Below are 50,522 nucleotides of genomic sequence, written 5' to 3' on the forward strand. Positions count from 1 at the left end.
TGAAAACCGCCGGATGCGGCGTGCCGCCTTATCCGGCCTGCAGGGGCCGGGCTGAACGTATTTTGTAGGCCTGATAAGCGTAGCGCATCAGGCAACGCGTCTGCACACTGCCGGATGCGGCGTATCGCCTTATCCGGCCTACAAAAGCTAGTCCTGCTACCCTCGTACGAGGTTGAGTAACGGGTACGGTCGTCCGAGATCGTCCACCTCTGTACGTCCCGTCACGCTAAATCCCATCTTCTTATAGAATCCAACCGCCTGCTCATTCTGCTCGTTAACATTGGTTGTTAGCGTTGAACTCATTGATAAAGCATGTTCAATCAGCAGTTTACCAGCGCCACTACCACGCACATCCGGATCGACAAACAAAGCATCTATATGCTGGTCGGTCAGGAGCATAAAGGCGACGGGCTCATCCTGTTCTGTCACTGCAACCCACAGAGGGGCTTCTGGTAAAAATGAACGTACCAGCTCCTCCAGCTCAATCCGATAATCCGCAGAGAGGAAATGGTGCGTGGCATCTACTGAGCGACACCAAATAGAAACTAACTTATCTCCTTCGTCCTGACGCGAACGACGAATGGTAAGGTTCATAGCATTCTCCTTTTTTTCTTTACTGCACTATTCTACAGCAAGGAGCCGTGAAACTTTCTCAACTTGAGGATGCAGGCTCGACATTCGCATGATTCCTGGGTATCTTCAGCTATCTGGATGTCTAAACGTTTAAACGTATGTTGTGAGGTTATCAGGTTATGCCAATTCGCGTGCAGGACGAGCTACCCGCCGTCAATTTTTTGCGTGAGGAAAACGTCTTCGTGATGACGACATCCCGCGCTTCCGGTCAGGAAATTCGTCCACTGAAGGTGCTCATCCTCAACCTGATGCCCAAGAAGATTGAAACGGAAAACCAGTTCCTGCGCTTACTGTCTAACTCACCGCTGCAGGTTGATGTTCAGCTATTGCGCATCGATGCCCGCGAGTCACGCAACACCCCAACGGAGCATCTGAATAACTTCTACTGTAATTTCGAGGATATCTGCGATCAGAACTTTGACGGGTTGATCGTGACCGGCGCGCCGTTGGGCCTGGTTGAATTTAATGATGTGGCTTACTGGCCGCAGATTAAGCAAGTGCTTGAATGGGCCAAAGATCACGTTACCTCGACGCTATTTGTCTGTTGGGCGGTGCAGGCCGCGTTGAATATCCTGTACGGAATTCCCAAGCAAACCCGCACGGACAAACTCTCAGGCGTCTATGAGCACCATATTCTGCACCCTCATGCGCTTCTGACGCGTGGATTCGATGATGCGTTCCTGGCCCCGCATTCCCGCTATGCTGATTTCCCTGCAGCGCTTATTCGCGACTACACCGATCTCGAGATCTTTGCTGAAACCGAAGAGGGAGATGCCTACCTGTTTGCCAGCAAAGACAAACGTATCGCCTTCGTGACGGGTCATCCTGAGTATGACGACCATACACTCGGCAGCGAATATTTTCGTGACGTCGAAGCGGGCTTATCGCCGGAAGTACCCTATAACTATTTCCCGAAAGATGACCCGCAAAACAAACCGCGGGCAACCTGGCGTAGCCACGGTAATTTGTTGTTTACCAACTGGCTCAACTATTACGTCTACCAGATCACGCCATATGATCTGCGTCACATGAATCCAACGCTGGATTAATCTTCTGTAGCAGACGATCCTTAAGCGTTTCAGCATATTGAATCAGGCACCCTCGGGTGCCTTTTTTATTTCCGAAACGCACCTCATCGTGTAATTAAATTTTATTTATATTGTTATCAATAGGTTAATTGATAATTAAATTAAAAATGGAAATTGTTTTTGATTTTGAAATTTAAATGAGTAGTCTTAGTTGTGCTGAACGAAAAGCGCACAACGATCCTTCGTTCGCATTGGGGATGTGTTTGGATCAATGACGAGGAACTACGCAATGAATCAACAGGCAACGACAACCGATGAACTGGTCTTTACCAGGCCGCGTGGCGAACAGGAACAGCAAATTCTGACCGCTGAAGCTGTGGAGTTTCTGACTGAACTGGTGACAAGATTTACGCCAAAACGGAATAAACTTCTGGCTGCACGTATCCAGCAGCAGCAGGATATTGATGACGGTAAGTTGCCTGATTTTATTTCGGAAACAGCTTCCATTCGTGAAGGTAACTGGAAAATTCGCGGAATTCCTGATGATTTACTGGATCGCCGCGTAGAGATCACCGGACCCGTTGAGCGCAAGATGGTCATCAACGCGCTGAACGCGAACGTCAAAGTCTTTATGGCTGACTTCGAAGATTCACTGGCTCCTGAGTGGAGCAAAGTTATCGACGGGCAGATCAACCTGCGCGATGCGGTCAATGGCACCATTAGCTACACCAACGAAGCGGGTAAAATTTATCAGCTCAAGCCTAATCCGGCTCTGTTGGTATGTCGCGTTCGTGGTCTGCATCTGCCGGAAAAACACGTCACCTGGCGTGGCGAATCTATCCCGGGCAGCCTGTTCGACTTTGCCCTCTATTTCTTCCACAACTACAAAACGTTGCTGGCGAAAGGCAGTGGCCCTTATTTCTATCTGCCAAAAACGCAGGCCTGGCAAGAAGCGGCATGGTGGAGCGAAGTGTTCAGCTATGCAGAGGACCGCTTTAACCTGCCGCGCGGCACCATTAAAGCGACCCTGCTGATTGAAACGCTGCCTGCCGTCTTCCAGATGGACGAAATTCTGCACGCCCTGCGTGACCACATTGTGGGTCTGAACTGCGGTCGTTGGGACTACATTTTTAGCTATATCAAAACACTGAAGAACCACCCGGATCGCGTGCTGCCGGACCGTCAGGTGGTGACGATGGATAAACCATTCCTCAGCGCCTATTCGCGTCTGCTGATTAAAACCTGTCATAAACGTGGCGCATTCGCGATGGGCGGCATGGCAGCGTTCATTCCCAGCAAAGATGCGGAACGTAACAACCAGGTTTTGACCAAGGTAAAAGCGGACAAAGCACTGGAAGCGAATAACGGTCATGACGGCACATGGATTGCCCATCCGGGACTGGCCGATACCGCTATGGCGGTGTTCAACGACGTACTCGGTGAAAACAAAAATCAGCTGTTCGTGACCCGTGAAGAAGATGCCCCGATTACCGCAGAGCAACTGCTGGCACCTTGTGAAGGTGAGCGTACTGAAGAAGGCATGCGCGCCAATATCCGTGTCGCGGTGCAGTACATCGAAGCGTGGATCTCCGGTAACGGCTGCGTACCGATTTACGGTCTGATGGAAGACGCGGCCACCGCCGAAATCTCCCGTACCTCCATCTGGCAGTGGATCCACCACGAGAAGACGCTCAGCAACGGCAAGCCGGTTACCAAACCGCTGTTCCGTCAGATGCTGGCCGAAGAGATGCTGGTGATCCAGGACGAGCTGGGCGAACACCGCTACAGCAGCGGGCGTTTTGACGATGCTGCGCGCCTGATGGAGCAAATCACTACCTCTGATGAACTGATCGATTTCTTGACCCTGCCAGGCTACCGCCTGCTGGCGTAATTCACCACATAACAATATGGAGCATCTGCACATGAAAACCCGTACTCAACAAATCGAAGAATTACAGAAAGAATGGACTCAACCGCGCTGGGAAGGCATCACCCGTCCATATAGCGCGGAGGAAGTGGTGAAATTACGTGGCTCGGTCAACCCGGAATGCACGCTGGCGCAGCTTGGCGCGGCGAAAATGTGGCGTCTGTTGCACGGCGAATCGAAGAAAGGTTATATCAACAGCCTCGGCGCGCTGACCGGCGGTCAGGCGCTGCAGCAGGCGAAGGCCGGTATTGAAGCGGTCTACCTTTCAGGCTGGCAGGTGGCGGCAGATGCCAACCTGGCATCCAGCATGTACCCGGACCAATCGCTGTATCCGGCGAACTCCGTCCCGGCGGTGGTGGATCGGATCAACAACACATTCCGTCGCGCCGATCAGATCCAATGGTCAACCGGTATTGAGCCGAACGATCCTCGCTATGTCGATTACTTCCTGCCGATCGTTGCCGATGCGGAAGCAGGGTTTGGCGGCGTACTGAACGCGTTTGAACTGATGAAATCGATGATTGAGGCTGGTGCAGCGGCCGTTCACTTCGAAGATCAGCTCGCATCGGTGAAAAAATGTGGTCACATGGGCGGCAAAGTGCTGGTTCCGACTCAGGAAGCTATCCAGAAACTGGTGGCCGCCCGTCTGGCAGCCGACGTCATGGGTGTGCCGACGCTGGTGATTGCACGTACCGATGCTGACGCAGCCGATCTGATTACGTCTGATTGCGACCCATACGACAGCGAGTTCATCACTGGCGAACGTACCAGCGAAGGGTTCTACCGTACGCATGCGGGTATTGAGCAGGCGATCAGTCGTGGCCTGGCCTACGCACCGTATGCGGATCTGGTGTGGTGTGAAACCTCCACGCCGGACCTTGAGCTGGCGAAGCGATTTGCCGATGCGATCCATGCGAAATACCCTGGCAAACTGCTGGCTTACAACTGTTCGCCGTCGTTTAACTGGCAGAAAAACCTGGATGACAAAACCATCGCCAGCTTCCAGCAGCAGCTGTCGGATATGGGTTACAAATACCAGTTCATTACCCTGGCGGGTATCCACAGCATGTGGTTCAACATGTTCGACCTCGCGCACTCCTATGCGCAGGGTGAAGGCATGCGCCACTATGTTGAGAAGGTTCAGCAGCCAGAATTTGCGGCAGCTAAAGACGGTTACACCTTCGTCTCCCATCAGCAGGAAGTGGGCACAGGTTACTTCGATAAAGTCACCACCATCATTCAGGGCGGAGCTTCCTCGGTGACCGCGCTGACCGGCTCGACCGAAGAATCGCAGTTTTGATTAATGCCCGGTGGCGCTGCGCTTACCGGGCCTACGAAGGGATGTAGGCCGGATAAGCGAACGCGCCATCCGGCATGACGTTGTGCCGGATGGGAGACATTGATGACGCGTGGCCTGGAATTACTGATTGCTCAGACTATTTTGCAAGGTTTCGACGCCCAGTACGGGCGTTTTCTGGAAGTCACCTCCGGCGCGCAGCAGCGTTTTGAACATGCTGACTGGCATGCGGTTCAACAGGCGATGAAAAGCCGTATTCACCTTTACGATCATCACGTGGGTCTGGTGGTGGAGCAGTTGCGCTGCATTACTGACGGCAAAAGTACCGACGCGGATTTTTTACTTCGCGTGAAAGAGCATTACACCCGGCTACTGCCGGATTACCCGCGCTTCGAGATTGCGGAGAGTTTCTTTAACTCCGTTTACTGTCGGTTATTTGACCACCGCTCGCTGACTCCCGAGCGGCTGTTTATTTTCAGTTCTCAGCCAGAGCGCCGTTTTCGCACGATCCCACGTCCGCTGGCGAAAGACTTTTTTCCGGATACCGGCTGGGAGTGGCTGCTGACACGCGTCCTTAGCGATCTGCCCCTGCGTCTGCCGTGGCAGAACAAACATCGTGATATCCACTACATCATCGAACACCTGACCGAAACCCTGGGAGCGGATGTGTTGTCGGGTTGCCATTTACAGGTGGCGAACGAACTGTTTTATCGCAATAAGGCTGCCTGGCTGGTCGGTAAGTTGATTACTCCTTCGGGGACGCTACCGTTTTTACTGCCAATCCACCGGACTGATGAAGGCGAATTGTTTGTCGATACCTGTCTGACCACGACGGCGGAGGCGAGTATTGTGTTTGGCTTCGCCCGCTCCTATTTTATGGTTTACGCCCCTTTGCCCGCAGCGCTGGTGGAGTGGCTGCGCGAGATCCTGCCCGGTAAAACCACCGCCGAACTGTACATGGCGATTGGCTGTCAGAAACACGCGAAGACCGAAAGTTACCGCGAATATCTGCTCTATCTTGCCCATTGCGATGAGCAGTTTATTGAAGCGCCTGGGATCCGCGGCATGGTGATGTTGGTGTTTACGCTGCCGGGTTTTGACCGGGTGTTTAAAATCATCAAAGACAAATTTGCCCCGCAAAAAGAGATGTCTGCCGCCCACGTCCGCGCCTGCTATCAACTGGTCAAAGAACACGATCGTGTTGGGCGGATGGCTGACACCCAGGAATTCGAGAATTTTGTGCTGGAGAAACGGCAAATCGATCCGGCGCTGATGGCGCTGTTATTGCAGGAAGCCCCGGAAAAAATTACCGATCTCGGCGATCAGATCGTCATTCGCCATCTGTATATTGAACGACGGATGGTGCCGCTGAATATCTGGCTGGAGCAGGTCGAAGGTCAGCAACTGCGCGATGCCATTGAAGAGTACGGCAACGCCATTCGTCAGTTGGCCGCCGCCAATATTTTCCCCGGCGATATGCTGTTTAAGAACTTCGGCGTGACCCGTCACGGGCGCGTGGTGTTCTACGACTACGATGAAATCTGCTACATGACGGAGGTGAATTTCCGCCATATCCCGCCGCCACGCTACCCGGAAGATGAGATGAGCGCTGAGCCGTGGTACAGCGTATCGCCGGGAGATGTCTTCCCGGAAGAGTTTCGTCACTGGCTATGTGCCGACCCGCGTATAGGGCCGCTATTTGAAGAGATGCACGCTGACCTGTTCAGCGCTGACTACTGGCGCGGCCTACAGACGCGCATCAAAAACGGTCACGTGGAAGATGTTTACGCCTACCGGCGTCGGCAACGGTTCAGCGTACGTTATGAAACCGACCGTAGGCCGGATAAGGCGCTTGCGCCGCCATCCGGCAATGTGCGCCGTGCCTGATGCGCTACGCTTATCAGGCCTACAAATCTGCACTAACCCTGGACAGTAGGCCGGGTTAGGCGTAGCCGCTACCCGGCAACCCCATCTTAGCGAAATCCACCGTACGCCAGCGTCACTTCTTTCGCCGCTTTGATCGCCATGGCGCCAAACTCGGTCACGCGATCGTCGGTAATACGCGAAATGGGTCCGGAGATGGAAATCGCAGCAAACGGCTCTCGGTGCTCGTCATAAATGCACGACGCCACGCAGCGTAGACCCAGCGCATGTTCCTCATCATCAAAGGAATAGCCGCGCTTGCGCGTCTGGGCCAAATCCTCTTTCAGATGCACTGGTGACACCAGCGTGGCGTGTGTATAAGCATGCAGGCCTTTGCGGTGCAGCAGGCCAGTCACTTGTTCTTCGCTCAGTTGGGATAAAAACGCCTTACCCGCACCGGAGGCGTGCATCGGCAGCTTGCCGCCGATAGGCGCGGACATGCGCATCAGTTGGGTGCACTGCACCTGGTCGATAATAATGGCCTGATGATCGCTTTGATCCAGCACGGCCAGGTTTACCGTCTCACCGGAATCTTCCATCAGCTTGCGCAGGATCGGATGCACAATCGCCAGCAGATTACGGCTTTGCAAAAAGCTGCTGCCGACGATGAACGCATGCGCACCTACGGCCCAGTGGCCTAATTCACCCACCTGACGGACAAAACCCTGCTGCTGCATGGTGGTCAGCAAACGGTGAGTCGTGGAGTTTGGCAGGCCAGCCTGCTGCGCCAGCTCGGTCAGCGCCACGCTGCCGTTCGATTCCGCAATCCACTCCAGCAGCTTCAGGCCGCGGGTCAGAGACTGAACCTGCCCGGTTGCAGGTGCAGTAGCGGCGGCGGGTTTTCTACCGCGTTTCGCGGGGACAGTGGCTACCATGGCAGACTCCTTTTCTGTATCGTGGAAATCATTTTCGTTTTATTCAATTATAATGCAAGAATTCCTGTACTGATCGGATGAGTGAAGCTGAACATGTCTCATGTTGGCCGTTGTTCTCTTTTCCGCCTCTCAGGTTTGTGCCAGTATGGCCTGTTGAGTTTTTTTCGGTCTGGTTGAGCGTTGTCGGGAGCGAGTGTGAGCAGCAAAGTAGAACAATTACGTCAGCAGTTAAATGAACGTATTCTGGTGCTGGACGGCGGTATGGGCACCATGATCCAGGGATATCGTCTGAGCGAAGAGGATTTCCGCGGCGAACGCTTTGCCGACTGGCCGTGTGATCTGAAAGGCAACAACGACCTGTTGGTGCTCAGCAAACCGGAGGTGATTGCCGCCATCCATAACGCCTACTTTGAGGCGGGCGCGGATATCATCGAAACCAACACCTTTAACTCGACGACTATCGCCATGGCGGATTACCAGATGGAATCCCTGTCGGCGGAAATCAACTTTGCGGCAGCCAAACTGGCGCGTGCGGCGGCTGACGAATGGACGGCGCGCACGCCGGAAAAACCGCGCTACGTCGCGGGCGTGCTCGGCCCAACGAACCGTACGGCGTCTATCTCGCCTGATGTTAACGACCCGGCTTACCGCAACATTACCTTTGATCAGCTGGTGGCCGCCTACCGTGAATCCACCAAAGCGCTGGTGGAAGGAGGCAGTGACCTGATCCTGATTGAAACCGTCTTCGATACTCTGAACGCCAAAGCCGCTATTTTCGCGGTTAAAACTGAATTCGAAGCGCTGGGCGTTGAGCTGCCGATTATGCTCTCCGGCACCATCACCGACGCTTCCGGCCGTACGCTTTCCGGCCAGACTACCGAAGCATTCTACAACTCCCTGCGCCACGCCGATGCGCTGACCTTCGGTCTGAACTGCGCGTTAGGTCCGGACGAGCTGCGCCAGTACGTGCAGGAACTGTCACGCATTGCCGAATGCTATGTGACTGCGCACCCGAACGCCGGTCTGCCGAACGCCTTTGGTGAATACGATCTCGACGCCGATACCATGGCGACGCAGATTCGCGAGTGGGCTGAGGCCGGTTTCCTGAATATCGTCGGCGGCTGCTGCGGCACCACGCCGGAACATATCGCCGCCATGAGCCGCGCGGTGGATGGCTTACCGCCGCGCCGCTTGCCGGAAATCCCGGTTGCCTGCCGCCTTTCCGGCCTTGAGCCGCTGAACATCGGCGACGACAGCCTGTTTGTAAACGTCGGCGAGCGTACCAACGTCACCGGTTCGGCGAAGTTTAAACGCCTGATCAAAGAAGAGAAATACAGCGAAGCGCTGGACGTCGCCCGTCAGCAGGTGGAAAGCGGCGCGCAGATCATCGATATCAACATGGATGAGGGGATGCTCGATGCCGAAGCGGCAATGGTGCGTTTCCTCAACCTGATCGCCGGTGAGCCGGATATCGCCCGCGTGCCGATTATGATCGACTCCTCGAAATGGGACGTCATCGAGAAAGGCCTGAAGTGCATTCAGGGTAAAGGCATCGTTAACTCCATCTCGATGAAAGAGGGGGTTGAGACCTTTATCCATCATGCGAAGCTGCTGCGTCGCTACGGTGCCGCGGTGGTGGTGATGGCCTTTGACGAGCAAGGGCAGGCCGACACCCGCGCACGTAAAATCGAAATCTGCCGTCGGGCGTACAAAATTCTTACCGAAGAGGTGGGCTTCCCGCCGGAAGACATCATCTTCGACCCGAACATCTTTGCTGTCGCGACCGGTATTGATGAGCACAACAACTACGCGCAGGACTTTATCGGCGCGTGTGAAGACATCAAACGCGAACTGCCGCACGCGCTGATCTCCGGCGGCGTCTCTAACGTTTCATTCTCGTTCCGTGGCAACGACCCGGTACGTGAAGCCATTCACGCGGTATTCCTCTACTACGCCATTCGCAACGGCATGGACATGGGGATCGTCAACGCCGGACAGCTGGCAATTTATGACGACCTGCCCGCCGAGCTGCGCGATGCGGTTGAAGATGTGATCCTCAACCGTCGTGACGATGGCACCGAACGACTGCTGGAGCTGGCAGAGAAATATCGCGGCAGCAAAACTGACGATACGGCGAATGCCCAGATGGCGGAATGGCGCACCTGGGACGTGAAAAAACGCCTCGAATACTCGCTGGTGAAAGGCATTACCGAGTTTATTGAGCTGGATACTGAGGAAGCGCGCCAGCAGGCAGCGCGTCCGATCGAAGTTATTGAAGGACCGCTGATGGACGGCATGAACGTCGTTGGCGATCTGTTCGGCGAAGGCAAAATGTTCCTGCCGCAGGTGGTGAAATCCGCCCGCGTGATGAAGCAGGCGGTGGCGTACCTCGAACCGTACATTGAGGCCAGCAAAGAGAAAGGCTCCAGCAACGGTAAAATGGTCATCGCGACCGTGAAGGGCGATGTGCACGATATCGGCAAAAACATTGTTGGCGTGGTGCTGCAATGTAACAACTACGAAATCGTCGATCTTGGCGTGATGGTGCCAGCGGAGAAAATCCTCAGAACGGCGCGTGAAGTGAATGCCGACTTGATAGGCCTTTCCGGGCTGATTACCCCGTCGCTGGATGAAATGGTCAACGTGGCGAAAGAGATGGAGCGTCAGGGATTCACTATTCCGCTGCTGATTGGCGGTGCGACCACCTCAAAAGCGCACACGGCGGTGAAAATTGAGCAGAACTACAGCGGCCCGACGGTGTACGTGCAGAACGCCTCGCGTACCGTTGGCGTGGTGGCTGCGCTGCTCTCTGACACCCAGCGCGATGACTTTGTCGCCCGTACGCGTAAAGAGTACGAAACCGTGCGTATCCAGCATGCGCGTAAGAAACCGCGTACCCCGCCAGTAACGTTACAGGCTGCCCGCGACAACGATCTGGCCTTCGACTGGGAAAACTATACCCCGCCGGTGGCGCACCGTCTGGGCGTGCAGGAAGTGGAAGCTAGCATCGAAACTCTGCGCAATTACATCGACTGGACGCCGTTCTTTATGACCTGGTCGCTGGCCGGGAAATACCCGCGCATTCTTGAAGATGAGGTGGTGGGAGAAGAGGCGAAGCGCCTGTTCAAAGACGCCAACGACATGCTGGATAAACTCAGCGCTGAGAAGACCCTGAATCCGCGCGGCGTGGTGGGTTTATTCCCGGCCAACCGCGTGGGTGACGACATCGAGATTTACCGTGACGAGACGCGTACGCACGTCATCAACGTGAGTCATCATCTGCGCCAGCAGACGGAAAAAGTCGGTTTCGCCAACTACTGCCTGTCTGACTTTGTCGCGCCGAAATTGAGTGGCAAAGCGGATTACATCGGTGCTTTCGCGGTGACCGGTGGTCTGGAAGAAGATGCGCTGGCGGATGCCTTCGAAGCCCAGCACGACGACTACAACAAGATCATGGTGAAAGCGATCGCTGACCGTTTGGCGGAAGCGTTCGCAGAATATCTGCATGAGCGCGTGCGTAAAGTCTACTGGGGCTATGCGGCGAATGAGAATCTCAGTAACGAGGAGCTAATCCGCGAAAACTACCAGGGGATTCGCCCGGCACCGGGTTATCCGGCGTGTCCGGAACACACCGAAAAAGCCACCATCTGGGAGCTGCTGGATGTGGAAGCGCACACCGGGATGAAACTCACCGAATCTTTCGCCATGTGGCCAGGCGCGTCGGTCTCCGGCTGGTATTTCAGTCATCCGGACAGCAAGTACTACGCCGTGGCGCAAATCCAGCGCGATCAGGTTGAAGATTATGCCTTCCGTAAAGGCATGAGCGTGGCAGAAGTGGAGCGCTGGTTAGCGCCGAACCTCGGCTATGACGCCGACTGATTCACAAAACTGTCATCTTTCTTTACAACAAACAGGGCGCTCAATGAGTGCCCTGTCTCTTTATTACGTTTAAACCCTTATACTGAAAGGGGGCCGTTGCCGGATGGCGGCGTAAACGCCTTATCCGGTCTGCATAGGGATGATTTGTAGGCCTGATAAGCGAAGCGCCATCAGGCAAATGAGCCAAAATAAGGAGAACCTGATTCCGTGTTAACTCTGTTACACCTGCTTTCTGCCGTCGCGATGCTGGTTTGGGGTACGCATATTGTGCGTACCGGCGTGATGCGCGTCTTTGGCGCCCGCTTGCGTACCGTGCTCAGCCGTAGCGTTGAAAAGAAGCCGCTCGCCTTTTGTGCAGGTATCGGCGTAACGGCGCTGGTGCAAAGTAGCAACGCCACCACCATGCTGGTGACCTCGTTTGTTGCACAAGATCTCGTGGCGCTCACCCCTGCGCTGGTCATAGTGCTCGGCGCCGACGTGGGGACCGCGCTGATGGCGCGTATCCTGACCTTCGATCTCTCCTGGCTGTCGCCACTGCTGATTTTTATCGGCGTGATCTTCTTTCTCGGTCGTAAGCAGTCCCGCGTGGGGCAACTGGGGCGGGTTGGTATTGGACTGGGGTTGATTTTGCTGGCGCTGGAGCTGATTGTGCAGGCGGTAACGCCGATCACCCAGGCGAATGGGGTACAGGTTATTTTTGCCTCGCTCACCGGCGATATTATGCTCGATGCGCTGATTGGCGCCATGTTTGCGATTATCAGTTACTCCAGCCTGGCGGCGGTGCTGCTGACGGCCACGCTGACCGCGGCAGGTATTATCTCGTTCCCGGTGGCGTTGTGTCTGGTGATTGGTGCCAACCTCGGGTCCGGCCTGCTGGCGATGTTGAATAACAGCGCCGCTAACGCCGCAGCACGTCGTGTGGCGCTCGGTAGCCTGCTGTTTAAGCTGGTGGGGAGCCTGATTATCCTGCCGTTTGTTCATCCGCTGGCCAATCTGATGGATGAACTGCCGCTGCCGAAATCTGAACTGGTTATCTACTTCCACGTCTTCTACAACCTGGTGCGCTGCGTGGCGATGGTGCCGTTCGCCGAACCGATGGCGCGTTTTTGTAAGCGCATCATCCGCGATGAGCCGGAGCTGGATGCACATCTTAAACCCAAACATCTGGACGTCAGCGCGCTGGATACGCCGACGCTCGCTCTGGCCAATGCCGCCCGTGAAGCCCTGCGTATCGGCGACGCGATGGAGCAGATGATGGACGGGCTGAAGAAGGTGATGCATGGCGAGCCGCGTGAAGAAAAAGAGCTGCGCAGGATGGCGGACGACATTAACGTGCTGTACACGGCAATTAAGCTCTATCTGGCGCGGATGCCAAAGGATGAGCTGGCGGAAGAGGAATCGCGCCGTTGGGCGGAGATTATCGAAATGTCGCTCAACCTTGAGCAGGCTTCCGATATTGTCGAACGTATGGGCAGCGAGATAGCCGATAAGTCGCTGGCCGCCCGCCGGGCATTCTCTGTCGAAGGGCTGAAAGAACTGGATGCGCTCTACGATCAGTTGCTCAGCAATCTGCAGCTGGCGATGTCGGTGTTCTTCTCAGGAGATGTGACCAGTGCCCGTCGTCTGCGCCGCAGCAAGCACCGCTTCCGTATTCTCAATCGTCGTTATTCGCATGCGCACGTTGACCGTCTGCATCAGCAGAACGTGCAGAGCATCGAGACCAGCTCGTTGCACCTGGCGCTGTTGGGCGATATGCAGCGTCTGAACTCGCTGTTTTGCTCCGTGGCTTACAGCGTGCTGGAACAGCCGGATGAAGACGATGGGCGGGATGATTTTTGAGTGAGGTGAAGCGGTAGGCCGGATAAGGCATTTATCCCGCCATCCGGCAATGTTGTCGTTTACTTTGTAGGCCGGATAAGGCGAAGCCGTATCCGGCATCAGACAATAAATCAACTAAAAGCAGTGGCCTGCTTCAACGGCAGCCGCCTCTTCACCCGCTTTGAAGATATACGTGGTGTTCGGGCCGCCAAGCACGGATTGACCGTTACTCACTTTGATCCAGTTACCTTCCGGCAAGCCAATCACCGTCAGCTCTGGTGCCACAACCAGCAGCTCGCGGATACGCTGTTCACGCGTTTCGCCTTTGTGGCCTTCCGGCAGCGCGTTGGTGAAGTGTGGGTTAATTTGCAGCGGGAACAGACCGAGCGCATCAAAGCCTTTTGGATTAACAATCGGCATGTCGTTGGTGGTGCGGATGGTCTGGCAGGCGAGGTTGGAACCTGCGCTCCAGCCAATGTACAGCGCACCGCGTTTGACGACATCCACAATCGGCGCCAGCAGTCCGCGTTCGCGGCTTTCTTTCAGTAACTGGAAGGTATTACCCCCGCCGACAATCACCAGCTCTGCGTTTTCAATAGCGGCAATCGGGTCGGCAACGGTATGAATACCCGTAACGTTGACGCCCATTGGCGCAAAGATGGCTGCCGTTTTCGCCGTGTACTCATCCCAGGTTTGCGTCACGCCAGCGAACGGAATAAACACCGCCGTACGGCGACCATTCAGTTGTTCAGCAATCAGCGGCAGCGCATGTTCCATCCAGCCTTTGCCCGGCAGCGTCGAGTTACTCAATAAAAGCAGTTCCATCATTTCTCCATGTAATCAGAAAATTACAAACCGCGCTAATGCTACCACTATCAGGCTAACGCCTTACTGATATGGCTCACGATGTTGGAAGGGGGAGATAGAAGCTGAGGCTATTTTTTAAGTGTCAATTCAATACCGAGCACCTTCATCACTGCAAGTGTGGTTTTCAGCGTCGGGTTACCTTTCTCACTAAAAGAGCGATAAAGCTGCTCGCGGGATAATCCCGTTTCTGCTGCGATGTTCGCCATACCCTTAGCACGAGCCACCACGCCCAGTGCTTTTGCAATGTATGCTGCATCACCTGTTTCGAGGGCATCGGCCATAAACACGGCAATTTCTTCATCATCAACCAGCGCAGTCGCGGGATCGTAGTGAGTAAGTTTATTCATGGCGGAAGACCTCCTGATAATCCAGTGAACGGGCAAGCATTTTTGCAAGAGTAATATCGTTGGCTTGTGAGCTTTTATCGCCCCCACATAACAAAATGATGATGCGGCAGCCTTGCTGTTTAAAGTAAATCCTGTAGCCAGGACCGTAAGAAATGCGCATTTCGCTGACGCCTTCCCCAACAGGTTTTACATCACCAGATAAACCATTAGCCAAACGAAAAAGGCGTGTGGCAATGAGCGTTTTAGCTCTCCTGTCCCGTAGGTTTTGCTCCCAACGCCGGAAAACCATTGTCTGAAGAATTTCCATGATGACGTTCCATGTATTTTATAAACTACATTATGAATTGACAAGTTGAGACTAGAGAGTAAAAAAATGGGGAGTAAGGGGAAATGCTTGCTGGAGGAAACAGGAAAGTGTCTCGCAATAATACGTAGTTTTTCAGGATGCTGCGGTTGATACGAGAATCGATGATAGGGGATAGGGGGGCTTTGTGCCAGGCGCGGAAGCTATATGTCCACTAGAATATGACAGATTCATGCATGGTGATTCACCACTACACGTAGTTGCCGTTTTAGCAGGGTTTTATCCTGGAAAGAATAAAATCCACTCGCTCTTCTACAGAAGCACATGGTAATTCAATCAACTGATAGTCATACATACGGTATGTTTTTACCATTGCGTGATATGTCGCGATGGCAACATCGAAAGATTGTTTGCGCTCTGTGTCCTGTACATATATTTCACGCCAGGGTGGTGCAATAAATACGATTCGGTTATAGCGAAATTTCTCGATGGCGTTTTCCAGATGCCTCGGTATGGTAAGTTCAGAAAGACGTAAATAACCTACAACATCAGGAACACCACGATCAAAGAAGCAGGGTTGTGTATGCCCTTCCGCTTCATGCCACGAACGCATTTCCCAGGATAGCATCAGATCTGCAAATGCAGTCTGGTTGGCCCACGGTAATGCATCGCCGCCGATGTTAACCTGGTCTTGGATCACACCTCTTCCAGCTTCTTTAGAACACCAAAACCCTCGTTTTATAATCGTATCAATTATCGTGCTTTTGCCTGACCCTGGGCCACCAGTCAGAATGAATCGATGCTGAAACGCTGAAGACATTGAACTCTCCCAAACCTTCTTGGACGCGATGATTTAGCAATTGATGGCGTACTTTTTGCGTATCGTCATATTACCTGCTGATGGCATGACTAACTACGTTTTATCCCCATTTTAATGTCCGCTATTCTCTCATTTCACAGGCCGATCTACTTTATTTCTCACTCGCCGAGGCGTTCCGCCATCTTGATTGTAGCCATCTCACTACTGAAGAAAATCTGGCGCTATCGTTTGGCTGTGAAGAGGCGCTGGCAGGGTTGTACCAGACGCTGAATTTTATGGGCGAAAGCCTGCTGACCATGGGGGGGGAAGGTCAGGAACATTTTGCGTATGAGAGCATATGCCAGTTAGGACACAGTCTGGTCAACATCAGCCAATTGATTCCCGCGCTGGCGCAGTTGGAAGCGAAAGCTGACCAGCAACTGTTCGCTGTTGCATAGTACCTAAAATAGACAGAGCGCCCATCCCTGGCGCTCTGTTCCTGCTTCTTTACCCCGCCCGCGCAAATTCTGCCGCTTCGGCGATTAGCGCGTCATCCGGGCGTACGCCGGTGTACATGGCGAACTGCTCTACGGCCTGTAAGGCAATCACCTCTGCACCGCTGATGGTCTTTTTACCTAATTGCTGTGCCAGTTTGATTACCGGTGTTTCCGGCGGCAGGGCGACGACGTCAAACACCACGCTGGCGGCAGCGACTATCGCTTCGCTGTAGGCCAGTTCATCGCTCTCTTTACCGCCAGCCATGCCGACGGGCGTCACGTTGACCAGAATATCGCAGGTAATCCCTTCCGGCTGCGGTTGCCACTGGAAACCGTACTGTTTTGCCAGCGCCGGACCGCTCTCCCGGTTACGGGCGGCGACGATCACATCGCGAAAACCGGCATCGCGAAATGCAGCAATGACAGCTTTACCCATTCCACCGCTGCCGCGGATCATGACGCGTGCGTGGTTATCAAGCTGGTGGCTGGTAATCAGGCTTTTTACCGCAATGTAGTCGGTGTTAAACCCTGTCAGCGTACCGTTGTCATTGACAATGGTGTTGACGGAATCAATGACTTTTGCGGAAGGATCGATGGCATCCAGAAACGGCATGCAACTCTCTTTAAACGGCATAGAGACCGCACAGCCGCGAATCCCGAGTGCGCGAACGCCTTTCACTGCGGCCTCAATATCCTGCGTAGTAAAGGCTTTGTAGATAAAATTTAACCCTAACTTTTCATACAGATAGTTATGAAAGCGTGTGCCAAAGTTGCCGGGGCGACCGGCAAGCGACATGCACAACTGGGTGTCGCGGTTAATCATGTTAAATCTCCTCGGCGTGAGACAATATGTACTGTTCGGCTTCCTGCGACCAGATCCCCTGATGACGCTCCAGGATATCGCGCAAGGCCGGATCGTCAATCTGGGTGAGCGCAGTTAACGGCAATGCTTTTCCGGTGTAAACCAGTTTTTTACCCCCACCGACTTGCGGCAGTTCCAGCGTTGTTTCACCTGCCGCATTCAATCCCAGAATGTGCGTCACCACTTTTGCCGCCTGAACTTTCTTCTCTTCGATCAGTTTTACCGCCGCGCGCATGTCGTCGGTATTGCCGCCAGATGTCCCAACATAATGGGTGAAGGCATAGTGCACGTCGTAGAAGTTAATCGGCGCGCTAAACTGCTTATCCTGCGGACCGGCAAAGAAGTTCATGCAACCATCCGCAGCCAGCAAAGAAGAGGCCAGCGTGACCAGCTGTTCATTGGGCACAAACACAAAGATGTCATCAAACCCGTGCCCGCCGCTCAGCGCCATCAAGCTGTCATAACTCGCATCCTGCGCGTGGAGATAATGGATCAACGTTTGTGGTTCTGATGGATAGTGCTTGCGGGCGTAGCTCAGCTTGTCGTTATTGGTGTCGGTCACCACCAGCAGCGCTGGGTTAACCGGACCATGCAGCGCGTAGTCGATCGCCAGTAGTCCCATCGGCCCGGTGCCGCCGAGTATCAGTGTACGCCCCTGCGGACGAATGCCCATCTTGTGGTTATAAGTACCTTCCTGTAGGTGATAGTTGGCGTTGAATGCGCCAATCACGCAGGACAGCGGCTCAACCAGCGAGCCTTCAAAATAGGTTTCACCTTCGTAGGCCAACAGGCAGTCCTGCTCCATGACTTCATCAGGAATGATAACGTGCGTGGCTTCACCGCCTACCCACGGGAAGGAGTAGCCGGGGCAGTCCGGGCGATCCGGCAGTTGCAGGTTAGCCTGAATGACATAGCGCTGGCCGGGCTGAAACTTATGCTGCCATTTTTTCCCCACGGCAATAATATCGCCGCAAAACTCGTGACCGATGATGATCGGGTTGGTGGCCACATCGTCCGGCACCTTTTTGTGGTTCTCGCCCTGGTTAGCCTCTTTCCAGGAGGAAAGGCACAGGCTGTCGGTTACGACTGAGGCCAGAATTTCATCGTCCTGCATTTCAGGAAGATCGAAGGTTTCCAGGCGCAGATCGCGTTTACCATAAAGGCGTAAAGCTGTTGTTGTTTGCATTGTTACCACCTCTTCCTCTTTCGAGGACTATTTGTTGAAGTTGCCCCGGCATTGCCGGAGCGAAAAAATCAGGACAGGAAGCCCAGCGCGTTACCGATAATCCCCAGCGCAAACAGGGCGAAGATCAGCCATACCGGATTAATTTTCTTGTTAAGCAGACGCACCATCAGCAGCGTCAGACCCAGCGCCAGCAGGCCGGGGCAGAGTTGGTCGAGAATGTTCTGCACGGTCATGGTGACGGTGGTGCCGTCTGCGCCAGGCGTTTGCGATACCACCAGCGGCACGTTGATGCTGGTCCATTTGGTGACCAACACCCCCATGACAAACAGGCCGAGAATCGATGCGCCTTCGGTCAGTTTCTGCAGCAGGTTGCCGCCCATGTCGCTGACGATATTGACCCCTTTACGAAAGCCAAGTTGTAAGCCGTACCACTTCATGGCAAGACGTACTGCATTGAAAATAAAGAAGAATAATAGTGGGCCGAGAATGTTTCCGGACAGCGCCAGCGATGCGCCGAGCGCGGCGGTAATCGGGCGCAATGTTCCCCAGACCAACGGGTCGCCAACACCGGCCAGCGGGCCCATCAGCCCAACTTTGATGCCGTTGATGGCGCCGTCGTCAATTTCCGCACCATTGGCGCGAGCTTCTTCCATCGCGGCGGTCACGCCAATCACCGGGCCGCACACGGCAGGCGTGGTGTTGAAAAACACCAGGTGGCGTTTGAGTGCTGCAACCTGGTCCTCTTTCAGCGGATACAGGCGCTTGATGGCAGGGATCATGTCGTAGCAAAAGCCCAGCCCATGAATGCGTTCAAAGTTAAATGACGCCTGTTGCAGGTTGGAGCGAACAAACATGCTAAACAGGTCGGATTTGGTTAGTTTTTTCTGTTCCATGGCTGGCTCCATTAGTCATCAAGCTGATCGAGAGCTTGAGAAGAGGCGGGTTGCGCCTGCGGTTCGGCTTTACGCCACTGTGGGTTCAACTGGATGTAGACCAGCGCGATAATCACGCCAACCCCACCGAAAGCCAGCAGGCTCAAATCGAGATACCCCCCAGCGATAAACCCGAGGAAAAAGAAGGGCATCAGGTACTTCACGCCCATCATGCGCAGCACCATGGCGTAGCCGACCACCACGATAAAGCCACCGGCAATCTGCAATCCGCGGGTGACGAATTCCGGAATGGCGTTGAGCATATTGCTGACCATATCGGCGCTGACAAACAGCGAGACGATTAATGCAGGAATGGCAACGCGCAGCGCCTGTACGCCGAGAGCGGAAACGTGCAGCATGTCGATGGTGCGAAAGCGGGCGTCTTCGGCTGCTTTATCCGCCGCGTGCTGGAACACCACGGTGATGGTACGGGCAAAGACAGTTAGTACCTGACCTGCCGCCGCGACTGGCAGGGCGATGGCGATACCGGTAGCAATGCTTTGCTGACCGACGATAACCAGAATGGCGGAGATAATACTGGCGAGCGCCGAATCGGGAGACTGCGCTGCGCCGACGTTCATCCAACCAAGAGCGATTAACTCCAGCGTGCCGCCGAGCATAATCCCGGTTTTTAAATCACCAAGGATCAGGCCGATAACGGTACAAGCAATTAGCGGACGGTGGGTCTGGAACTCATCCAGCACGCTGCCCATTCCGGCAATACAGGAAAATAGGAATATGGCGATAATTTGTAGGGTACTTATTTCCATAATATGTCACCTTGTGAGTGTGATCGTCCCTGCCTGTTAAAGCATAAGAACACAGGCATTTTTATTTATTCAGCGAACGATTGTTCTTCTATTTTTTCGAGAATATTAATAGATGGATCGGATGCGACGACGCGTAAATCCAGCGTGACACCCAGTTTAGCTAATTCTCGAAACGCATTAATGTCGTCACTGTCTAAAGAAACGGCTTTAGTTAATTGTTTTTTACCCGGTCGCCAGGCCATGCCGCCAATATTTAACGTGGCGATTTTCACGCCTTGCTTGACCATTGCTAATGCATCCTGTGGGCGGGTAAACAGATAAAAAACGGTTTCGTTCTGGTATTGCGGATTATGGTAAACCGCGACCGCCTTTTCGATATTAACGACGTTCACTTTTATTCCCGGTGGGGCGGCCTGACGTAATAATGTGCGACGTACTTCATCGTTATAAACGTCGTCATTACAGATAATAATCCGTTGGGCATTCGCCACCTTCGACCAGACGGTGGTGACCTGACCGTGGATCAGGCGGTCATCAATACGAGCAAGGGTAATGTTCATCAGAAATCCTCTTCGGCCGTTTCCAGATGCTTCCAGACGACACAGGTTTGTTGAGCAATGGTCGTCAGGTGTTCGCACAGTTCATCCACATTCATATTGCTTTGGTTGTCTACCAGTTCCAGCGCCAACGGCAGTGATAACCCGCTAATGACCCGTATCGCCGGATTGTGCATCGCCAGCGTCGCGGCGGCATTCCAGGGACTGCCACACTGCAAATCGACGGCAATCAGCCATTCATCGCCAGTGTGAATACTTACTAACTTTTTTAGCTTTTCCACAATATCGCTGGCGTTCTCTCCGGGGACAAATGCCACGGCTTCAACGTTGGCATCACCGTAGACCATCTGTACCGATTCCAGCATGGCGCAGGCCAGTTTGCCGTGAGCACAGAAGATTGCATTGACCATAAAATCTCCTTAGCCGCGCGTTTTTCCGCCCGCAATGTTAGTGGTTACTCCGGTGATGTAACTGGCACGCTCAGATAAAAGATAACAAACAAAATCAGCGACTTCGCTTAAGCGTCCTGAACGACCAATCGGGATCGCGTTCTTGGTGTAGCCCTCGCGCAGCTGTTCGACGGTGATGTTGCGGGTCCAGGCCAGCGCTTCTTCATAATCGGGGGTCCGCAGTCCGGTTTTTTCCAGAATGCCAGGTGCAATGCCAACTACACGGATGCCGTGTTTGCCCAACTCTTTCGACCAGGAACGGGTAAAGCTATTCAATGCGGCTTTGGTCGCGGCGTAACAGCTTTGACCTTCAGAACCTTCCAGTCCGCTTTCAGAAGAGACATTCACAATCACGCCGTTACGCTGTTTTACCATTTGGCGTGCCGCTGCCTGCGACATTAAGAACACACCTTTCTGGTTGATATTAACCATTTTTTCAAAAGCAGCTTCGTTGAGTTCGTATTGCCCGGCGGGTGCTTTTTCATCGACCAGCAGACGCGGAAAATTAACGCCAGCATTATTTACCAGCCCATCAATACGTCCGTAGCGTTGGATAATTTCAGCGACAGTATGATTAACCTCTTTGGCACTGGAAATATCCGTTGGCCAGAAATGATACCCGTCATGGTTATCGTATTTACCTTCTCCGCCATGAATATCTGCCATTTGCACATTAGCGCCTTGCGCTAATAACTCCTCGACAATTGCCAGACCAATTCCGGATGCACCACCGGTAACAATAATGACTTTGCCCTGCAAGTTTAACCACGTTTGCATAATTAACTCCCGATTTCAGATAAGGGGATCCCACATAAATTTAATTATGGTAGGACCAATTAGAATTTATTTACTTCAACAATAACTCAGCGGTATTGCTGTTGGTGACTAAACAGTTAATATAATTTCCACGTAATGCGCCTAATATCCCACTGTATTTTTCTTCACCCATTGCAATGCCAATGGAGTAACGCGCCTGTTTTAATTTATTGGTTTCGATGGAGAGCGTCTTTTCACTCATATTGGTCTCTACGGTTACACCGTTGATATCGTAAAAGCGCGAGCAAATGTCTCCGGCGACCTGGCGGGCATGCAGGTCATCACTCTCTTCACTGCCGTAAAAAGCGTGCCAGTTGGCGCCATCACGTATCGCCGGAGATCCAATCCCGACCAGCGCGATGTCCAGATTATCCCAGTACGCAGAAATCGACTTAAAATGTCGTGACTGCATGATCCCGTTACGGATCAGCGGGTTTTCCAGCAGTGCCGGGAAATCTGCCAGGTGTGATTCCCCTTTGAGCTTTGCCGCAGCGCCGTAGGTCAGCGTATTGACGTGGTAGCGGCTTTCAAGCTTGCCGGATGGTCCGCCGATAATCGGCACACAGATCAGCTGGCGCGACTGGCTGGCAGGAGATAATCCTTCCACCAGTCCCCGTACCGCGCGGCCCCATGAGAACCCGATAATGTCCCCAGGTTCCAGTAAGCGTTCCAGCAACTGTGCGCCATGTGCGCCCATCATATTAAGTTGTTCATCTTCCTGCTCGCTATCGCAGGAGACTACGACCGCCTCTTTCAGGCCAAATTTCTGTTTTAGCTGCTGTTCCAGCCACAGATTTTCGTTGTAGTCGTAATTAATGGCGATGGTGACGATACCCTGCTCGCGTCCACGTTTTAGTAAACGGCTGATCGTGGTGCGATAAATACCCAGCTCGCGAGCTATTTGCGCTTGTGTCATATCCTGTTCGTAATACAGCTGCGCTATTTTTACGATCAGGCGGATATCATCGCTGTTTTCCGTCGCCATTTTTGGACTCCTGCACATTTGTGCAAATCACGAAATTGCCTTCTTGATCTGATATAACCCCATCTGTTCTCCATCTCAAAGCTATTTTCACTTATTTCATCGTCCTGAAATGACCGATTGTGTTGCACATTTGATGTGGTGATGGCGCGTTGTCGGCACAGATGTGCATACCTCTCTAATGTATTGATTCTGCTTGTTTTCACTCAACAAAATTGCAGGGATGGATCGCTGACACTTTTGTGTCAAAAGGTGTGACGGATCACAAATAGCGCGTGGGTAGTCGAACACGATTATTTTTTATCGTCCGCAAGGTAGGGTATATTTCGCTTTTAATACACAAAGTCATTCAAGTTGTATCAAGGCGGCAAGGGAGCGAACCCCCGGGAGCATAGATTGCTATGTGACCTGGGTGAGTGAGGGTAGCCAACGCAGAGACAGCTTGAAGGGTGAAGTGTATACAGGAGAAACTATGCTGCCCAACTCATCTATCCGATTAAATAAATACATCAGTGAAAGCGGAATCTGCTCGCGTCGCGAGGCGGATCGCTTTATCGAACAAGGGAATGTCTTCCTGAATGGTAAACGCGCCACCATCGGCGATCAGGTGATGCCTGGCGACGTCGTAAAAGTAAATGGTCGGTTGATTGAGCCGCGTGAAGCGGAAGATCTGGTTTTTATCGCGCTGAACAAGCCGGTAGGGATTGTCAGCACCACCGAAGACAGCGAACGCGACAACATTGTTGATTTCGTGAATCACAGCAAGCGCGTGTTTCCAATTGGCCGTCTGGACAAAGATTCCCAGGGACTTATCTTTCTGACCAACCACGGCGACCTGGTGAATAAAATCCTGCGTGCCGGTAACGATCACGAAAAAGAGTATCTGGTGACGGTCGATAAGCCGGTCACTGATGACTTTATCCGTGGGATGGGGGCCGGTGTGCCCATTCTCGGTACCGTCACCAAAAAATGTAAGGTGAAGAAAGAAGCGCCGTTTGTGTTTCGCATTACGCTGATTCAGGGACTTAACCGTCAGATCCGTCGTATGTGCGAACACTTTGGCTATGAAGTTACCAAGCTTGAGCGTACGCGAATCATGAACGTTGGTTTGTCCGGCCTGCCGCTTGGTGAATGGCGCGACCTGACAGATGACGAACTGATCGATCTGTTCAAGCTGATTGAGAACTCGTCCTCAGAAGCCAAACCGAAGGCGAAAGCGAAGCCAAAAACCGCAGGCATTAAGCGTCCGGTGGTGAAAATCGAAAAATCAGCGGAGAAAGAAAAATCGCGCCCGGCGGCAAACGGTAAGCGTTTTACCTCTCCGGGGCGTAAGAAGAAGGGACGCTAACGTCTGCCGCGCGTCGGCGTATTTGCTGACCAGGAAAACGATGCTTCCGCATCCGGTTTATAGGCCTGCTTTTTCTTCAACTGGCGGGCTTTTTTAGCTTCTGCTTCGCGCAAGGCCATCAGTTTATCGATGTACTCTTTCTTGATGCTGTTGGTCTCTGCGTTGGTCAGCAGACGACCATGCGCAATGCGCGCGCGGTCGAGCAGCGTTTTCAGTTCACGCTGTTCGCGCTCGGTCATCTCTTTTTGGGTAATGCGGGGGAGTGCCATAAGGGTGCCCTCTGTTAGCCGATATCCTCAGTGTACGGTAATCCAGAACCTGCTGATAGCGTCATGTATTGTATTATTCAGCAATACGTAATTTTCCGGCGAAGTCCTGCTGTGTATAGCCCGTTGTTCTGAATCGCTTGTCTGTGATGATGTTATCGATCTCTTTTAATGTGGCGATACACATCACACCGTCCTGGCCAAATTTTGTATGGTCGGCAAGAATTACCGACTTTTTACTCATAGCAATCATTGATTTGGCAACATAGGCTTCATCGAAGCTTTTCACCAGCACACCATGTTGAGGTGAAATACCACCCGCGCCGATGAAGCAGATATCTGCGTGAATAGTGTTTATTTGCTGACAAACGGAGACGCCGAGATTGGCACGGAAATGGTAGTCATATTCACCACCTAATACATAAACGCGCGCTTTAAGATTATGTTCTTTTATTTTATCGGCAATTAAGGCTGAGTTAGTAATAACGGAGTAGGCCAGAGGAGGTAATTGTTCGGCCAGAATAAGATTTGTTGTGCAGGAGTCAATGAATAGAGTGTCGTGCTCGCTGACCATGCCGGCGGCAAGTTTACCAATTGCCATTTTTTCTTCGCGGTGAATATCAATCCGCGCGCCAAATTCATCTTCCTGAACAACCTGTTTTTTGACGGCTCCGCCGTGAATTTTGGTAATTTGCCCTTCAGACTCCAGAATGGAGAGATCGCGGCGAATGGTCTCTGATGTGACTTTTAGCGTTTCCGATAATTTGATAACCGTCACTTCACCGAATTTATTTAATTCATCGAGGATATGTTTTCTTCTTTTAATCGGGTTCATTATTTTCCGCCAACGTCGTGCTTTGGCGCATGGTAACTGGATGTGCAGAGCAACGCAACCACTCCAGCGCACAGACAATACCCTCATCATCATTAGAGGCCGTCACATAGCTGGCTTGTCGTTTTACTGCCTCAGGCGCATTCCCCATTGCAATACCAACGCCGGCGGTGGAAAACATACTGATATCGTTTTGCTGGTCACCAATCGCCGCAACCTTTTCTGCTGCTATATTTAGCTGGTGCATTAACATGCTAATAGCATAACCTTTATTTATTTCGCTACGTTGGATATCAATGTAATTCTCCCCAGTGATAGTCGCTGTATAGCCATAAGGCAATTTATTATTCACTTCTGTACACAGCGCATTTATTTTTAACTGCTCAGTAACGAGTGTGATTTTATAAATATCTTGCCGGTTTAAAATATTTCCAGGTGCTGCCGAAATAAGTGGTAATTCAAATAAACGGGCTTCATAAGTTGTCCATGGTGCTACCTGTTGGTCGCAACGATGATAAATAGCATCAGCGCTAAAAAAATGATGAGGACAGAGGGAAAGCGCAATATGTCGGTCAATATCCCGAAGATTCATACAAGAGAGCGCAGCAGTATGAATATTGCGCTGCTGCGCCATCTCGAGGATCTGACCTCCGTTGAAGCCTGCGCACCAGCCAAACAGCGCATTAACCTGCTGCTGTTGTAGCAGGCGCATCATAGAGGAGACCGGTCTGGCGGAACAGGCGGCCAACAGGCCACCGCGCTGGTGGAATTCTACGAGTGCCTGACGCGTGCGTGGACTGATTGTCTTTTGCGAAGTCAGTAGTGTTCCATCCAGATCGGTGACCAGTAACATGCTTTTTTCCCTTAATATCAATGCGCAATAAACGGTGTGACAGCCTCTTTGGCGGCGTTGCAGACCATATGGTCGATTGCCGTACCGACGACCAGAATATTGACCCCGGTATCCTTAAACGCTTTGGCATTGGCGAGGTTAATTCCGCCTTCCGCCAGCGTCGGCACGCTTACCGCGCCGACCAGCGCCCACAGGCGATCTTTAATGGCTTGCGGAATATCACCTGCGGCTACGCCTTCGTAGCTCATACCGGTCATTAAACCAATCATGTCGACGCCAATCTCCTGCATCCGTTTTGCTACGCTGGCGACCTCTTCCGGAGTGCGCGCAGGAATACCGAAGGTATGCAGGTCATCCGGGTGACCAATATAAGCATCAACGGTCAGGCCATAATGATGGGCGAGATTAACGATGCCCTGTAGATCGTCCCAGTCGGATTTATGGGTGTGTAAGCCATCGGCACCAGCACGGGCAATCTCCAGTATCTCTGTTTCCGTGAGCGGGACTGGTAACGTTTCGGTAAAGCCACCTGCGATACCGACGGTAATGAAGATATCGTCAGGGACCACATTACGTACGCCATGTACTGCTTCGGCCATCTGGCTGTTGGTGATTTCGTGGCGGATTTGTTCCGCCGCGTGCATGTTGCTCACCCCCTTATGCCCACGCGCCAGCGCCAGTGCGGGATGGTTCGGTTCGAGCAGCTTAACGCCCGCCTCACATACTGCTTTTGCCAGACGCGCATCGTCGCCGGTTATCCCTGTGCTGAGGATGGTCTGCCCGCCGTGCAGCGTGATGGCATCTTTCACTTTCTGTAACGCTTTAGCGCGTTTTTTATTCATATCGCCTTTAAACATGGTGTACCTCTGGTGTTGGTGCATTAATTAATGGGCTGACGCGGTAGATTCTTTCTGTGCGACAGCCTTAAAACGGTTGGCAATAATGGTGGAAATACAGGTCAGGCCCATGACGGTAACCATCACAATCGCCATTTGCAGCGCATTGCTGGATAAGAACGGAGAGGCAAATGCGGGGACATAAGCCACGCCTTTAACGTTAAAGAAACCCAGCATCATGCCGCCCAGACCGGCCCAAACGATCGCTGAACCAAAGACAATTTTGTTGGCAAACATGAACGGATAGGCCGATTCAACGAAGGTCCCAAAGCCGAGGTTGATAAGCAGGCCGGGTGTCGCGACGGCGGCTTCGCTTTTTTCTCGTGGTGCGATGACGTTAGCCAGGTTGATTCCTGCAGCAACCATTACCAGGCCTACCATATCGACAGCGCCGAGGAAGCTGACTCCGGATTTTTCCATTTCCAGGAGCACCAGCGGCAGAATGACCGCGTGATAGACGCCCCCCAGAATAGCTGGCCAGATAACCAAACCAGCCAGCAGGCCGGCAAGAATAGGGCTGAAGGCCAGCGTGGTTTCGATAGCCAGTTTGATGTAATTACCTGCTGACAGCGCCAGCGGGCTCAGCAGATAGTGCATGATTAACCCAGCGGCCAGGCCTGAGATCCCACCCGCTACAATGTTGACGGTGGTCATCGGAAAGCGCCAATTCAGGCATAATTCGAACAGCCAACGAACGAAAATCCCGGCCATCAAACCACCGATGATCCCTCCAATCAGACCGCCTTCGACGGAAAGTACTCCGGCGACCACCCCGGCAACAATTGAGACTTCATCCAGTTCCGAAATCTGTTTTGCTGCGAGAACCGCAACTAAAACCGGCAGGCCCTTCAGTAGAATTTCAAAGATATCGTTGAGTTTTTCCAGGCCAGGAATGTGACTGAGTGCGAGCACGATTGCCATGGCGATAAAGCCCGGCAGCGCAGGGATCATTATGCTGCGAATATTGAAGCGCTTAAGCAGACTTTTTCCAGAACCGCCCTGTGAAGGAGAAGCACTGCCCAACTGTGGTTTGTATTTAACGCCCCAGTGCTTACACAGTGATGCGATAAAGGAAACTGCGCGGGTTCGGCTGGTGGTACCCGTCGTGCCCGAGGTTGCGACGACATTTGCCCCCTTTGCCGCCACTAGCGCCATTGAGGTCCCGCCGGTGCCAACAATCGGTGTTTTCATTTCAACAGCTGCGGCAAAGACAGCCTGGTTGGCCTTCACCGGATCGGCACTCATCAGGATGATCCCGTCGATCTCACCGTTACGGATCATCTCAGCAATCCTGAAATCGCTCTCAACTACCGAGTCGTTCACTTCTGAAAGTTTGCCCTGAAATATCCTTTGTGGTTTTTGTTGGTTTTCTGTGGTTAGTGCAAATACCGACGCTGGCGTGTGAGCTTTGGCAACGTCCATTGAGGCTTCTGCCGCAATGAACTGCACAGCGGCAACTTCAACTCCTGCGGCTTCGCACTGCTGGTAAATTTCCTGGAGTAGCTTTTCCGGTTCAGCACCACCCAGGTTGTAGAGGTTGCCTCCACTGCTTCCAATAATCGCAATTTTTTTCATAGCGGCCTCGAAGATAGGGTAAGGGTTTATCTGTGTTGTAGTGAAATCATATTCCCAATTAAAACAAACTAAATCAACATTTGAGAAATGATTAAATTTGAGATTAAAACAGGCTTGTTTATGTATTGTATTGAAATTTAATAATTAAATTATTATTTTGTTTTGTGTTGATATTTGTTGTTTTGTGATGAAGTTCAAATGCGGGCAGGGGGAAATGGAGGATGCCTCCTCCATTTATGAAGATTAGTGTTGTTTTACTGCGTGTGGTTTATCTTCAATCGGCTTACCGGACCAGTAGCCTGCCAGCAGCGAACCGGAAAGGTTGTGCCAGACGGAGAACAGCGCGCCAGGCAGGGCGGCAAGCGGGCCAAAGTAGATCTTGCCCAGCGCAGCGGCAAGCCCTGAATTCTGCATGCCCACTTCGATTGCCAACGTACGGCAGGTTGACTCGTCGAAACCAAACAGTTTTCCGCACCAGTAGCCGCCGAGCAGGCCAATGGTGTTATGCAGGATTACGGCGATAATCACCACAAAGCCGACAGATGCAATGTGCGAGGCAGAACCCGCTACGACGGCGCTGATGATCGCCAGAATGCACACCATTGAAAATGCGGGCAGATACGGTTCCACGGTTTTTACGACGCGTGGGAACAGGTGGTGAATGACCAACCCCAACGCAATCGGAATGACCACGATCTGCAGGATACTCAGCAGCATACCCATCACATCTACCTGGATATGCGCGTCGACATACAGCCGTGTAAGCAGCGGTGTGGCGACAACGCCCACCAGCGTTGAAACCGATGAAATAGTCACAGAGAGTGCCACATCGCCTTTTGCCAGATAGATCATGACGTTTGATGCCGTTCCGCTGGCGACGCTACCGACCAGCACCATCCCTGCGGACAATTCCGGCGGCATATTAAATGCCAGCGCTAAAATCCATGCGGCGAGCGGCATCACCAGATAGTGCAGGAAAATACCCGCCGCGACTGGTGCAGGACGTGAGAGTACGCGTTTAAAGTCGTCTACCTTCAGGTGAACGCCCATACCGAACATGATCAGCATCAGTAACGACGGCACGAATGGCCCGACAGGCGTAAAGGTGGTGGGCGTGTAATATGCAACAACAGAGAGCAGCAGTGCCCATAACGGGAACAGCCGCGTGAGAGTAGCGAGCATGTTATATTCCTTGCGATTGAAATGTGTTGTTATAAAAAAGCCGGGTTCGAGCCCGGCTATAGTTATTGTTTATTGCGTGATGAAATTTTATTCAAACAAATTATGGTGCAGCTTCTGTACCACTTGTTCGGCTTCAGTACCGGGCACCAGGAAGCACAGGTTATGGCTGGATGCGCCGTAGCAAATCATGCGGATGTTGAACGGTTCCAGTACGCCGAACACCTCTTTACCCACGCCACAGGCTTTGGACAGGTCGTTGCCAATCAGTGCCACCAGCGCCAGGCCTTCTTCCACTTCAACCCGACACAGTGCAGACAGTTCCATCAGCAGAGACTGTGTTAACAGTGTATCGCCGGTGGAGGTGGAGCCTGTAGTATCCAGTGTCAGCGCCACGCTGACTTCGGATGTGGTAATCAAATCTACCGAGATATTGTGGCGTGCCAGGATGCCGAACACTTCCGCTAAAAAGCCGCGAGAGTGCAGCATATTCAGGCTATGCAGCGTTAGCAGCGTTTGCTTACGGCGCAGTGCCAGCGCCCGGAACAGCGGTGGATTCGCGGTTTTATTGCATACCAGCGTACCGCCTGCTTTTGGATCCTTACTGGAGCCAACAAACACCGGGATATCGCTACGCACGGCTGGCAACAACGTTGCCGGGTGCAGCACTTTCGCGCCAAAGGTCGCCATTTCTGCGGCCTCTTCAAAGGCGATTTCATCAATACGCTGCGCCGCCGGAACAACGCGCGGATCGGTCGTGTAAATGCCTGGAACATCGGTCCAGATATCGACGCGCGTGGCGTGCAGCGCTTCGGCCAGCAGGGCAGCCGTATAATCGCTCCCGCCGCGCCCCAACGTGGTGGTGCGGCCTTTGCCTTCACTGCCGATAAAGCCCTGAGTAATCACCAGACCTTCGCTCAGACGTGGGGCCAACTGGAGCGTTGCCAGTTCGGCTAGCGCCGCGACGTCAGGCTCTGCGCGGCCAAAACGATCGTTGGTGCGCATCACTTTACGTACGTCAAACCACTGCGCCTGCACGTTGCGCTCACGCAGGATCTCGACGAACAGCAGGGTAGACATTAGTTCACCGTGGCTGACCAGTTCGTCGGTCAGCGCGGTTGAGGTCGCCAGTGACGCCGCTTCTGCCAGCGTGGTGATGTTTTCCAGCAGACGTTCGATCTCTTCACGGATCACGTTTGGATAACGCAGGCGCTCCAGAATATTGAACTGAATTTGACGAATGGCATCGAGTTTTTCGAAGCGCGCGGTTGGCTCCAGCCCTTCAGCCAGTGCGACCAGCAGGTTGGTGATCCCCGCAGAAGCGGAAAGTACCACTACACGGACGTTAGCATCAGAAAGCACTACATCAGCGCTGCGATTCATGGCATCAAAATCCGCCACGCTGGTACCGCCAAACTTGGAGACAACTACATCAGTCATAACTACCTCGTGTCAGGGAATGAATAGAGCGACCATGGCACATAAGGCAGAACAGAAACCGGTGCAGGCGCAAATGCAAATACCGTATTTATAAATAAAATGTGTAGCTTGCACTGTCAACGCTGGGATTATGCGGATTTTTCATGCTGCAACTGCGTTGAGTAACGGTACTAATAACAACGCTGATAACCGCTATACTTTTTAGCCACGTTTGGCGGATGCCCTGGCAATGGCATTAAAACAATCACACTTTTCTGTGACTGGCGTTACAATCGATCTCAGTCACAATTCTCAAAATCAGAAGAGTATTGCTAATGAAAAACATCAATCCAACGCAGACCTCAGCCTGGCAGGCACTACAAAAACACTTTGAAGAAATGAAAGACGTTACTATCGCGGATCTTTTCGCGAAAGATAGCGATCGTTTCACTAAGTTTTCCGCGACGTTTGACGATTTGATGCTGGTGGATTTCTCCAAAAACCGCATCACTGAAGAGACGCTGGCTAAACTGCAGGATCTGGCGAAAGAAACCGATTTGGCGGGCGCCATCAAGTCCATGTTCTCCGGTGAGAAAATCAACCGCACTGAAGACCGTGCCGTGCTGCACGTGGCGCTGCGCAACCGTAGCAATACGCCTATCATCGTTGACGGCAAAGATGTCATGCCGGAAGTGAATGCTGTGCTGGAGAAGATGAAATCCTTCTCTGAAGCGATCATCTCCGGAAGCTGGAAAGGCTATACCGGTAAAGCCATCACTGATGTAGTAAACATCGGTATCGGCGGTTCTGACCTCGGCCCGTTCATGGTGACCGAAGCGCTGCGTCCGTACAAAAATCACCTGAACATGCACTTTGTGTCTAACGTCGATGGTACGCACATTGCCGAAGTGCTGAAGAAAGTGAACCCGGAAACCACGCTGTTCCTGGTCGCTTCCAAAACCTTCACCACCCAGGAAACCATGACCAACGCCCACAGCGCGCGTGATTGGTTCCTGGCGACCGCAGGCGACAACAAGCACGTTGCCAAACACTTCGCTGCGCTCTCCACTAACGGTAAAGCGGTTGGTGAGTTCGGTATTGATACTGCCAATATGTTCGAGTTCTGGGACTGGGTTGGCGGTCGTTACTCCCTGTGGTCTGCAATCGGTCTGTCCATCATCCTGTCCGTAGGCTTCGACAACTTTGTTGAGCTGCTCTCCGGCGCGCATGCGATGGACAAACACTTCTCCACCACTCCGGCTGAGAAAAACCTGCCGGTGCTGCTGGCGCTGATCGGTATCTGGTACAACAACTTCTTCGGTGCCGAAACCGAAGCGATTCTGCCGTATGACCAGTATATGCACCGTTTCGCGGCTTACTTCCAGCAGGGCAACATGGAATCCAACGGTAAATACGTTGACCGTAACGGCAATGCGGTGGATTACCAGACTGGCCCAATCATCTGGGGTGAGCCGGGTACTAACGGCCAGCATGCGTTCTACCAACTGATCCACCAGGGCACCAAAATGGTTCCATGCGATTTCATCGCGCCGGCCATCACCCACAACCCGCTGTCGGATCACCATCCGAAACTGCTGTCTAACTTCTTCGCGCAAACCGAAGCGCTGGCATTCGGTAAATCTCGTGAAGTGGTTGAGCAGGAATACCGCGACCAGGGTAAAGATCCGGCAACGTTGGACCACGTTGTACCGTTCAAAGTGTTCGAAGGTAACCGCCCAACGAACTCCATCCTGCTGCGCGAAATCACGCCGTTCAGCCTGGGTGCGCTGATTGCACTGTACGAACACAAAATCTTCACTCAGGGCGCTATCCTGAACATCTTCACCTTTGACCAGTGGGGCGTTGAGCTGGGCAAACAGCTGGCGAACCGCATTCTGCCAGAGCTGAAAGATGGTTCCGAAGTGAGCAGCCACGACAGTTCTACCAACGGTTTGATTAACCGTTATAAGTCCTGGCGTGCCTGATAGCACACACTTGTAGGCCGGATAAGGCGTTTAGCCGCATCCGGCATTAATGAAATAAAAAGCCGATATTAATATCGGCTTTTTTGTAAGAATGCTCCAGGATATCTACGTTTTAACTTCATACCTTAATTGAGCTTAATCCTAAAATAATTTTATTAATGTTATTCAATTTCTTATTTTTTCGGATTTACCGGATGTTGCATTTTAATTTTTATATTTTAATTTATTGATTTAGTTGTCTTTATTGTATTTTCTAATCACTTTTCCTTTCGTTATCTAATTATCCTAAATTCCCGCATGGTGTAATTTGCACACTTTGGTTTGTGTATACTCGATCTCGCCCGAAATTCTTTTGGGTAAATCTCCATTCATACAATGAAGGGAATTTTTAATGAAAAAAGTTCTGTATGGCCTGTGGGCTATATCTGCGCTTGCGGCGACTTCTGTCTATGCTGCCCCCGTTCAGGTGGGTGAGGCGGCAGGGTCGGCTGCCGCGTCGGTTTCGGCAGGAAGTTCCTCCGCAACCAGCGTGAGCACCGTAAGTTCTGCAGTGGGGGTCGCCCTGGCGGCGACCGGTGGTGGCGATGGTTCTAATACCGGAACCACAACCACCACAACCACCAGTACCCAGTAATAAAGGTACGTTTAATTCTAACCACACTTCGGTGTGGTTATTTTGGAATCGCCAAAAGTCTGTGGGATTTGTAGACCGGGTAAGCGTCGCGCCACCCGGCAATAATGCGGAGAAACGTCGTGAAGCGACCAGCGCTCATAATGGTTTGCCTGTTACTGCAGGCGTGCTCAGCCACCACCGAAGGGTTGGGACATTCGCTGTGGGATAGCGTGTTTGGTACTCCCGGCGTACAGATGACGGACGATGAAATCCAAAATATGCCCTACGCCAGCCAGTATATGCAGCTAAACGGCGGCCCCCAGCTGTTTGTGGTACTCGCGTTTGCGGAAAACGGACAGCAGAAATGGGTGACTCAGGATCGGGCTATTCTCGTCACGCAGCATGGGCGCATTGTGAAAACGCATCTCGGTGGGGACAACCTAATCGAGGTGAATAATCTGGCGGCAGACCCACTCATCAAACCCAATCAGATAGTCGATGGCGTAACGTGGACCCGCACAATGGGCTGGACTGAACATCAGCAGGTACGCTATGCCACCGCGCGCTCGGTTTTCAAATGGGATGGCGCAGACACCATCAAGGTCGGCAGCGATGACACGCCGGTACGGATCCTCGATGAAGAGGTAACCACCGATCAAACGCGCTGGCATAACCGCTACTGGATCGACAGTGAAGGGCAGATTCGCCAGTCGGAACAGTATCTTGGCGCGCATTACTTCCCGGTGAAAACCACGCTGATTAAGGCGGCAAAATCATGATCAAACGAGCCGTTATGGCGCTGCTGTTGAGCCTGAGCGCAGCGTCTGTTTTTGCTGCGGGCAGCGTTAAGGTCTTTACCTCTGCCAGCGAAGAGCCAAAAACGCTGACCGGGGCCGAACATCTGCTCGACCTGGTCGGACAGCCGCTGTTGAGCAATAGCTGGTGGCCAGGTGCGGTTATCAGCGAAGAGCGGGCAACGACGGAGGCGGGACGTCAGCAGCAGGCGTTACTGGCTCGCCTGGCGACGCTGGGCGCTGAAGAAAGCGGTGACGATGCTGCCGCTATCAACGCATTACGCCAGCAAATTCAGGCGTTGAAGGTGACCGGCAGGCAGATGATTAATCTTGACCCGGATGTTGTGCGCGTCAGCGAGCGAGGCAACCCGCCGTTGCAGGGCAATTACACGCTGTGGGTCGGAGCGCAGCCAACGCATATCACGCTGTTTGGCCTGCTAAGCCATCCGGGTAAACAACCGTTTATGCCCGGGCGTGATGTTGCCAGTTATCTCGATGGGCAAAGTCGGCTCAGCGGCGCGGATCGTAGCTTCGCCTGGGTTATCTATCCCGACGGGCGCACGCAAAAAGTACCGGTCGCTTACTGGAACAAACGTCACGTTGAGCCGATGCCCGGCAGCATCATTTATGTCGGACTCTCTGATGCTGTCTGGAGCAGCACCCCGGATGAAATTAATGCCGACATTCTTCGCACCCTGACCCAGCGGATACCCGAATAATGAGAAAAACTTACCTGCTCAGCGTATTGGCGCTGGGCGTAAGCGTTGCCTGCCATGGTGAAACCTGGCCCGCGCCCATTGGACCTTCGCAGTCCGATTTTGGCGGCGTGGGGCTGCTGCAAACCCCAACCGCACGCATGGCGCGCGAGGGCGAAATGAGCCTCAATTACCGCGATAACGATCAGTACCGCTACTACTCTGCGTCGGTGCAGCTCTTCCCGTGGCTGGAAACCACGCTGCGCTATACCGATGTGCGTACCAAAAAATACAGTAGCGTGGAGTCGTTTTCTGGCGATCAGACTTACAAGGATAAAGCTTTTGATCTCAAACTACGGCTGTGGGAAGAGAGCTACTGGATGCCGCAGGTGGCGGTTGGCGCGCGAGATATTGGCGGAACTGGCCTGTTCGATGCGGAGTATATTGTGGCGAATAAAGCCTGGGGGCCGTTTGATTTCTCGCTTGGCCTGGGCTGGGGATATCTCGGGACCAGCGGTAACGTCAGCAATCCGTTTTGCTCATACAGCGATAAATTCTGCTATCGCGATAACAGCTACAAGCAGGCCGGTTCTATTGACGGCAGCCAGATGTTCCACGGCCCGGCATCGCTGTTTGGCGGCGTCGAGTATCAGACACCCTGGCAGCCGTTGCGTCTGAAACTGGAGTATGAGGGAAACAATTACCAGCAGGATTTTGCGGGCAAGCTGGATCAGAAGAGCAAGTTTAACGTCGGCGCTATTTATCGCGCCACCGATTGGGCCGACGTTAACCTCAGCTATGAGCGCGGGAACACCTTTATGTTTGGGGTCACGCTGCGGACTAACTTCAACGATCTGCGGCCAAACTATAACGACAACGCCCGCCCGAAATATCAGCCACAGCCGCAGGATGCCATCCTGCAACACTCGGTGGTGGCGAATCAGTTAACGCTGCTGAAATATAACGCCGGACTGGCCGATCCTAAAATTCAGGTGCAGGGCGATACGCTGTATGTGACCGGTGAACAGGTGAAATATCGTGATTCGCGCGAAGGGATCGAACGTGCCAACCGGATCGTGATGAACGATCTTCCCGACGGGATCCGCACGATCCGTATTACGGAAAATCGTCTTAACTTACCGCAGGTGACGACCGAAACGGAGGTTTCCAGCCTCAAGCGTCATCTGGAAGGCGAACCGTTGGGCCATGAAACCCAGCTGGCGCAAAAACGCGTTGAGCCTGTGGTGCCGAAAACGACCGAGCAGGGCTGGTATATCGATAAGTCACGCTTCGATTTCCACATCGATCCGGTGCTTAACCAGTCGGTGGGCGGCCCGGAAAACTTCTATATGTATCAGTTGGGCGTGATGGGAACAGCGGATTGGTGGGTGACCGATCACCTGCTGACCACCGGAAGTTTGTTCGCCAACCTCGCCAATAACTATGACAAATTTAACTACACCAACCCGCCGCAGGATTCGCATTTGCCACGAGTGCGTACCCATGTGCGCGAGTATGTGCAAAACGATGTCTACGTGAATAACCTGCAGGCCAACTACTTCCAGTCACTCGGAAACGGGTTCTACGGACAGGTTTATGGTGGCTATCTGGAAACCATGTACGGCGGAGCGGGGGCAGAAGTGCTGTATCGTCCGCTGGACAGCAGCTGGGCGTTTGGTGTTGATGCCAACTACGTGAAACAGCGTGACTGGCGTAGCGCGCAGGATATGATGAAATTCACCGACTACAGCGTGAAGACCGGGCATTTGACGGCGTACTGGAATCCGTCATTCGCTCAGGATGTACTGGTGAAAGCCAGCGTGGGCCAGTATCTGGCGGGAGATAAGGGCGGAACGCTGGAAGTGGCGAAGCGCTTTGACAGCGGCGTTGTGGTCGGCGGCTATGCGACCATCACCGACGCCTCGCCGGATGAGTACGGAGAGGGTGATTTTACCAAAGGGGTGTACGTATCCGTGCCGCTGGATCTGTTCTCGTCTGGCCCGACCCGCAGCCGTGCGGCGATTGGCTGGACGCCGTTAACGCGTGATGGCGGCCAGCAGCTTGGACGTAAGTTTGGTCTGTACGACATGACCAGCGACAGAAGTGAAAACTTCCGGTAATACGCGATCGCCTGGTGCGCAGAGCTTACCGGGCCGTAGGCCGGATAAGTCAAAGCCGCCATCCGGCAAGGACCTTCTGGAGAACAAAAAATAAACAAAAAATGTAGATCTCTGTCACATTTTTGCGTTATACAGGAACCTCGCCACTGAGTAAGAGGTGCTGTTATGACGTCGCTATCTCGTCCGCGCGTGGAGTTTATCTCCACCATCTTACAGACCGTGTTGAATCTGGGACTGCTGAGTCTGGGTCTGATCCTGGTTGTATTCCTCGGGAAAGAAACGCTGCATCTGGCAGATGTGCTGTTCGCGCCGGAACAAACCAGCAAGTATGAGCTGGTAGAAGGGCTGGTGGTTTACTTCCTCTACTTTGAATTTATCGCGCTGATTGTGAAGTACTTTCAGTCAGGTTTTCACTTTCCGTTGCGCTATTTTGTCTATATTGGGATCACCGCGATTGTGCGGTTGATCATCGTCGATCATAAAGCACCGATGGATGTACTGATCTATTCCGCGGCGATCCTGCTGCTGGTGATCACCCTGTGGCTGTGTAATTCCAAACGGCTGAAGCGAGAGTAAAAGCTAACACGCCGCAATCGGGCTGCGGCGTGTTGCAGGTCAGGATTACTGCGCAGAGGCAGGCTGGGTTTTCTCTGCGGCGGGTTCCCACAGTTCTTCAAGTTCTTCCAGCGTTTTGCCTTTGGTTTCCGGTACAAACTTCCACATAAACAGCGCCGCCAGAATGCCCATACAACCGTAAATCCAGTAGGAGAAACCGTTGCGGAAATGGGAAACCAGCCACGAATTTTTGTCCATCATCGGGAAGGTCCAGGAGACGAAGTAGTTCGCCAGCCATTGAGCGGCAACGGCAATGGCGAGCGCTTTGCCGCGAATCGCATTGGGGAAGATTTCTGCCAGCAACACCCAGCAAACCGGTCCCCAGGACATGGCGAATGCGGCGACGTAAAACAGCATCGACAGCAGTGCAACCAGCCCGGAAGCCTGGGTATAAAACGCGGTACCGAGGCTGAACATACCGATGGCCATGCCCAGAGCGCCAATAATCTGCAGCGGTTTGCGACCAAATTTATCCACCGTCATGATCGCCAGCACGGTGAAGCTCAGGTTGATCACGCCAACAATGATGGTCTGTAACAGCGCCACATCGGTGCTGGCTCCCAGCGTTTTAAACACCTCCGGGGCGTAGTAGAGCACGACGTTAATACCGACGAATTGCTGGAAGATGGACAGCATTACGCCGATGACGATAACGCCTGCGCCAAACATCAGCAGGCGGCCGCCGGTTTTACGACCATGTTCCAGAGACTGATTGATCTCCTGCATGGCCTGGGTGGCGAGGGTGCTGCCCATAATTTTGCGCAGAATACCTTCCGCCTGCTCGTGTCTGCCACGTGCCATCAGCCAGCGCGGGCTTTCTGGTACGGTGTACAGCAGCAGTAAAAACAGCAGGGCGGGAATACTTTCGGACGCAAACATATAGCGCCAGCCATCGGTATTCAGCCAGTTGGCGTCGCCTGAACGTGCGATAAAATAGTTAACGCAATACACTAACAGTTGACCAAAAATAATGGCGAACTGGTTAAATGACACCAGTTTCCCGCGAATGTGTGCGGGCGCCAGTTCTGCAATATACATTGGTGAGAGCATTGAAGCTAAACCTACGCCAATACCCCCAATGATACGATAAATAACAAATTCGGGAACGTATCCGGCTAAATAAACGGGTACGGCGTTATCTGGGTTAATAGTCGTAAAACCTAATTCTGGCCAGGCGGAACCAATACCGGAAATAAAGAACAGCAGAGCCGCGATTTTCAGCGAGTCCCGGCGGCCAAACCGGTTACTACAATAGCCGCCCAGGGCACCGCCGATGATGCAGCCTATCAACGCACTGGCGACGCAAAAGCCCAACAGCGAGTTGGCGGCGGATTCACTTAAATGTTGTGGGGCGACAAACACGGTATTCAGGGATTCTACCGTTCCGGATATGACCGCAGTGTCGTAGCCGAATAATAGCCCTCCTAACGTTGCCACTAATGTAATCGAAAAAATATAACTGGAATTATATTGAGAGTTCATTCAGACCTGCCTTAGAGGATACAGCTCTTTTGATCAGTGCCGTGATGTTGAATTTAACAGGCAGGGAAGACAATTATCATTTTTTACATTGCAATTACGTTTTGTCTTTTCTGTGATCTTAATTCTGTTTGATTTATCTATATTCAGACAGGAAATAGAATTGCAGTGATGGAGAGCACGAAAGGAAATAATCGTAACAGTGATGCAAAATAACATAAAAAAAGGGCGCTCCGTAGAGCGCCGAATAACAGTCACAGGTTGGGATAACATAAGTTGAGGGTTGCAGTGGCATTGCCCGTTGCCGGGCAGGTACTTCGGTAAAACTTAACCTTTCACACCACCCGCGGTCAGACCGTTGACTAGCCAGCGCTGCGCCAGCAAGAACACCAGAGTGATCGGAATGGCTGAAAGTACAGCCGCGGCGGCAAAGTCGCCCCACAAATAGTTCTGTGGGTTGAGGTACTGCTGCATACCTACCGCAAGGGTATAGCTGTTCACATCACGCAGCAGCAGTGACGCGACCGGTACTTCGGTAATAGCGGCAATGAAAGACAGAATAAACACGACCGCCAGAATCGGAACGGAAAGCGGCAGCAGCACCAGGCGGAATGCCTGCCACGGCGTAGCGCCATCCAGCGCGGCCGCTTCTTCCAGTGAACCGTCGATAGTTTCGAAATAGCCCTTTATCGTCCATACATGCAGCGCAATACCGCCGAGGTAGGCGAAGATCACGCCGCCGTGCGTGTTCAGGCCGATAAACGGAATGTACTGGCCCAGGCGATCAAACAAAGCATACAACGCGACCAGAGACAGCACCGCCGGGAACATCTGGAAAATCAGCATCCCTTTCAGCAGGGTTGCTTTGCCCGGGAAACGCATACGAGCAAAGGCGTAAGCACAGGTAGTGGAAAGCGTCACGATACCGATCGCGGTAATGCTGGCCACTTTCACCGAGTTCCACAGCCATAACAGTACCGGGAACGGCGGTGGCGTCACACGGCCATCCGCGTGTTCAACGCTAAAGCCCAGCGCCAGTTTCCAGTGTTCCCAGGAGATGTTTTCCGGGATCAGGCTGCCGGTGGCAAAGTTACCTTCGCGCAGCGAGATAGCGATAACCATCAGCAGCGGGAACATGATCGCCGCGATAAAAATCAGCAGCCCTAAGTGCGTTGCGAATAAACGTAACTTTTGTGATTTCGGTTGGACCATAGCCATTGTCGTTATCTCCCCTAATCAAACTTCATACGTGTGGCTTTCAGGTTCACAATCGCCAGCGCACCAACCAGCAGGAAGATCAGCGTAGCAATCGCCGCCGCCAGACCGAAGTCCTGACCACCGCCGCCTTCAAAGGCGATACGGTAGGTGTAGCTCACGAGCAGGTCGGTATAACCGGCTGGTGTGGTGGTACCAAGACGGTCCGGACCACCGTTGGTCAACAGCTGAATCAGCACGAAGTTGTTAAAGTTAAAGGCGAAGCTGGCGATCATCAGCGGCGTCAGCGGCTTAATCAACAGCGGTAGCGTTATCTTAAAGAAGTTCTGGAACGGACCTGCGCCATCCATCGCTGAGGCTTCATACAGGTCGTCAGGAATCGCTTTCAGCAGACCCATGCACAGGATCATCATGTATGGATAACCGAGCCAGGTGTTGACGATAATAATCATCGAACGCGCGGTGGTTGGATCGCTGAACCAGGCCGGTTTGATGCCAAACAGCGCGCTCAGCATCATGTTGATTTCACCAAAGCTCTGGTTGAATAAGCCCTTGAAAATCAGAATCGAGATAAACGACGGTACGGCATACGGAAGAATCAGCAGGACGCGGTAAATCGCTTTGCCTTTGAGAGACTCCCACTGTACGAGACAGGCCAGCACCATGCCCACGGCAACGGTCAAAATAACGGTCAGTACCGAGAAGACCACCGTCCAGACGAAGATGGCGAAGAACGGTTTCTGGATGCCTTCGTCGGTAAACACGCGGGTGAAGTTATCCCAGCCGATGGCAACGGTGTAGCCCGGGCTGAGTTTTTCGCTACCCCAGCTACCGTCAGCGTTAATCGCCTGATAATAACCAATATCGTTGTTGGCGCGGTATTTTACGCCGCTCTGGCTGTTGGTGAGTGTGCCGTCTTCAGCGAGCGTATAAAGTGGCTGCGTGCCGGAAAACTGGCGCAGCGAACTCATGGTAACTTTGCTTTCATCCGGCAGGATGGCGGTCAATTGGGTAAGCGCCTGGCGATTCTGCGTGATGATACGCAGTGTTGCACGTTCGCCTGCCGGCAGCGCCTCGGCTTCTTTCAGTTGCAGTTTCTGCTCGCCGCCAAATTTAAAAGCGTCAGAAAGGTAATTCTTGCCGGTTTCACCGTCGGTGAGGGCCAGTTGCCACTCATCACCCGCCGGATACAGGCCAAAGTTGTAGGTTTTCCCAGCCTGATACGAACGATCCATCAGGACTTCCTGAGCGCGTTCAAAGGTCAGCTGGTTGGTACTGCTGTAGTTGGTAAAGGCAATGGCGATCGTACAAATCAGCGGAAACAGGACAAACAGCCCCATACCGGCAACGCCCGGGTAAACATAGCGCCAGGCATAGGCTTTACGGTTAGCGAAAATATACAGGCCAGCAGAGCTTAAAATCAGCGTCATGATGGCAAACAGGTACTCCCCCTGAGCGTACATCAAAACAACAAGGTAACCGACCAGCAGCCCAAGCAGACCCATCACTGACCATTTCAGCGTGTCGCTTTGCCACCAGTGTTTCTTTTTAATGACATCCATGGGGATCTTCCTCTACAACATTGAACATCTGTCGGCAAAAGTGCCTGATGGCGCTGCGCTTATCAGGCCTACGGTGAGTTGTAGGCCGGATAAGGCATTTATGCCGCCATCCGGCACGTGTGCTACAGCACTACTTGGTGATACGACCCTGCGCGTCTTTCAGTGCGGCATCGACGGTCTGACGGCCGCTGGCTGCGTTGATCACTGCTGTACGAACGGCATACCAGAATGCGGACATCTGTGGGATGTTCGGCATGATTTCGCCTTTCTGGGCGTTATCCATAGTGGCGGCGATACGTGGGTCTTTCGCTAACTGATCCTGGAAGGATTTCAGCGCAACGGCGCCCAGCGGTTTGTCCTTGTTCACTTCATCCAGACCCTGATCGGTCAGCAGGTAGTTTTCGAGGAACTCTTTCGCCAGTTCTTTGTTCGGGCTGGCGGCGTTGATACCGGCGCTCAGAACGCCAACAAACGGTTTAGACGCTTTGCCTTTGAAGGTTGGCAGCAGCGTGACGCCGTAGTTGATTTTGCTCTTATCGATGTTGGACCACGCCCACGGACCGTTGATGGTCATCGCGGTATCGCCTTTGTTAAAGGCCGCTTCGGCGATGGAGTAATCAGTATCCGCGTTCATGTGTTTGTTCTTGATCAGATCAACCAGGAAGGTCAGACCCGCTTTCGCGCCAGCGTTATCCACGCCCACGTCTTTCACATCGTACTTACCGTTCTCAAACTTGAACGCGTAACCACCGTCGGCGGCAATCAGCGGCCAGGTGAAGTACGGTTCTTGCAGGTTAAACATCAGCGCGGATTTACCTTTCGCCTTCAGCTCTTTATCCAGTGCAGGAATTTCTTCCCAGGTTTTCGGTGGATTTGGAACGAGGTCTTTGTTGTAAATCAGCGACAGCGCTTCAACCGCGATCGGGTAGGCAATCAGTTTGCCGTTATAGCGTACGGCATCCCAGGTGAACGGATAGAGCTTGTCCTGGAACGCTTTGTCAGGTGTGATTTCAGCCAGCAGGCCAGACTGAGCGTAGCCGCCAAAACGGTCATGTGCCCAGAAGATGATGTCCGGACCGTCGCCGGTCGCGGCAACCTGCGGGAATTTCTCTTCCAGTTTGTCAGGGTGCTCAATAGTGACTTTGATCCCGGTGTCTTTCTCGAATTTTTTGCCCACTTCAGCGAGGCCGTTATAGCCTTTGTCGCCGTTAATCCAGATAACCAGCTTACCTTCTTCAATCTTGGCGAGAGCCGAGGCGGAAAACATCATCGTCGTTAATGCAGACAATGCGAGGATGCGTGCGCCAGTTTTGATTTTCATAGTTCCCATCCTGTTTGGTGATTTTGCAGAGGTGGCTTAACGGTTACTAGTTTCTTTATACGACAACCTCTTTCCATCCTCCTTACCCCTACGCCCCACCCGCTCTTTATGTGATCTGTGTTACATAAATGTGAGTATTGCGTACTGGCGCACATAAAAAACCACCGATTTTTGCAGGCTGCATCACGAAATTCCTCTGAGGCTGGTGGCCCGGGTCTCAGACGCTGCTCTCTCATCCTCCCGCCTCCTCCCCCATAAAAAAGCCGGGGGGTGGAGGATTCACGCAGTCAAGGGATCGCGCATAGTCAGCCCATCATGAATGTTGCTGTCGATGACAGGTTGTAACGAAGGGAGAAGGGCATGGCGAGCGTACAGCTACGAAATGTAACGAAAGCCTGGGGTGACGTGGTGGTATCGAAAGATATCAATCTCGACATTCACGAAGGGGAATTCGTGGTGTTTGTCGGACCGTCAGGCTGCGGTAAGTCGACCTTGCTGCGTATGATCGCCGGACTTGAAACCATCACCAGTGGTGACTTGTTTATCGGGGAGACCCGGATGAACGACATTCCGCCCGCCGAACGTGGTGTAGGCATGGTCTTTCAGTCCTACGCGTTGTATCCCCATTTGTCCGTCGCGGAAAACATGTCGTTCGGCCTCAAACTGGCCGGAGCGAAAAAAGAGGTGATGAACCAGCGCGTGAACCAGGTTGCGGAAGTTCTGCAACTGGCACACCTGCTGGAGCGTAAACCAAAAGCGCTTTCCGGCGGACAACGTCAGCGTGTGGCGATTGGCCGTACGCTGGTCGCCGAACCGCGCGTATTCCTGCTGGACGAACCACTGTCGAACCTCGATGCCGCTCTGCGCGTGCAGATGCGTATTGAAATCTCCCGCCTGCATAAACGTCTTGGCCGCACGATGATTTACGTTACCCACGATCAGGTCGAAGCGATGACGCTGGCCGACAAAATTGTGGTGCTGGATGCCGGTCGCGTAGCGCAGGTTGGTAAGCCTCTGGAACTGTATCACTACCCGGCTGACCGCTTTGTGGCGGGCTTCATTGGTTCACCGAAGATGAACTTCCTGCCGGTGAAAGTCACGGCAACGGCTATCGATCAGGTGCAGGTAGAACTGCCCAACCGCCAGCAAATATGGCTCCCGGTAGACAGCCATGCGGTACAGGTTGGCGCCAACATGTCTTTAGGTATCCGCCCGGAACATCTGCTGCCCAGCGATATCGCCGATGTCACCCTCGAAGGTGAAGTGCAGGTGGTCGAGCAGCTTGGTCACGAAACACAAATTCATATCCAGATCCCCGCCATCCGTCAAAACCTGGTTTACCGCCAGAACGACGTGGTGTTGGTAGAAGAGGGTGCCACATTCGCTATCGGCCTGCCGCCAGAGCGTTGCCATCTGTTCCGTGAGGATGGTACTGCATGTCGTCGGTTGCACCAAGAGCCGGGCGTTTAAGGTGTCCCATTAAAAAAAACGCAAATCCGTCAAGGTGAAGCGTTCAAAGAAAAGCAATGATCTCAGGAGATAGAACGATGATTACTCTGCGCAAACTCCCTCTGGCGGTTGCTGTGGCAGCGGGCATTATGTCTGTTCAGGCAATGGCTGTGGATTTCCATGGTTATGCTCGTTCCGGCATTGGCTGGACAGGTAGCGGCGGTGAACAACAGTGTTTCCAGGCAACTGGTGCACAAAGTAAATACCGTCTTGGTAACGAATGTGAAACCTATGCGGAAATCAAATTAGGTCAGGAAGTGTGGAAAGAGGGCGATAAGAGCTTCTACTTCGACACCAACGTTGCCTACTCCGTTGCACAGCAGAATGACTGGGAAGCGACCGATCCTGCTTTCCGCGAAGCCAACGTGCAGGGTAAAAACCTGATTGAATGGCTGCCGGGTTCCACCATCTGGGCCGGTAAACGTTTCTATCAGCGTCATGACGTCCACATGATCGACTTCTACTACTGGGATATTTCAGGTCCTGGTGCTGGTATTGAAAACATCGATCTGGGCTTCGGTAAACTGTCTCTGGCCGCAACCCGTTCTCAGGAAGCGGGTGGTTCTTACACCTTCAGTAGCCAGAATATCTACGACACATCCAAAGATACCGCGAACGACGTATTCGACATGCGTTTAGCGCAGATGGCCATTAACCCGGACGGCATGCTGGAACTGGGTGTTGACTACGGTCGTGCGAATAAAACTGACGGTTATAGCTACGCGGATAGCGCTTCTAAAGATGGCTGGATGTTCACTGCAGAACATACTCAGAGCATGCTGAAGGGCTATAACAAGTTCGTGGTTCAGTATGCAACTGATGCGATGACCACGCAGGGTAAAGGTGGCTCGCAGGGTACTTACGGTTCAACCTTCGATACCCAGGCAACACCAAATGATCCCGTTATCCATCATGTAAACAACAATATCAATAACAACGGTAGCCTGGTGCGCGTACTTGACCACGGTGCTATCTCTCTGGGCGACAAGTGGGACCTGATGTACGTCGGTATGTATCAGAATATCGACATGGATAATGACCTGGGTACTGAATGGTACACCGTGGGTATTCGTCCGATGTACAAATGGACACCAATCATGAGCACCCTGATGGAAGTCGGCTACGACAACGTCAAATCTCAACAGACTGGCGATCGCAACAGCCAATACAAAATCACCCTGGCACAACAGTGGCAGGCAGGCGACAGCATCTGGTCTCGTCCGGCAATCCGCGTCTTTGCAACCTATGCCAAATGGGATGAAGAGTGGGGCTACGTTAAAAATGGTAACAACGTATCTAAATACGCAGCTGCAACGAACTCTGGTATCAGCACAACCAGCCGTGGCGACAGCGATGAGTGGTCCTTCGGTGCTCAGATGGAAATCTGGTGGTAATTCAGCTCTAACCTGACGTAAAGACCGAAAGAGGGGCGCAAGCCCCTCTTGATTACGGTTTAGCGCGCTATTGCCTGGCCACCGCTGAACCCATGCTATCTGAGGTGATAACAATGAAAATGAAGAAAAGTCTCGTTGCCCTTTGTTTATCTGCAGGGTTATTTGCCAGCGCGCCTGGCATCAGCCTGGCCGATGTAAATATTGTTCCGCAGAACACCACCGCGGCGCCTGCTATTCCCACTGCAGCGTTGCAACAGTTAACCTGGACGCCAGTTGATCAATCGAAAACCCAATCAACCTCGTTGGCGACAGCGGGACAGCGTCTGGACATTGCCGGTATTAGCGGCCCGGTTGCCGCCTACAGCGTACCGGCCAACATTGGTGAACTGACCCTGACACTGAGCAGTGAAGTTAACAAACAAACCAGCGTATTTGCGCCAAACGTCTTAATTCTTGATCAGAACATGACACCATCTGCGTTCTTTCCCAGCAGTTACTTTACCTACCAGGCTCCGGGTGTGATGAGTGCCGATCGTCTGGAAGGGGTGATGCGTCTGACACCGGCTCTGGGCCAGCAAAAATTATATGTTCTGGTCTTTACCACTGATAAAGATCTCCAGCAGACCACAACCCTGCTTGACCCGGCAAAAGCCTATGCCAAGGGGGTAGGTAACGCTGTTCCGGATATTCCGGACCCGATTGCCCGCCACACCACCGACGGTCTGCTGCATCTGAAAGTTAAAACCAGCTCCTCCTCCAGCGTGCTGGTCGGGCCGCTGTTTGGTTCTTCCGGCCCAGGTCCTGTTACGGTTGGCAATACCGCAGCACCTGCGGTGGCCTACGCGGCTCCGGCGGCAGCCGTTGCTGCTCCGGCACCACAACCCGTGAAGAAAAGCGAGCCAATGTTGAACGACACGGAAAGCTATTTTAATCAGGCGATTAAGGATGCAGTTGCAAAAGGCGATGTTGATAAAGCGCTGAAGCTGCTTGATGAAGCGGAACGTCTGGGATCCAAATCTGCCCGATCCACCTTTATCAGCAGTGTAAAAGGCAAGGGGTAAACATCTCCCCACATTGTTGATTTTGCAACAACTGGTGCGTCTCCTGGCGCACCTTTTTTTATCCTTCGGTGCTAATTGTTACACTTATGTTGCCCTACCGATCACTTAATCGTGTTTGCTCACCCCGTAATGCCTTTTCTGCGATACAATGCCTTCAGGTTATAAATCGGAGAGTAAGGCATGCCACACCCTGCGTTAACGCAACTGCGTGCGCTGCGTTATTTTGATGCGATCCCAGCGCTGGACGCCCAACTGCTCGACTGGTTGTTACTGGAAGATTCCATGACCAAACGTTTTGAGCAGCAGGGGAAAAAGGTCACCGTAACGTTGATTCGCGAAGAATTCGTTGGGCAAAATGAGGTGGCTGAAGAACTGACGCTGCTGCCTAAAGAGTCTCGTTATTGGTTACGTGAAATCCTGTTATGCGCGGATGGTGAACCCTGGCTTGCCGGACGGACTGTGGTGCCTGAATCAACCTTGTGCGGCCCTGAACTGGCCTTACAGAACCTTGGGAAAACCCCGCTCGGACGCTACCTGTTTACGTCATCGACATTGACCCGAGATTTTATTGAGATTGGCCGCGATGCAGCGCTGTGGGGGCGTCGTTCCCGCCTGCGGCTGAGCGGTAAGCCACTGATGCTTACCGAGCTTTTTCTGCCTGCGTCGCCGTTGTACTGAGAGGAAGATAAAGATGGAGTGGAGTCTGACGCAGAATAAGCTGCTGGCGTTTCACCGCTTGATGCGTACGGATAAGCCAATCGGCGCCTTACTGCTGCTCTGGCCTACGCTGTGGGCACTGTGGGTGGCGACCCCAGGCATGCCGCAACTGTGGATCCTGGCGGTTTTTGTCGCTGGCGTTTGGTTAATGCGCGCCGCCGGATGCGTGGTGAATGATTATGCCGACAGGAAATTTGACGGGCACGTCAAACGCACCGCGAATAGACCGCTGCCGAGCGGGGCTGTCACCGAGAAAGAAGCCCGAACGCTGTTTGTGGTACTGGTGCTGCTGGCCTTCCTGCTGGTTTTGACCCTCAACACGATGACCATTTTGTTATCCGTTGCGGCATTAGCATTAGCGTGGGTTTACCCGTTTATGAAGCGCTATACGCATCTGCCGCAGGTGGTGCTGGGGGCGGCGTTTGGCTGGTCGATCCCGATGGCGTTCGCCGCCGTGAGTGAGTCCGTACCGCTGAGCTGCTGGCTGATGTTCCTTGCGAATATTCTCTGGGCGGTGGCTTATGATACGCAGTACGCCATGGTTGACCGGGATGATGACCTGAAGATCGGCATTAAATCGACCGCGATCCTGTTCGGTCAGAACGACAAGCTGATTATTGGTATTTTGCAGGTAGGCGTGCTGGTGCTGATGGCGCTGGTGGGCTGGTTAAACGGGTTAGGACTGGGCTATTACTGGTCTCTGCTGGTGGCGGGCGCGCTGTTTGTCTATCAGCAGAAACTGATCGTCAACCGTGAACGTGATGCCTGCTTTAAAGCGTTTATGAACAATAACTACGTCGGTCTGGTGCTGTTCTTAGGCCTGGCAATGAGCTACTGGCATTTTTGATTTTGGCTTAGCCTGCAAAATAAAAAAACCGGTCATTTTCAACTGCACCCAAAAAGTTGGACACCCAACGAAGTAAGGTGCAGTTTTTTATGAGCAAGTATTCTCTCAGCTTCAAGCTTGAGGTTGTGCAGCACTATCTTTCCGGGCTGGAAGGACAGGAGGCGACTGCAAAACGTTTTGGTATCGATCACAGTGCCGTTCGTAAATGGTCTGCCGCCTGGAAGCTCCATGGCGAAGCCGGGCTTACAACCCGGCATTTCACCTATTCTCCTGCTTTTAAAGAGTCCGTTATCCTGCATATGCGTGAACACCAGCTGTCTGTTCGCGAAGTCTGTGCAAAATTCACTATCCCTGCCTTTTCCACTGTTAGTCAGTGGGAACGACTGTATGATGAAGGGGGATTAGAAGCCCTTACAGACAGTCGACGCAGGAAAAAAACGATGCCAGAACGCCCTGAGAATCACCCCGTCCCTCCTTTGCAGACCCCCCTTGCTCCGGATGAACGTGAGGAACTTGAACAACTGCGTGCTGAAGTGGCATATCTAAAAAAGCTGCAGGCCTTACTCAGGGAAAGAAGCACGTCAGGACGCGGGATAAAGCGCAGGTCGTGAATGAGTTAAGGCTGAAGTTCCCTCTTGCACGCTTGTTAAAAGCTGCAGGACTGGCAAGAAGCACGTTCTACTGGCAACTGGCCAACGGTAAAAAACCAGACAAATATGCCGATGATAAGCAGCATATTTTAACGCTGTTCCATAAACATAAAGGACGGTATGGATACAGGCGAATCACGCTGGCTGGCCGCCGGGAAGGAAGCTTACTGAACCATAAAACGGTTCAGAGGTTAATGAAGGTGTTAGATTTAACCTGTTGTATCAGAAGGAAGAAATATAACTCTTACAAAGGCCGGCATGGGAAAGTTGCGGGTAATGTACTGAACCGGCAGTTCAGTGTGGATAAACCCAACCAGAAGTGGGTAACAGATGTCACGGAATTTAAAATAAGCGGAGAAAAGCTGTATCTGTCCCCGGTTCTGGATCTGTATAACGGAGAAATAGTAGCGTATCAGATGGAGTCCCGTCCTCTTCTGTCGATGGTGGATAACATGCTGTCGAAGGCTATATCTGTACTGGGCAAAAACGAATACCCGCTGCTCCACTCAGATCAGGGCTGGCAATATCAGATGGCGCATTATCAGAACCGGCTAAAGGAGGCGGGTCTAAAACAGAGCATGTCAAGAAAGGGAAACTGTCATGACAATGCAGTGATGGAGAGCTTCTTCGGCACACTGAAATCTGAGTGTTTTTACCTCACGGAACACAAGAATATCAGCGAGTTGCGCATGGCTATCGATGACTACATCCACTATTACAACCATGAAAGAATAAAACAGAAACTGAAAGGCCTGAGTCCGGTAGAGTACCGAACCCAGGCCCAGATAACCGCTTAAAATAAACTGTCCAACATTATGGGGTCAGTTCA

At 52.7% G+C, this 50,522-nt stretch carries 45 protein-coding genes and 1 pseudogene; 21 read left to right on the forward strand and 25 right to left on the reverse strand.

Annotation, left to right across the window (positions count from 1 at the left end; all coding sequences use genetic code 11):
- Nucleotides 1-156 precede the first annotated feature (156 nt).
- Entirely contained in the window at nucleotides 157-594 is a 438-nt protein-coding gene (locus tag OGX92_RS03175) for an acetyltransferase (RefSeq protein WP_240389561.1), read from the reverse strand.
- A 158-nt stretch (nucleotides 595-752) separates the two neighbouring features.
- On the opposite strand from OGX92_RS03175, the gene metA reads away from it, so the two are divergent.
- From metA to aceK, 4 genes are all read left to right on the forward strand, one after another.
- Nucleotides 753-1,682, forward strand: a complete 930-nt coding sequence (gene metA / locus OGX92_RS03180; protein ID WP_003826503.1) for a homoserine O-acetyltransferase MetA — start codon at nucleotides 753-755, stop codon at nucleotides 1,680-1,682.
- Between the two features lie 268 nt (nucleotides 1,683-1,950).
- On the forward strand, nucleotides 1,951-3,552 hold the full coding sequence (gene aceB / locus OGX92_RS03185) for a malate synthase A (RefSeq protein WP_032942053.1): 1,602 nt from the start codon (nucleotides 1,951-1,953) through the stop codon (nucleotides 3,550-3,552).
- 31 nt (nucleotides 3,553-3,583) lie between these two features.
- The gene (aceA, locus tag OGX92_RS03190; protein ID WP_003826506.1) at nucleotides 3,584-4,888 is read left to right on the forward strand and encodes an isocitrate lyase; all 1,305 of its coding nucleotides are present in this window, start codon (nucleotides 3,584-3,586) and stop codon (nucleotides 4,886-4,888) included.
- 102 nt (nucleotides 4,889-4,990) lie between these two features.
- Nucleotides 4,991-6,772, forward strand: a complete 1,782-nt coding sequence (gene aceK, locus OGX92_RS03195) for a bifunctional isocitrate dehydrogenase kinase/phosphatase (protein ID WP_003826508.1) — start codon at nucleotides 4,991-4,993, stop codon at nucleotides 6,770-6,772.
- A gap of 86 nt (nucleotides 6,773-6,858) precedes the next feature.
- Here the strand turns inward: aceK and iclR are convergent, their stop codons facing one another.
- Nucleotides 6,859-7,683, reverse strand: coding sequence for a glyoxylate bypass operon transcriptional repressor IclR (iclR, locus tag OGX92_RS03200; RefSeq protein WP_003826510.1), 825 nt, complete (start codon nucleotides 7,681-7,683; stop codon nucleotides 6,859-6,861).
- Between the two features lie 195 nt (nucleotides 7,684-7,878).
- Here iclR and metH point away from each other — a divergent pair, with 195 nt between their 5' ends.
- The gene (gene metH, locus OGX92_RS03205) at nucleotides 7,879-11,562 is read left to right on the forward strand and encodes a methionine synthase (RefSeq protein ID WP_003826511.1); all 3,684 of its coding nucleotides are present in this window, start codon (nucleotides 7,879-7,881) and stop codon (nucleotides 11,560-11,562) included.
- A 207-nt stretch (nucleotides 11,563-11,769) separates the two neighbouring features.
- Nucleotides 11,770-13,401, forward strand: coding sequence for a Na/Pi cotransporter family protein (locus tag OGX92_RS03210; protein WP_003826514.1), 1,632 nt, complete (start codon nucleotides 11,770-11,772; stop codon nucleotides 13,399-13,401).
- 114 nt (nucleotides 13,402-13,515) lie between these two features.
- Here the strand turns inward: OGX92_RS03210 and pepE are convergent, their stop codons facing one another.
- The 4 genes from pepE to OGX92_RS03230 all read right to left on the reverse strand — a co-directional run bounded on the left by pepE (nucleotide 13,516) and on the right by OGX92_RS03230 (nucleotide 15,718).
- A complete protein-coding gene (gene pepE / locus OGX92_RS03215) occupies nucleotides 13,516-14,205 on the reverse strand; it encodes a dipeptidase PepE (RefSeq protein ID WP_286586237.1) in 690 nt (229 codons plus the stop codon).
- Between the two features lie 110 nt (nucleotides 14,206-14,315).
- Nucleotides 14,316-14,594: an addiction module antidote protein gene (locus tag OGX92_RS03220; RefSeq protein WP_032942057.1), complete on the reverse strand. Its 279-nt coding sequence runs from the start codon at nucleotides 14,592-14,594 to the stop codon at nucleotides 14,316-14,318.
- Nucleotides 14,587-14,904 carry a type II toxin-antitoxin system RelE/ParE family toxin gene (locus tag OGX92_RS03225; protein ID WP_063941209.1) on the reverse strand — a complete coding sequence of 106 codons (318 nt, stop codon included), beginning with the start codon at nucleotides 14,902-14,904 and terminating at the stop codon, nucleotides 14,587-14,589. The genes OGX92_RS03220 and OGX92_RS03225 overlap by 8 nt, the downstream gene beginning before the upstream one ends.
- A gap of 262 nt (nucleotides 14,905-15,166) precedes the next feature.
- Nucleotides 15,167-15,718 (reverse strand): AAA family ATPase, encoded by a 552-nt coding sequence (locus tag OGX92_RS03230; RefSeq protein WP_200920927.1) that lies wholly within the window; start codon nucleotides 15,716-15,718, stop codon nucleotides 15,167-15,169.
- 254 nt (nucleotides 15,719-15,972) lie between these two features.
- On the opposite strand from OGX92_RS03230, the gene OGX92_RS03235 reads away from it, so the two are divergent.
- The gene (locus tag OGX92_RS03235) at nucleotides 15,973-16,155 is read left to right on the forward strand and encodes a hypothetical protein (protein ID WP_226804268.1); all 183 of its coding nucleotides are present in this window, start codon (nucleotides 15,973-15,975) and stop codon (nucleotides 16,153-16,155) included.
- A gap of 49 nt (nucleotides 16,156-16,204) precedes the next feature.
- On the opposite strand, the gene OGX92_RS03240 is transcribed toward OGX92_RS03235, so the two are convergent.
- The 8 genes from OGX92_RS03240 to OGX92_RS03275 all read right to left on the reverse strand — a co-directional run bounded on the left by OGX92_RS03240 (nucleotide 16,205) and on the right by OGX92_RS03275 (nucleotide 22,751).
- On the reverse strand, nucleotides 16,205-17,017 hold the full coding sequence (locus OGX92_RS03240; protein ID WP_063941212.1) for a shikimate 5-dehydrogenase: 813 nt from the start codon (nucleotides 17,015-17,017) through the stop codon (nucleotides 16,205-16,207).
- 1 nt (nucleotide 17,018) lies between these two features.
- On the reverse strand, nucleotides 17,019-18,242 hold the full coding sequence (gene sorE, locus OGX92_RS03245) for an L-sorbose 1-phosphate reductase (protein WP_003826522.1): 1,224 nt from the start codon (nucleotides 18,240-18,242) through the stop codon (nucleotides 17,019-17,021).
- Between the two features lie 68 nt (nucleotides 18,243-18,310).
- Nucleotides 18,311-19,135, reverse strand: coding sequence for a PTS system mannose/fructose/sorbose family transporter subunit IID (locus tag OGX92_RS03250; RefSeq protein ID WP_003031641.1), 825 nt, complete (start codon nucleotides 19,133-19,135; stop codon nucleotides 18,311-18,313).
- Between the two features lie 11 nt (nucleotides 19,136-19,146).
- A complete protein-coding gene (locus tag OGX92_RS03255; protein ID WP_003826527.1) occupies nucleotides 19,147-19,944 on the reverse strand; it encodes a PTS mannose/fructose/sorbose transporter subunit IIC in 798 nt (265 codons plus the stop codon).
- 65 nt (nucleotides 19,945-20,009) lie between these two features.
- Complete coding sequence (locus tag OGX92_RS03260; protein WP_003826529.1) at nucleotides 20,010-20,504, reverse strand: PTS sugar transporter subunit IIB; 495 nt, start codon at nucleotides 20,502-20,504, stop codon at nucleotides 20,010-20,012.
- On the reverse strand, nucleotides 20,504-20,911 hold the full coding sequence (locus OGX92_RS03265; protein WP_063941214.1) for a mannose/fructose/sorbose PTS transporter subunit IIA: 408 nt from the start codon (nucleotides 20,909-20,911) through the stop codon (nucleotides 20,504-20,506). The genes OGX92_RS03260 and OGX92_RS03265 overlap by 1 nt, the downstream gene beginning before the upstream one ends.
- Nucleotides 20,912-20,920: 9 nt before the next feature.
- Entirely contained in the window at nucleotides 20,921-21,727 is an 807-nt protein-coding gene (locus OGX92_RS03270; protein WP_240389560.1) for an SDR family oxidoreductase, read from the reverse strand.
- A 70-nt stretch (nucleotides 21,728-21,797) separates the two neighbouring features.
- Nucleotides 21,798-22,751 (reverse strand): sugar-binding transcriptional regulator, encoded by a 954-nt coding sequence (locus tag OGX92_RS03275; protein ID WP_003826536.1) that lies wholly within the window; start codon nucleotides 22,749-22,751, stop codon nucleotides 21,798-21,800.
- A gap of 469 nt (nucleotides 22,752-23,220) precedes the next feature.
- On the opposite strand from OGX92_RS03275, the gene rluF reads away from it, so the two are divergent.
- A complete protein-coding gene (gene rluF, locus OGX92_RS03280) occupies nucleotides 23,221-24,096 on the forward strand; it encodes a 23S rRNA pseudouridine(2604) synthase RluF (protein WP_286586238.1) in 876 nt (291 codons plus the stop codon).
- Here the strand turns inward: rluF and OGX92_RS03285 are convergent.
- The 7 genes from OGX92_RS03285 to lysC form a co-directional block, all read right to left on the reverse strand.
- Nucleotides 24,093-24,365 carry a YjbD family protein gene (locus OGX92_RS03285; RefSeq protein ID WP_003826541.1) on the reverse strand — a complete coding sequence of 91 codons (273 nt, stop codon included), beginning with the start codon at nucleotides 24,363-24,365 and terminating at the stop codon, nucleotides 24,093-24,095. The genes rluF and OGX92_RS03285 overlap by 4 nt on opposite strands.
- Nucleotides 24,366-24,438: 73 nt before the next feature.
- The gene (locus OGX92_RS03290) at nucleotides 24,439-25,197 is read right to left on the reverse strand and encodes a DeoR/GlpR family DNA-binding transcription regulator (protein ID WP_032942078.1); all 759 of its coding nucleotides are present in this window, start codon (nucleotides 25,195-25,197) and stop codon (nucleotides 24,439-24,441) included.
- Complete coding sequence (locus tag OGX92_RS03295; protein WP_149335855.1) at nucleotides 25,184-26,047, reverse strand: Cof-type HAD-IIB family hydrolase; 864 nt, start codon at nucleotides 26,045-26,047, stop codon at nucleotides 25,184-25,186. Before OGX92_RS03295 ends, OGX92_RS03290 begins: the two co-directional genes overlap by 14 nt.
- Before the next feature lie 17 nt (nucleotides 26,048-26,064).
- A complete protein-coding gene (locus tag OGX92_RS03300; RefSeq protein ID WP_286586239.1) occupies nucleotides 26,065-26,904 on the reverse strand; it encodes a beta/alpha barrel domain-containing protein in 840 nt (279 codons plus the stop codon).
- Nucleotides 26,905-26,931: 27 nt separating this feature from the next.
- Complete coding sequence (locus OGX92_RS03305; RefSeq protein WP_286586240.1) at nucleotides 26,932-28,518, reverse strand: PTS sugar transporter; 1,587 nt, start codon at nucleotides 28,516-28,518, stop codon at nucleotides 26,932-26,934.
- Nucleotides 28,519-28,761: 243 nt separating this feature from the next.
- The gene (gene panS, locus OGX92_RS03310) at nucleotides 28,762-29,700 is read right to left on the reverse strand and encodes a ketopantoate/pantoate/pantothenate transporter PanS (RefSeq protein ID WP_286586241.1); all 939 of its coding nucleotides are present in this window, start codon (nucleotides 29,698-29,700) and stop codon (nucleotides 28,762-28,764) included.
- A gap of 87 nt (nucleotides 29,701-29,787) precedes the next feature.
- Entirely contained in the window at nucleotides 29,788-31,137 is a 1,350-nt protein-coding gene (lysC, locus tag OGX92_RS03315) for a lysine-sensitive aspartokinase 3 (protein ID WP_003826556.1), read from the reverse strand.
- Nucleotides 31,138-31,451: 314 nt separating this feature from the next.
- Here lysC and pgi point away from each other — a divergent pair, with 314 nt between their 5' ends.
- The 6 genes from pgi (at nucleotide 31,452) to psiE (ending at nucleotide 37,899) form a co-directional block, all read left to right on the forward strand.
- Entirely contained in the window at nucleotides 31,452-33,101 is a 1,650-nt protein-coding gene (pgi, locus tag OGX92_RS03320; RefSeq protein WP_003826559.1) for a glucose-6-phosphate isomerase, read from the forward strand.
- A 391-nt stretch (nucleotides 33,102-33,492) separates the two neighbouring features.
- A complete protein-coding gene (gene yjbE / locus OGX92_RS03325; RefSeq protein WP_003826562.1) occupies nucleotides 33,493-33,735 on the forward strand; it encodes an exopolysaccharide production protein YjbE in 243 nt (80 codons plus the stop codon).
- 119 nt (nucleotides 33,736-33,854) lie between these two features.
- Nucleotides 33,855-34,493: a YjbF family lipoprotein gene (locus OGX92_RS03330; RefSeq protein WP_126957385.1), complete on the forward strand. Its 639-nt coding sequence runs from the start codon at nucleotides 33,855-33,857 to the stop codon at nucleotides 34,491-34,493.
- Complete coding sequence (locus tag OGX92_RS03335; protein ID WP_126957383.1) at nucleotides 34,490-35,227, forward strand: capsule biosynthesis GfcC family protein; 738 nt, start codon at nucleotides 34,490-34,492, stop codon at nucleotides 35,225-35,227. Before OGX92_RS03330 ends, OGX92_RS03335 begins: the two co-directional genes overlap by 4 nt.
- Nucleotides 35,227-37,323 (forward strand): YjbH domain-containing protein, encoded by a 2,097-nt coding sequence (locus tag OGX92_RS03340; RefSeq protein WP_164563241.1) that lies wholly within the window; start codon nucleotides 35,227-35,229, stop codon nucleotides 37,321-37,323. The genes OGX92_RS03335 and OGX92_RS03340 overlap by 1 nt, the downstream gene beginning before the upstream one ends.
- Nucleotides 37,324-37,488: 165 nt before the next feature.
- Entirely contained in the window at nucleotides 37,489-37,899 is a 411-nt protein-coding gene (gene psiE, locus OGX92_RS03345) for a phosphate-starvation-inducible protein PsiE (protein WP_003031674.1), read from the forward strand.
- 45 nt (nucleotides 37,900-37,944) lie between these two features.
- Here psiE and xylE read toward each other — a convergent pair whose 3' ends face one another.
- From xylE to malF, 3 genes are all read right to left on the reverse strand, one after another.
- Nucleotides 37,945-39,420 (reverse strand): D-xylose transporter XylE, encoded by a 1,476-nt coding sequence (gene xylE / locus OGX92_RS03350; protein WP_286586242.1) that lies wholly within the window; start codon nucleotides 39,418-39,420, stop codon nucleotides 37,945-37,947.
- Between the two features lie 324 nt (nucleotides 39,421-39,744).
- Nucleotides 39,745-40,635, reverse strand: a complete 891-nt coding sequence (gene malG, locus OGX92_RS03355) for a maltose ABC transporter permease MalG (protein ID WP_003826575.1) — start codon at nucleotides 40,633-40,635, stop codon at nucleotides 39,745-39,747.
- Between the two features lie 14 nt (nucleotides 40,636-40,649).
- A complete protein-coding gene (malF, locus tag OGX92_RS03360; protein ID WP_003826577.1) occupies nucleotides 40,650-42,194 on the reverse strand; it encodes a maltose ABC transporter permease MalF in 1,545 nt (514 codons plus the stop codon).
- 40 nt (nucleotides 42,195-42,234) lie between these two features.
- Between malF and OGX92_RS23555 the strand changes: the two are divergent.
- Nucleotides 42,235-42,309: pseudogene (locus OGX92_RS23555) on the forward strand (hypothetical protein); the annotation flags it as partial.
- Nucleotides 42,310-42,324: 15 nt separating this feature from the next.
- Here the strand turns inward: OGX92_RS23555 and malE are convergent.
- Nucleotides 42,325-43,515, reverse strand: a complete 1,191-nt coding sequence (gene malE, locus OGX92_RS03365) for a maltose/maltodextrin ABC transporter substrate-binding protein MalE (RefSeq protein WP_003031680.1) — start codon at nucleotides 43,513-43,515, stop codon at nucleotides 42,325-42,327.
- A gap of 360 nt (nucleotides 43,516-43,875) precedes the next feature.
- Here malE and malK point away from each other — a divergent pair, with 360 nt between their 5' ends.
- The 6 genes from malK (at nucleotide 43,876) to OGX92_RS03395 (ending at nucleotide 50,490) form a co-directional block, all read left to right on the forward strand.
- Complete coding sequence (gene malK, locus OGX92_RS03370) at nucleotides 43,876-44,985, forward strand: maltose/maltodextrin ABC transporter ATP-binding protein MalK (RefSeq protein WP_048215134.1); 1,110 nt, start codon at nucleotides 43,876-43,878, stop codon at nucleotides 44,983-44,985.
- A 77-nt stretch (nucleotides 44,986-45,062) separates the two neighbouring features.
- On the forward strand, nucleotides 45,063-46,418 hold the full coding sequence (locus OGX92_RS03375; RefSeq protein ID WP_003826583.1) for a maltoporin: 1,356 nt from the start codon (nucleotides 45,063-45,065) through the stop codon (nucleotides 46,416-46,418).
- Between the two features lie 113 nt (nucleotides 46,419-46,531).
- Nucleotides 46,532-47,479, forward strand: a complete 948-nt coding sequence (malM, locus tag OGX92_RS03380; RefSeq protein ID WP_003826585.1) for a maltose operon protein MalM — start codon at nucleotides 46,532-46,534, stop codon at nucleotides 47,477-47,479.
- 180 nt (nucleotides 47,480-47,659) lie between these two features.
- The gene (gene ubiC, locus OGX92_RS03385) at nucleotides 47,660-48,157 is read left to right on the forward strand and encodes a chorismate lyase (protein ID WP_003826587.1); all 498 of its coding nucleotides are present in this window, start codon (nucleotides 47,660-47,662) and stop codon (nucleotides 48,155-48,157) included.
- 13 nt (nucleotides 48,158-48,170) lie between these two features.
- Nucleotides 48,171-49,043 (forward strand): 4-hydroxybenzoate octaprenyltransferase, encoded by an 873-nt coding sequence (gene ubiA / locus OGX92_RS03390; RefSeq protein ID WP_003826589.1) that lies wholly within the window; start codon nucleotides 48,171-48,173, stop codon nucleotides 49,041-49,043.
- A gap of 89 nt (nucleotides 49,044-49,132) precedes the next feature.
- Nucleotides 49,133-50,490 (forward strand): IS3 family transposase gene (locus OGX92_RS03395; RefSeq protein WP_174785198.1). Its coding sequence is split into 2 segments (ribosomal slippage): nucleotides 49,133-49,595 and nucleotides 49,595-50,490, totalling 1,359 coding nucleotides; the frame shifts between segments, so codons are not numbered across the junction.
- Nucleotides 50,491-50,522 lie beyond the last annotated feature (32 nt).

Origin of the sequence: Citrobacter sp. Cpo089, from assembly GCF_030332695.1 — a bacterium.
In the GTDB taxonomy this organism is placed as follows: Bacteria; Pseudomonadota; Gammaproteobacteria; order Enterobacterales; family Enterobacteriaceae; genus Citrobacter; species Citrobacter portucalensis.

What these genes read in the sequence shown, in the direction of transcription:
- OGX92_RS03175 (WP_240389561.1), bottom strand. Translation starts at nt 594, where the DNA reads ATGAACCTTACCATTCGTCGTTCGCGTCAGGACGAAGGAGATAAGTTA.
- metA (WP_003826503.1), top strand. Translation starts at nt 753, where the DNA reads ATGCCAATTCGCGTGCAGGACGAGCTACCCGCCGTCAATTTTTTGCGT.
- aceB (WP_032942053.1), top strand. Translation starts at nt 1,951, where the DNA reads ATGAATCAACAGGCAACGACAACCGATGAACTGGTCTTTACCAGGCCG.
- aceA (WP_003826506.1), top strand. Translation starts at nt 3,584, where the DNA reads ATGAAAACCCGTACTCAACAAATCGAAGAATTACAGAAAGAATGGACT.
- aceK (WP_003826508.1), top strand. Translation starts at nt 4,991, where the DNA reads ATGACGCGTGGCCTGGAATTACTGATTGCTCAGACTATTTTGCAAGGT.
- iclR (WP_003826510.1), bottom strand. Translation starts at nt 7,683, where the DNA reads ATGGTAGCCACTGTCCCCGCGAAACGCGGTAGAAAACCCGCCGCCGCT.
- pepE (WP_286586237.1), bottom strand. Translation starts at nt 14,205, where the DNA reads ATGGAACTGCTTTTATTGAGTAACTCGACGCTGCCGGGCAAAGGCTGG.
- OGX92_RS03220 (WP_032942057.1), bottom strand. Translation starts at nt 14,594, where the DNA reads ATGAATAAACTTACTCACTACGATCCCGCGACTGCGCTGGTTGATGAT.
- OGX92_RS03230 (WP_200920927.1), bottom strand. Translation starts at nt 15,718, where the DNA reads ATGTCTTCAGCGTTTCAGCATCGATTCATTCTGACTGGTGGCCCAGGG.
- OGX92_RS03240 (WP_063941212.1), bottom strand. Translation starts at nt 17,017, where the DNA reads ATGATTAACCGCGACACCCAGTTGTGCATGTCGCTTGCCGGTCGCCCC.
- sorE (WP_003826522.1), bottom strand. Translation starts at nt 18,242, where the DNA reads ATGCAAACAACAACAGCTTTACGCCTTTATGGTAAACGCGATCTGCGC.
- OGX92_RS03250 (WP_003031641.1), bottom strand. Translation starts at nt 19,135, where the DNA reads ATGGAACAGAAAAAACTAACCAAATCCGACCTGTTTAGCATGTTTGTT.
- OGX92_RS03255 (WP_003826527.1), bottom strand. Translation starts at nt 19,944, where the DNA reads ATGGAAATAAGTACCCTACAAATTATCGCCATATTCCTATTTTCCTGT.
- OGX92_RS03260 (WP_003826529.1), bottom strand. Translation starts at nt 20,504, where the DNA reads ATGAACATTACCCTTGCTCGTATTGATGACCGCCTGATCCACGGTCAG.
- OGX92_RS03265 (WP_063941214.1), bottom strand. Translation starts at nt 20,911, where the DNA reads ATGGTCAATGCAATCTTCTGTGCTCACGGCAAACTGGCCTGCGCCATG.
- OGX92_RS03270 (WP_240389560.1), bottom strand. Translation starts at nt 21,727, where the DNA reads ATGCAAACGTGGTTAAACTTGCAGGGCAAAGTCATTATTGTTACCGGT.
- OGX92_RS03275 (WP_003826536.1), bottom strand. Translation starts at nt 22,751, where the DNA reads ATGGCGACGGAAAACAGCGATGATATCCGCCTGATCGTAAAAATAGCG.
- rluF (WP_286586238.1), top strand. Translation starts at nt 23,221, where the DNA reads ATGCTGCCCAACTCATCTATCCGATTAAATAAATACATCAGTGAAAGC.
- OGX92_RS03285 (WP_003826541.1), bottom strand. Translation starts at nt 24,365, where the DNA reads ATGGCACTCCCCCGCATTACCCAAAAAGAGATGACCGAGCGCGAACAG.
- OGX92_RS03290 (WP_032942078.1), bottom strand. Translation starts at nt 25,197, where the DNA reads ATGAACCCGATTAAAAGAAGAAAACATATCCTCGATGAATTAAATAAA.
- OGX92_RS03295 (WP_149335855.1), bottom strand. Translation starts at nt 26,047, where the DNA reads ATGTTACTGGTCACCGATCTGGATGGAACACTACTGACTTCGCAAAAG.
- OGX92_RS03300 (WP_286586239.1), bottom strand. Translation starts at nt 26,904, where the DNA reads ATGTTTAAAGGCGATATGAATAAAAAACGCGCTAAAGCGTTACAGAAA.
- OGX92_RS03305 (WP_286586240.1), bottom strand. Translation starts at nt 28,518, where the DNA reads ATGAAAAAAATTGCGATTATTGGAAGCAGTGGAGGCAACCTCTACAAC.
- panS (WP_286586241.1), bottom strand. Translation starts at nt 29,700, where the DNA reads ATGCTCGCTACTCTCACGCGGCTGTTCCCGTTATGGGCACTGCTGCTC.
- lysC (WP_003826556.1), bottom strand. Translation starts at nt 31,137, where the DNA reads ATGACTGATGTAGTTGTCTCCAAGTTTGGCGGTACCAGCGTGGCGGAT.
- pgi (WP_003826559.1), top strand. Translation starts at nt 31,452, where the DNA reads ATGAAAAACATCAATCCAACGCAGACCTCAGCCTGGCAGGCACTACAA.
- yjbE (WP_003826562.1), top strand. Translation starts at nt 33,493, where the DNA reads ATGAAAAAAGTTCTGTATGGCCTGTGGGCTATATCTGCGCTTGCGGCG.
- OGX92_RS03335 (WP_126957383.1), top strand. Translation starts at nt 34,490, where the DNA reads ATGATCAAACGAGCCGTTATGGCGCTGCTGTTGAGCCTGAGCGCAGCG.
- OGX92_RS03340 (WP_164563241.1), top strand. Translation starts at nt 35,227, where the DNA reads ATGAGAAAAACTTACCTGCTCAGCGTATTGGCGCTGGGCGTAAGCGTT.
- psiE (WP_003031674.1), top strand. Translation starts at nt 37,489, where the DNA reads ATGACGTCGCTATCTCGTCCGCGCGTGGAGTTTATCTCCACCATCTTA.
- xylE (WP_286586242.1), bottom strand. Translation starts at nt 39,420, where the DNA reads ATGAACTCTCAATATAATTCCAGTTATATTTTTTCGATTACATTAGTG.
- malG (WP_003826575.1), bottom strand. Translation starts at nt 40,635, where the DNA reads ATGGCTATGGTCCAACCGAAATCACAAAAGTTACGTTTATTCGCAACG.
- malF (WP_003826577.1), bottom strand. Translation starts at nt 42,194, where the DNA reads ATGGATGTCATTAAAAAGAAACACTGGTGGCAAAGCGACACGCTGAAA.
- malE (WP_003031680.1), bottom strand. Translation starts at nt 43,515, where the DNA reads ATGAAAATCAAAACTGGCGCACGCATCCTCGCATTGTCTGCATTAACG.
- malK (WP_048215134.1), top strand. Translation starts at nt 43,876, where the DNA reads ATGGCGAGCGTACAGCTACGAAATGTAACGAAAGCCTGGGGTGACGTG.
- OGX92_RS03375 (WP_003826583.1), top strand. Translation starts at nt 45,063, where the DNA reads ATGATTACTCTGCGCAAACTCCCTCTGGCGGTTGCTGTGGCAGCGGGC.
- malM (WP_003826585.1), top strand. Translation starts at nt 46,532, where the DNA reads ATGAAAATGAAGAAAAGTCTCGTTGCCCTTTGTTTATCTGCAGGGTTA.
- ubiC (WP_003826587.1), top strand. Translation starts at nt 47,660, where the DNA reads ATGCCACACCCTGCGTTAACGCAACTGCGTGCGCTGCGTTATTTTGAT.
- ubiA (WP_003826589.1), top strand. Translation starts at nt 48,171, where the DNA reads ATGGAGTGGAGTCTGACGCAGAATAAGCTGCTGGCGTTTCACCGCTTG.